The following is a 57,671-nucleotide window of genomic DNA, read 5'->3' as shown; positions in this document are numbered from 1 at the left end:
CATCAGGGCCTCTTCCAGCGCCTCGACAGTACCGGCGTTGTCGCCCTTGAGGATCAGGTTGAGCTGGCTGGTTTCCTTCAGCGCCGAATCCAGATCTTCCAGGCTGATCCGCTTGCGACTGCGCGCCGCCAACGCGTTGCGCTTGCGAGCGCTGCGCCGGTCGGCGATTTGGCGGGCGATCCGGTCCTCGTCCACGACCAGGAAGTTGTCACCGGCACCGGGGACCGAGGTGAAGCCGATCACCTGGACCGGACGCGACGGTAGCGCCTCTTCCACGTCCTCGCCGTGCTCGTCGACCATCCGGCGCACGCGGCCGTAGGCGTCGCCGGCCACCACCGAGTCGCCGACCCGCAGCGTGCCGCGTTGCACCAGCACGGTGGCCACCGGGCCACGACCACGGTCCAGGTGCGCTTCGATCGCCACACCCTGGGCCTCCATGTCGGGGTTGGCCCGCAGATCCAGGGCCGCGTCGGCGGTAAGCAGCACCGCCTCCTCGAGCGCCTCGATGTTGGTGCCTTGCTTGGCCGAGATGTCGACAAACATCGTGTCGCCACCGAAATCCTCAGCGACCAAACCGTATTCGGTGAGCTGACCGCGGATCTTGGCCGGGTCGGCGCCCTCCTTGTCGATCTTGTTGACCGCCACCACGATCGGCACGTCTGCGGCCTGCGCGTGGTTGATGGCCTCAACCGTCTGCGGCATCACACCGTCGTCGGCGGCGACCACCAGGATGGCGATGTCGGTGGCCTTGGCACCGCGGGCACGCATGGCAGTGAACGCCTCGTGACCGGGGGTGTCAATGAAGGTGATCAACCGCTCGGTGCCATCGTGGTCCACGCTGACCTGGTAGGCACCGATGTGCTGGGTGATGCCACCGGCCTCGCCCTCGCGGACGTTGGCCTTACGGATGGTGTCCAGCAGTCGGGTCTTGCCGTGGTCGACGTGACCCATCACCGTGACTACCGGCGGTCGGGTCTGCAACTCGGACTCGTCGCCGGAGTCTTCGCCGTAGGTCAGATCGAAGGATTCCAGCAGCTCGCGGTCCTCGTCCTCGGGACTGACCACCTGGACGTTGTAGTTCATCTCGCTGCCGAGCAGCTCGAGGGTCTCGTCGCCGACCGACTGGGTGGCCGTGACCATCTCGCCGAGGTTGAACAGCGCCTGGACCAGTGCCGCCGGGTTGGCGTTGATCTTGTCCGCGAAGTCGGAGAGCGATGCTCCGCGCGCCAGCCGGATGGTTTCACCGTTGCCGTGCGGCAGCCGCACACCGCCGACGACCGGCGCCTGCATGTTCTCGTACTCGGCGCGTTTGGCCCGCTTGGACTTACGGCCGCGCCGGGGCGCGCCGCCGGGACGGCCGAAAGCACCGGCCGCACCGCCGCGCTGGCCGGGACGGCCGCCGCCACCACCGCCACCGGGACGGCCGCGGAAGCCGCCTCCAGGTGCGGCGCCAACGCCGCCGCCTCCGCCGCGGTAGTTACCGCCGCCACCATCTGACCGGCCGCCACCTGGCCCACCAGGACGACCACCACCGGGCCGCGGCGCGCCGGTACGCGGTGGGCGAGGCCCACCGGAAGCGCCGCCGGGACGCGGAGGCATGTTGCCGGGAGAAGCGCCGCCGGGGCGAGGCGCCCCTGGGCGCGGCGCCTGCGGGCGCGGAATGGGCCGATCAACCGGCTGCGCCGAGGAGAACGGGTTGTTGCCGACGCGGGGAGTACGAACTCCCGGCTTGGGCACCGGCCCCGGCCGTGCACCCGGAGCCATGCCCGGGTGAGGCGCTTGCGGAGCGGCCGGCTTGCCCGGTGTCGGCGCAGGCCGTTGCCCGGGAAGCGGCGCCTTCGGCGGCGCGGGCGCTGCCGAAGCAGCGGGGGCCGCCGGCGTCGCGGCCGGCGGTGCCACACCGGAGTCCGCGGGTTGCGCGGGCGCAGGCGCAGGCGCCGGCGCGGGGGCGGGAACGGGCGCCGGAGCACCGTTGCCTACCGCCTTGTCCAGAGCGGCGTCCAGAGACCTGTCCGGAGCCTTGGCCGCGGGGCTGGCACCCGGCACCTTCTGCGGGGCCTTGGCCACACCTTTGGCGGCACCCGTGTCGGAGCCTTTCGCCGGCGCCGACTTACCGCCACCGAACGATTCACGCAGCCTGCGGGCCACGGGAGCTTCCACCGTCGACGAGGCCGACTTGACGAATTCGCCCTGTTCACTCAGCCGGGCGAGCACTTCTTTGCTGGTTACACCGAGTTCCTTAGCCAACTCGTGTACGCGGGCCTTACCTGCCACTACATCTCCTGTCCATGAGGCGACAGTTGTGGGCCGCGCCTCGGGGTTTAGCTATGACACATTGTCATCGGGACTTCACGGTGTGCTCATGTTCTTTGCTACCTGTTCTGTTGCTCGGCGGACCGGGCACATCCAAACCACCGATGTGCTCGACCACCGCGGATATATCCGGTGACCCGGTGATGCGCAGCGCTCTGGTGAAAGCCCGTCGCCGAATCGCTTGTTGTACGCACTGCGGCACCGGGTGCAACCACGCACCCCGTCCCGGCAGCCCCCTAGCTGTGTCAACGATCACGGCATAGTTGCCGTTCCCGGTCGACTCAGCCACCACTCGAAGCAGTTCGACGGCCAACTCTCGCTTTCGGCACCCGACACACGTCCGCACCGGTCCGCAGGGGATATCCGGACGCCCGTGCGCCATGGCCGAAGGCTTGCGCTGGATCACGGCTCAGTCTAGCGTCACCGAACCGATTGCCCGAACCGCCCGTGGACCCGTTGTCCGGGCCGGCGCCCAAACCGGGGCATGTCCCCTAGTGGTCGTGTGCCAAGCCGCGGCTGGCGCCCCGTTCCGGGTGCTCCGCCGACTGCTCCGGCGAATCGCCGCGGATGTCGATCCGCCAGCCGGTAAGCCTGGCCGCCAACCGCGCGTTCTGGCCTTCCTTGCCGATGGCCAGGGACAGCTGGAAGTCCGGCACCACGACGCGAGCCGCCCGTGCGGTCTGATCGATCACCGACACCGAAACAACCTTCGCCGGGGACAGCGCGTTGGCGACGAACCGCGCCGGGTCCTCGTCATAGTCGATGATGTCGATCTTTTCTCCGGAAAGTTCGCTCATCACGTTGCGGACGCGTTGACCCATCGGTCCGATGCAGGCGCCCTTGGCGTTCAGCCCCGGAACGTTGGACCGAACCGCAATCTTGGACCGATGTCCGGCCTCGCGGGCGACCGCCACGATCTCCACCGAACCATCCGCAATCTCGGGCACTTCCAGGGAGAACAGCTTGCGCACCAGATTGGGGTGGGTACGAGACAGCGTGATCAGCGGCTCGCGAGAACCGCGGCTAACGCCCACGACGTAGCAGCGCAGCCGATTGCCATGCTCGTAGCTCTCGCCAGGAACCTGTTCGGCAAAGGGAATCACGCCTTCGGAGGCCTTGGTCTCGCTTCCCATCCGAACCACGACCAGCCCACGAGCGTTGGCTCGGCTGTCACGCTGGATCACACCCGCGACGATCTCGCCCTCGCGGGTAGAGAACTCCCCGTAAGTGCGCTCATTTTCCGCGTCCCGGAACCGCTGCAACATGACTTGGCGTGCGGTTGTCGCGGCGATGCGGCCAAAACCCTCGGGCGTGTCATCCCATTCGCTGATCACATTGCCGTCGTCATCGGTCTCGCGGGCCATCACGCGCACGACGCCGGTCTTGCGGTCGATCTCGATGCGCGCGTCGGTCTGATGGCCTTGGGTGTGTCTATAGGCGGTCAGCAGCGCCGATTTGATCGTCTCGAGCAGCTCATTGACCGAGATGCCCCGATCGACCTCGATCGCATGCAGTGCCGCCATGTCGATGTTCATGCCTCGACCTCCGTCCCAGCGGCCCTACCTGTAGTCGCGAGTTCTAATTCAGCTGGATTCGGCGGCGAAAACTCGACCTGCACAACCGCTTTCTCCACCTCGGCAAGTGGGATCTCGCGGACTTTCCACTCCCGCCCGGCCCGAACCACCAGATCCAGCGAACCGCTTTGCAGCGCGCCGATGCAGCCAGTCAGCTGCGATCCGTCCGCCAGGGTCAGTTCGACCTTGCGGCCACGAGCACGGCGGAAATGCTTCTCGCTGGTCAGCGGGCGATCGATACCGGGCGAACTGACTTCAAGCACGTAGCTGTCGCCGATGTTGTCCAGGCTGTCGAGCAAGCTCGACGCGGAGCGCGACAGCACGGCGATAGTGTCCAGGTCCAGGGTGGTGTCACCATCAGCGACAACTGTGATCCGCGGTGGACGAGCGCGGTGGTCGATGACCACATCCTCGATCTCGTAGCCGGCGCGCGCGAACTCTCCACCGAGTAGCTCGATCACCTGCGTCTGCGAAGGTAGCCCGGTGGTCACGGCGAGCTCCTCATCTTGAGTTGTCCGGTCATCTGGCGGATGGCGCCGCCAGGGGCGGTACCAGCGTCGCACCGGCACCAAAAAGCCGACGATTCACCGGAACCAGCTACCAACGATACGCCAGGAATCCGCGTCGGCGCGCCGATCCCGCCGTCAAGCTCCGAGCTAATCGTCCCTGATCGTGCCCCGCTTGATCTCAATGGCAGGATGTTGCTGTGTCCCGAGCAGTAACCGTCCTCAACAGGCGGGGTGTGCTCGCCGGCGGTGCCGCTCTCGCTGCACTCGGGGTGGTCGTTTCCGCCTGCGGCGAGTCCCCGCCCAAGCCGCCAGCCGTCGAAGAGCTGCTGGCGCCTTTGGAGCAGGCCCGCCATGACAGTGCGCTGGCCTCGGCCGCCGCCGGGGCGATCGGCAATCCACCACAGATCGCCGCCGCCCTGACTGTGGTCGCCAACCAACGGGCCGCCCATGCGCGCGCGCTGGCCACCGAGATCGCCCGCGCGGCCGGCAAGCTGGTATCGGCGACCAGCGAAACGAGCAGTTCGAGTCCCAGCCCCAGCGCCACCGAGCCGCAGGCGCCGCCACCGCCGCCCCCGCCCCTGTCCGACGTGGTCGACTCACTGCGCCAGTCCGCCGAGGACGCCAATCGCCTGGTCACCACGACGGAGGGCTACCGTGCCGGGCTGCTCGCCTCGATCGCCGCATCCTGCACCGCGTCCTACCAGGTCGCGCTGCTGCCCGGAGGGCCATCGATATGACCTCTTCCGAACCCAGCTTCGGCGCCAACCCGAAGCGCTCCCCCGCCGACAAAGACGGCGACACCGCGGCGCTCTGCGATGCGCTCGCCGTCGAGCACGCGACCATCTATGGCTACGGCATCGTGTCAGCGCTATCGCCCCCGAGCGTCAACGACCTGGTGGTGGAGGCGCTCAACCAACACCGCCAACGCCGTGATGACGTGATCGCCATGCTGACCTCCCGCAAGGTCACCGCACCGGTCGCCGCCGCCGGGTACCAGCTGCCGAACGTGGTGAGCAGTGCCGCCGACGCCGCGCGGCTGGCCGCCCGGATGGAGAACGACGGTGCAACGGCCTGGCGCGCGGTCGTCGAATACGCCGACACCGCCGGTGATCGGGCATTCGCCAGCACGGCGCTGACCCAGAGCGCGGTGATGGCCGCCCGCTGGAGCAAGGTGCTGGGCGCCTGGCCGATCACCACCGCCTTTCCGGGCGGGGACGAGTAGCCAGGCGTTGGGTTAGCCCGAAATGGCCGCCGCGATGTCGGTGGCCAGCGAATCTCCAACCGTCAACTCGCGGGTCTGCCCACCGAAGCGGTCGCGCAGCTCCACCACGCCGTCCGCCCAACCACGCCCGACGACGACCACCCAGGGCATTCCCAGCAGCTCAGCGTCCTTGAACTTGACTCCCGGCGACGCCTGCCGGTCATCGAGGAGCACCTCGACGCCGAGGCCATCCAGTTCGCCGGCCAGCCCGATGGCCCCAGCCCGCGCCTCGGCGTCCTTGTTGGCGATCACCAGATGAACACCGAACGGCGCGATCTCCGCCGGCCAGCGCAAGCCCAGGTTGTCGTGATGCTGTTCGGCGATGACCGCAACCAGCCGCGATACACCGATACCGTAGGAGCCCATGGTCAGCCGCACGGGCTTACCGTCCTCACCGAGCACATCGGCGGTGAAGGCGTCGGTGTATTTGCGGCCGAGCTGGAAGATGTGACCGATCTCGATTCCGCGGGCCATGACCAACTGACCGGCGCCGTCCGGGGCGGGATCTCCCTCGCGCACCTCGGCGGCCTCGATGGTGCCGTCGGCGGTGAAGTCGCGGCCGGCGACCAGGCCGACCACGTGGCGACCGGGTTCGTCGGCCCCGGTGATCCAGCTGGTGCCGTCGACCACCCTCGGGTCGAGAAGATAGCGAACGTCGTTGCTTCGTAGCGCCTTCGGACCGATGTAGCCCTTGACCAGGAACTGGTACTTGCCGAAATCGTCGTCATCGAGGAAGACGTACTCGGCCGGGTCCAGCGCCGCGGCCAGCCGCTTCTCGTCGATCTCGCGATCGCCCGGCACGCCGATCGCCAGCAGCTCCCACTCCCCGCCCGGTTGACGGATCTTCATCAGGACGTTCTTCAGCGTGTCCGCGGCGCTCACCTCACGCCCCAGACCCGCCTCGTTTGCCCAGGCCACCAGGGTGGCGATGGTGGGGGTCTCGCCGGTGTCGTGGACCACGGCGTCGGGCTGCCCATCGATCGGCAGGCTTTCCGGGCGCGCGGTGACGACCGCCTCCACGTTGGCCGCGTACCCCGACTCCACACACCGCACGAAGGTGTCTTCGCCGACTGGGCTCTCGGCCAAGAACTCCTCCGAGGCGCTGCCGCCCATCGCACCGGACACCGCCGACACGATGACGTAGCGCACCCGCAGCCGATCGAAGATCCGCTGGTAGGCCTCTCGGTGGGCGTGGTAGGCCGCTTTGAGGCCGCCACTGTCGATGTCGAAGGAGTAGGAATCCTTCATGACGAATTCGCGGGCCCGCAAAATGCCGGCGCGCGGTCGGGCCTCGTCGCGGTACTTGATCTGGATTTGATACAGCGTGAGTGGAAAGTCTTTGTAGGAGTTGTATTCGCCCTTGACGGTCAGGGTGAACAGCTCTTCGTGGGTCGGGCCCAGTAGGTAGTCATTGCCGCGGCGGTCTTGCAAGCGGAATACGCCGTCGCCGTACTCGGTCCAGCGGTTGGTGGTCTCGTAGGGCGCCCGCGGCAACAATGCGGGAAACAGGATCTCCTGCCCACCGATCGCGTTCATCTCCTCACGAATGACGCGTTCGATGTTGCGCAGCACTCGCAGCCCCAACGGCAGCCAGCTATACAGGCCAGGCCCTACCGGCCGGATGTATCCGGCCCGAATCAGCAGTTTGTGGCTAGGCACTTCCGCATCGGCGGGGTCGTCTCGCAGGGTGCGCAGGAACAGCTCGGACATCCGGGTAATCACAGGCGGCTAGCCTAGTGGCGGTGCGTCCGCGGGTGACCAAGCGGGCCACCTCCGGGCGGCGAGCCGGCGTGTGCTCACGCGCGGCTACGGCGCCCCCGCCGAAGGCTTACAGCTCTCCGGCGTCGATCGCTTCCTTGACCTCTTGCGCGTGGGCCACCTGCTCCGGGGTGTACCCGATGAACACTGCCGCTCCGCCGACGATCACGGCCGCTCCGGCGACCCACAACAGGCCGTAGGTGTATCCGTGGTCGAGCGCGTGCAGCTGTGCGTCGTTCATGAACTTGACCGGGCCCGTGGTGCCACCCAGATACAGCGTGCGGGAGGTAATCACGGCCTGAATGACGGCCAGCACCAGCGGCCCGCCCAGGCTCTGCAGCATGAGCGTGAGGGCCGATACCGGACCGATGCGGTCGAAGCCGACGCCGGCGATCGCCGCCAGCGTCAGCGGGACGACAGCCATGCCGATACCGATGCCGCCGATCACGATGGGGGCCACCAGGTTCGGGAAGTAGGGCACACCGCGCTGCATGAACGCCCAGCCGTAGATCATCGCGCACACCAGCAGGTATCCACCGCCGATCGTCAGCACCCGCGGCGAGAATCGCGAAACCAGCTGCGAGGACACGCCTAGGCCGATTCCCATCGCGATGACGAAGGGGATGAAGCCGACACCGGCACGTAGCGCGCTGTAGCCCAAGACGTCCTGCACGTACAAGCCGATGCAGACGGTCAGGCTGAACATCACGCCACCGGCCAAGAAGATGGCGATGAACGTGACCAGCCGGTTGCGGTCATGGAACAGGTCAAACGGTACGACGGGGTTTTCGGCGGTACGTTCCACCAGAACGAAGCCGAGAGCGGCGGCGAACGCCACGGCACCCGAGCCGATCGTGGTGATCGAGAGCCAGCCCTTTTCCGGGCCTATCGAGAAGGCGAATACGGCAGCGGTGCACGCCAGTGTGGCCAGGATGGCACCGGCGGCGTCCAGCTTCATCCGCTCGCGGTTGGTCTCGCGCAGCGCGGTGCGAGCCAGGTAGATCATGACCAGACCGATCGGCACGTTGACCATGAACGCCAGCCGCCAGGAGACCTCGGTCAGCGCCCCGCCTACCACCAGGCCCATCACCGAACCGACCGCAGTCATCGCGGCGAATACCGCCGTCGCGGCGTTACGCGCCGGCCCCTTCGGGAACGTGGTGGCCACCAGGGCCAAACCAGTCGGCGAGGCGATCGCCGATCCCACACCCTGCGATAGCCGTGCGATGACCAATGTCGCCTCGTCCCAGGCGACCGCACACAGCACCGACGAGATGGTGAACAGCGCGACGCCGACGATGAATGTCCGCTTACGCCCGATCGTGTCGCCAAGCCGGCCGCCGAGCAGCATCAGCCCGCCGAAGGTCAGCACGTATGCGGTAATCACCCAGCTCCGACCCGCGTCGGAAAGGCTCAGCTCGTCCTGAATCTTAGGAAGCGCGACGATCGCGACGGTGCTGTCCATCGTCGCCAGCAGCTGCATCCCGCCGATCGCAATAACCGCGGCGATGAAGCGGCGCGAGGGCAACCACATCGGGTAATACCTGCTCGCGCGCTCTGAAGCGGTCTCCGTCTCGTGCGTTGCGCGAGCGGAGGTCGGACGCTCCTGCCGTCCGGACGTCCAATTATGGACTGCCCGCTCTGTGTCGTTGAGAGCCGTCATAGCGGGTTACCTTACAGTAATCTTAAGAATCGTTTAAACCCCGAATGCCGCGACAGCCCCTATGACGATGATCGCAGGAGGTCGGATCCCCTCCGCGCGGACCTTTTCCGGCGTGTCGGCAAGGGTCGCCCGCAACGTGTGCTGAGCGGGCGTCGTTCCATGCTGAACGACAAGCACCGGCGTATCCGCAGGTCGGCCGCCTTTCAACAGCGCCTCGACGAAAAGTTCGATTCGTTCGACCGCCATCAGCAAAACAATCGTGCCTGACATTGCTGCCAACGCATTCCAATTCACTAACGATTCGGGATGGTCGGGCGCGATATGGCCGCTGACCACCACAAACTCGTGATTTGTGGCCCGATGAGTGACCGGAACGCCCGCCAAAGCGGGCACAGCTATGGCACTCGTCACACCTGGCACCACAATCACCGGAATCCCGGCTTCGGTGCATGCCAACACCTCTTCATAGCCCCGCGCGAAGACGAACGGGTCGCCCCCTTTGAGGCGGACGACAAAGCGCCCCGCCTTGGCCCGCTCGATCATGACGTCGTTGATGGCGTCCTGGGCCATGGCCCGGCCGTAAGGGATCTTGGCCGCGTCGATGACTTCCACGTGCGGCGGCAGTTCGGCGAGCAGTTCAGGTGGCGCGAGCCGGTCGGCGACGACGACATCCGCCTGGGCGAGCAGGCGTCGACCCCGGACGGTGATCAGCTCCGGATCCCCCGGACCGCCGCCGATCAGCGCGACCCCGCCCCGGATGACGTCGGAACTCTGATAGCTCGTCGAGGTGACAAGGCCGTTCTGCAGCGCCTCGCGAATCGCCGACCGGATTGCCGCCGAACGACGGTGGTCGCCACTGGCCAAGACTCCCACCGACAGGCCCGCGTGGTTGAAGGTCGCGGGGGTGACCGCGGTTCCTTCCACGGCGATGTCGGCGCGCACGCAGAAAATCTGGCGCCGATCGGCTTCAGCGACGATGGCCGCGTTCACCGCGGGGTCATCGGTGGCCGCTATCGCGTACCAGGCGCCTTCCAAGTCGCCGTCGCGATATTCCCGCAGGGTCAAGGTGATCTTGTCCATCACCTCGACAGAACGGGTGGCGCTACGGGATATGACTTGCACATCCGCGCCGCTGGCGATCAGAAGGGGCAGACGGCGCTGAGCAACGTTGCCCCCGCCGACCACGACGACCTTCCTGCCGGTCAGACGCAGTCCGACAAGGTAGGGGCTCTCGGTCACCCGGCAAGCTTAGTGGTGACCGCCAGCGCGGCGGGGAGCCGGGCGCAGCGGGTCGCCACCATCAAATCCCGTGGCCGGCCCGGGCGGCGTGCGCGACAAAACGTGCTACCGCGTCCGGCGTGGATGCCGGATGAGTGTGCAGGTATGACGCATGCACGCCGGCATGTACAACTCCATCCCGCACCGCTGCCGCATCGTTGCCGCGATACACCCAAGCCGGCTCGTAACGATCGGAGAAGGTGACGGTGGTGCGGTGGAATTCGTGTCCGACAACTCGATGGCCGGCCGCATACAACGCCGAGTCCGCAACCGCGACCGCGTCGCGATATCCCAGGGTGAGGTGCGGGGTGAACCGTGCCGATCCGGCCAGCACATCGCACATCGGGTACCCATCGAGTTCGGAGGCCAAATAGATAAGGCCCGCGCATTCGGCGTGCAGGGGCGCGCCGGCGTGCGCCAGGTCTTTGATTTGGCGGCGCACCAGGTCGTTGGCGGACAGCTCCGCGGTGAACTGCTCGGGAAATCCGCCGGGTAGCAGGACGCCGGTGCTATCCGCGGGCAGTGGTTCGCCGAGCGGGTCGAACTCGACCACGTCGGCCCCGGCGGCCCGCAACAACTCGGCGTGCTCGGCGTACGCGAAGCTGAATGCCTTGCCGGCGGCCATCGCGATGGTGGCGTGGCCGGCTGGCGCCCCACCAATGGCGGTCACCGGGTCCCAGGGCGCATCGCCGACACTGCTGCCGGCCGCGGCCAGCACCGCCTCCACGTCGACATGGCGGGCGATCAACGCTGTCATCGCCTCGACCGCCAGCCGGGCACGACGGCCATATTCGACGGCGGTAACCAGACCCAGATACCGCGTCGGAAGCTCCAGCTCGGCACTGCGCGGGATGGCGCCCACCACCGGCACACCGGCTTGCTCGCACGCCTGCCGCAAAACGTGCTCATGGCGGGCGCTTCCGACCCGGTTGAGAATGACCCCGGCGATGCGGGTCTTGGAGTCGAACGTAGAAAAGCCATGTAGCAGTGCGGCGATGCTGTGGCTTTGGCCGCGGGCATCGACCACCAGAATCACCGGTGTTCCCAACAGATTTGCCACGTGTGCGCTCGAACCCGTCGCCGGGCCCGCCACGGCGTGCTCGATACGCCCGTCGAAAAGGCCCATCACCCCTTCGACCACCGCGATGTCGGCACCTTGTGCGCCGTGTGCGTACAGCGGGCCGATGAGCCGCTCCCCCACCAATACCGGGTCCAAGTTGCGGCCCGGGCGTCCCGCGGCCAGGGCGTGGTAGCCGGGATCGATGAAATCCGGGCCGACCTTGAACGGGGCGACCCTGCGGCCCGCTTGTCGGAGCGCTCCGATCACACCCGTGGCCACGGTGGTCTTTCCGCTGCCCGATGCCGGGGCGGCGATCACCACACCGGGGATTGAGTTCACCGAGGCACCCGGTGCGAGCGTGCACAAAATGCCACCTGTAGCGGCGTGTCGCTGTGCCGACACGCACGCTCGCGGCACCGGGGCGGGGCGATGCTCACCACTCGATGCCCTTCTGCCCCTTACGCCCCGCGTCCATCGGGTGTTTGACCTTGGCCATCTCGGTGACCAGGTCGGCGGCCGCAATCAGCTGCGCGGGGGCATCACGCCCGGTGATCACCACATGCTGGTACCCCGGCCGCGCCAGCAGTACGTCCACCACTTCCCCGACGTCCACCCAGCCCCACTTGAGTGGGTAGGTGAACTCGTCGAGCACGTAGAACTGGTGGCGCTGCGCCGCCAGTCGCCGCGCGATCTCGGCCCAGCCGTCCGCTGCTGCGGCCGCGTGGTCGTCGTCGCTGCCGACCTTGCGTGACCAGGACCACCCCGCGCCCATCTTGTGCCACTGGACGGCCGCGCCGATCCCCTGCTGGTCGTGCAACCGGCCGAGGTGTTGGAACGCCGTCTCCTCGCCCACTTTCCACTTGGCGTTCTTGACGAACTGGAATACCGCGACATCCAAGCCGACGTTCCAAGCCCGCAGCGCCATTCCGAACGCCGCGGTCGACTTGCCCTTGCCGTCACCGGTATGCACGGCCAGCACCGGGGTGTTGCGCCGCTGTCGGGTAGTGAGACCGTCGTCGGGGACTTGGGCCGGATTTCCCTGTGGCATAAGCAGTTGCCTTCCGCGAGTTCAGGCCACGCTGCGGATGGCTTGCGCCAAGTAGTCGGCGTGCAACTGTTCGAGCCGCACCGCCGGCGCGCCGAGATGGCGGGCGAGTTGCTGGGCCAGTCCGAGCCGCACATACGACGTCTCGCAGTCCACAACCACCGCGGTGGCGCCTTCGGCGACAAGCCGAGCGGCGGCGATTCGGCTGCGGCCCAACGGGTCCGGCCCGGCGGTGGCCCGTCCATCGGTGAGCACCACCACCAGCGGGCGGCGGGCACGGTCGCGTACTTTCTCCCGGATCACCAGCTCGCGCGCGGCCAGCAGACCCTCGGCCAGCGGAGTCTTGCCGCCGGTGTCGAACCGGGCCAGCCGCCGGCTGGCGATGTGCGCCGACGAGGTGGGTGACAGCAGGATCTTGGCTTCATGCTGGCGGAACGTGATCACCGCGACCTTGTCCCGGCGCTGGTAGGCATCGCGCAGCAGCGACATGGTCGCGCCGCTGACCGCCGCCATCCGATCCCGGGCAGCCATCGATCCCGAAGCGTCCACGACGAAGATCACCAGGTTGCCCTCACGCCCCTCGCGCACCGCCCGGCGGATGTCGGCGCCCTGCGGGCGCAGCGGCCCCGATCCGGTGGCGTTTTCGGCGGCCGAGAGCAAGGTGGCGAACAGGTGCAACCCACGGGCGCCGGAATTGCTGTCACTACCGTCGGCGGCCGCTACCACGCTGCCGGAGCCGTTGCGCGCCCGCGAGCGCCGCCCGGGCGCACCTTCGCCGACCCCGGGCACAACCAGCGCGCGGGTGCGGAACACCTTGGACGGCCCGGCGCTGGGCTTGGGCGCCTGCTGGGGCCTGGAGTTCGAGTTCTGTTGTTGGGGAGGGCAATCCTGGCCGGCTGACTGGCCTCCACCCGGCGGGTCGGGCTCCGGCTCGGGCGAACCCTGCGACTCCGCTCCGGCCCGTGCCAGTGCCTCGTCGAGCTGGTCGCGGTCAATACCGTGATCGTCGAATGGGTCCCGACGACGGCGATGGGGCAATGCCAGTTCCGCGGCGACCCGCACGTCTTGTTCTTCGACGGCCGGTGCGCCGCGCCACGCCGCATGAGCGGTGGCCGTTCGGGCCAGCACCAGATCCGCTCGCATGCCATCGACGTCGAACGCCGCGCACAACGCGGCGATCCGACGCAATTCGTGGTCGGGCAACACGACCGAGTCGACGATGTCCCGCGCCTCGGCGATACGGCGGGCCAGCTCGGCGTCGGGGCCGACATAGCGTTCACAGAAGGCGTCCGGGTCGGCTTCAAAAGCCATCCGCTGGCGAATGACTTCCACGCGGACGTCCACATCGCGGGACGCGTGCACGTCGACGGTCAGCCCGAACCGGTCCAGCAGTTGTGGACGCAGTTCGCCTTCTTCGGGATTCATCGTGCCGATCAGGACGAAGCGGGCCTCGTGCGAATGTGAGATGCCGTCCCGTTCGACGTGCACCCGCCCCATCGCGGCGGCGTCGAGCAAGATGTCGACCAGATGATCGTGCAGCAAGTTCACTTCGTCGACGTAGAGCACTCCCCCGTGGGCGCGGGCCAGCAGTCCCGGCGCGAAGGCGTGTTCGCCATCGCGCAAGACGCGCTGCAGGTCCAGCGAGCCGACCACCCGGTCCTCGGTGGCCCCCAGCGGCATTTCGACCAGCCCGGGACCGGAACTGCCGGTAGCGGCGGACAGTAGCGCGGCGAGCCCGCGCACGGCTGTTGATTTCGCGGTGCCCTTCTCGCCGCGAATGAGCACGCCGCCTATCTCCGGACGAACGGCGCACAACAGCAACGCCAGTCGCATCTGGTCGTGTCCAACGATCGCGCTGAATGGATAGGCCTTCATGACTGCGCCGCGGGACCGTGTGCGGGCCGCAACATGGGCAGGTGCGGAATACCGTCGTCGATGAAATCGTCCCCGTCACGAACGAATCCGTGCCGCGCATACATTTCGGCCAGGTAGACCTGCGCGTCGATCCGGCACGGGTAGTCGCCAACCTCGGCCAGGGCTGCCCGCAGCAGCCGGGTGGAGTGCCCGTGCCCGCGGGCCTGACGTTTCGTACACAGCCGGCCAAGCCGGAACACCTTCTCGCCCCCGGCGTGTTCCTCCATCAACCGCAACGTGCAAATCACTTCGCCATCGGCGGTTTCCAGCCAGAAGTGGCGGGTCTCGGCGAGCAGATCACGGCCGTCCAGCTCCGGATAGGGGCAGGCCTGCTCGACCACGAACACCTCGACCCGCAACTTGAGCAATTCGTAAAGGGTTGGTACGTCAAGGTCTTTGGCCCAGACACGGCGCAGCGCTTCGCTCATGACGCATCCAGCTGCAGCGCCCTGCTGCTCCAGGACCGCACCTCGTCGTACAAAACCGGCTCTTCAGACAAGTTCGCCCCCAACGACGGCACCATCTCTTTGAGTGCTGGCAGCCAGGACTGGTACCGATGGGTAAAGCATCGCTGTAACACCTCAAGCATTATCGGCACCGCCGTCGAGGCCCCGGGCGACCCCCCAAGTAGTCCCGCAATACTGCCGTCGGCCTCGCCGACCACCGTGGTACCGAATTCGAGCACACCACCTTTGCGCTTGTCCCGACGGATCACCTGCACTCGCTGACCTGCCACAATCAATTCCCAGTCCGAATCCGCTGCACTGGGAACAAACTCGCGCAGCACCGCGACTCGGTCGGGCTCGGAGAGACGCAGCTGGCCGATCAGGTAGTTCAACAGTGTCACTTGAGTGACACCGACGCCAACCATGGACAGTATGTTGTTGGGCTTGATCGAACCAGGTAGGTCGCGCAAGTGGCCGCGCTTCAAGAACTTCGGCGACCATCCGGCGAACGGCCCGAACATCAGCCAGGACTTACCGTTGACATACCTCAGGTCCAGGTGCAGCGCACCCAGCGGCGGGGCCCCCGGCGCCGGAACGCCGTACACCTTGGCCCGGTGTGCCGCGGTGAGCGCCGTGTTCGCGGTACGCAAGAACCGGCCGCCGATGGGAAAGCCGGCAAAACCGTTTATTTCCTTGATGCCCGACCGCTGCAGCAACGACAGCGCGTTGCCCCCGGCACCGACAAACACGAATTTGGTTTTCAGCTTGCGCTTTTCGCCGGTGCGCCGGTTGACCACGGTCAGCATCCAACCACCGTCGGACTGTCGAACCAGATTGCGGACCTCCTGACCGAACAGGGCCACCGCGCCATTGCGCACGCAATAGCCAATGAGCTGTCGAGACAGTGCGCCGAAATCAACGTCGGTACCGTCGGCGGCCCAGTTGAGCGCAATCGGTTCGGAGAAAACACGTTTGGCGGCCATCAAAGGCAGTCGGCGGGCGAACTCGTCCGGGTCGTCGATCCACTCGGCGCCGGCGAACAGCGGGTTGCCGGCCAGCGCGTCGCGACGCCGCCGCAGCTGATGGACCCGCTCGGCACCGTGCACAAAGCTCACGTGCGGGAGTGGGTTGAGGAAGCTGCGCACGTCGTTGAGGATGCCGTTCTCCGCCGCGTACGCCCAAAACTGGCGGGTGACCTGAAATTCCTCGTTGATCCGCACCGCTTTGGAAATGTCTATGGAACCGTCGGGTCGCTGTGGCGTGTAGTTCAACTCGCACAGCGCGGAGTGCCCGGTGCCGGCATTGTTCCAGGGGCCACTGCTTTCTGCTGCGACGGCGTCCAGGCGCTCGATGAGGGTGATCGACCAGTCCGGTTCCAGTCGTCGCAGCATCGCGCCCAGCGTGGCGCTCATGATGCCCGCGCCCACCAGCACGACGTCGGTTCTGGCTGACTCTGACACCGGATCGTTGGTCCTTCGTGTTCGCGCGGTTGTGCAGGTCCTCAGGTTATCCCGCCGGGCATGGGCCCCACCCAAACCGCTGCCGTCGAGCCGGCAGACCTCGGGGCGCAGGCCGCAATTGCGACGGCGCAGACCAGCAAACGCCGCTGCCCCACCTAGTCGCCCGCGCTTCGATGATCGCCTCTAAGCTGACCTCGTGAGCGGCTGGGTACCCGATGTACTGCCTGGCTATGAGCAGTACACGATCCCGCTCGGACCCGATCCCGTCGACGAGGGCGACATCGTCGCGACCCTGGTCCGCCGGGCGAACGCCGCGCCCTCGGCACACGCGGTTCTGGCGGTGCACGGCTTCACCGACTACTTCTTCAATACCGCTCTGGCCGACCACTTCGCCGACCGCGGCTTCGCCTTTTACGCGCTGGATCTGCAAAAGTGCGGCCGCTCGCACCGGCCTGGCCAAACCCCGCACTTCACCACCGACCTGGCGCAATACGACGTCGAACTGCAGCGCGCCTTGGCGGTCATCGGCGAGCACACCGGCGCGGCAGATGCCGCCAAGGTCCTCATCTACGGGCATTCGGCCGGCGGGCTCATCGTGTCGCTATGGCTGGACCGGCTGCGTCGGCGCCGGCTCGGTGCGCACGGGGGCGTCGGCGGCCTGGTGCTCAACAGCCCGTGGCTGGACCTGCAGGGCGCGGCGGTCCTGCGCCTGGGCGTGATTTCCGCCGCGATCGGCGCGGTATCGCGGGTGCGCCCCATGTGGGTGCTCCGAGCGCGAGGTGAGCCCGGCTACGGCTCCGGCCTGCACCGGGACTACCACGGCGAGTTCGACTTCAACCTGCAGTGGAAACCGCTGGGCGGCTTTCCCGTCACCGCCGGCTGGTTCAGTGCCATACGCCGCGGCCAGGCGCGGCTGCATCGGGGGCTGGACGTCGGCGTGCCCAATCTGATCCTGCGTTCGGACCACAGCGTGCCCGACAGCGCCGACCCGACCGCCGTAGAACGCGGCGACGCGGTTCTCGACGTCACACAAATCGCCCGCTGGGCCGGCTGCATCGGGAACCGCAGCACCGTCATTCCGGTGCCGGACGCCAAACACGATGTGTTCTTGTCCCTGCCACAACCTCGACTGACCGCTTATCGTCAGCTGGACCGCTGGCTGGACCACTACCTCGAGACTATCGACGCCGACCCATCAAAGCCCTTGCGCAAGGGTTGACCGCGGCGCCCGCAAGTCGGACATGAACAAGGCGGCGCCGACGCCGAGCAGTGCGATCAACGCGGGCAACAGCAGTGACTGCGACATCGAGGCCGAGAACGGCTCGCGCGCAAACTCGGGCAGCTGCAGGGCGACGCCTTCGGTTGCCGCCGCCGCAGAGGTATGCGCGTCGTCGTGGATGGCCGGGGCCTGGGCGGCAATGCGTGATGTCATCAACGCCGCCATCCCGGCACTGCCGAGCGTGGCGCCCAACGCCCGAGCCGCGTTGTATACCCCTGAACTCGCACCGACCAGCTCCGCCGGCAGGTCACGGGTGGCGGTAACCGTCAACACAGGCCAGGCGAACACCATTCCAACGCCAAGGAAAGCGATCGGCACTGCTAACCGCCAAACCGGGGTTGCCGGGGCCATCTCGATCGAGAACCAGATCAGCGAGATGGCCACCACTGAGAAGCCGAAACCGGCCACCGCCCGCGGGTGTGCCCGATCCAGGATCTTGCCGATGAACGGGGTCAACAAGCCGACGACAATGGGCAGCGGCGCCATCAGCAGCGCCGTACGAGTCGGCGACAAGCCCCGCACCGTCTGCATATAGAACACGCCAGGCAGCATCATCGCCGCCGCCACGAACGCGATCACCGCCACACCGAAGCTGCACAGGGCGAAGTTGCGATCGCCGAAGATCCGCAGCGGGATCAGCGGCTCGCTGGTATTCACCGATTGCCAGTAGACAAATACGGTCACAAACCCGACGCCCACGGCGATCATCGCCCAGATCCATGGCGACCAGCCGGCCGCGTGCCCCTGCTGCAGCCCGAAGACAATGAGGAGCAAGCCGAGTCCGGATAGCCCCACACCGATCAGGTCGAACCGGCGCGTGTGCGTCGGCAGTGCGGGCACAAACCGCACGGCCAGCACCAATCCGACGATGCCGACGGGGATATTGACGAAAAAGATCCACTGCCACCCAAGGGTGTCGACCAGCGCGCCGCCGAGCAGCGGACCAACCAGATTGCCAAAGCCGGCGGCCGCAGCCCAAACGGTCGCCGCCGCTCCGCGACGTTCCGGCGGGAAAGCCCGGGTGACGATGGTGAATGTCTGTGTGTAGAGCAACGCGGCGCCGATGCCTTGAGCCACCCGAGCCGCTATCAATATTTCGATGGTGCCCGACAGGCCACACCACAATGAGCTGACGGTGAACACCGCCAATCCGGCCAGGTAGAGGTTCTTGACGCCGAACCGGTCACCAAGTCGACCAGCGACCAGCGACCAGCGACCAGCGACCAGCGACGGCACCGTATAGGCCAACACGTAGCCGCTGGTCACCCAGATCACCATGTGATAGCTGGTGTTCAGCCCGGCCATGATGCTCGGGTTGGCGACGTACACGACGGTGTCGTCCACCGAGGTCATGAAGATGCCAATGGCGATCGCCCATAGCGTGTCGCGATGGGTTTGGACGGGCACAGCATTGCAGCGGATGCCCGGACTTGCCGGCACGGCTCGCGTCTCCCCCCGCGTCATGGCGCTACTTCGACCTGGCCACCACCAGCAGCGCGGGCCGCGGTGGCCGTAACGGGCCCGGCCGGGCCAGCCCGATGCAGCACCCAGGCGGCCATCACCAGCAATGACATCGCTGCGCCCCTTCCAGTCACTCGGTGAGCATCGGCGAGAACCGATGAATACCTGCGCCGCGGCTCGATCTGAAACAGCTGCAATATTCGCGCACGTCCCGACCGAATATTTCCCCGAACGGAAGCCAACGTCGATGATGCGTCGGCAAGTCCAGCCCGTGACTCTACCCCGCAGAAAGACGCTGCTATGCAAATCTGACAAATTGACAACATCTTGCCTATCTCCGCTCGAAAGCAACCACTGCGTGAGTCACCAGCAAACTCAACAATTGTTGACAGATATCGACATACAACCTCGCCATCAAGCGTAGAATCGAACATGCTCAGCGAGCCGATTCTCGCCAGGCCAATACCGAGGATAATGCCCCAATACTAGAATCAAATTCAAGAACGTAATTCGAGAATATAATTCAAGAATCTAATTCGAGTATCCCGGGCAGGGCGTCACTTCCGATTGCAAACCAGCTTGGTACGAGTCCGCGTTTATTCAGCTTCTGGCGTGCATAAATGGGATCGTCCTTCGATGACGAACCCCGGCAGGACGGCCCGACCAGGAGGAGTAGCGGTCAGCGTTTCATGGGTCGTAACCTCCGCCGCAGAATCGCTGCCCGAAATCGGTTTCCGGCGCCCACCACCGCGCGCCGCGCCATGCCCCCTAGCAGCCGAAAGCCCGGCCGTACATCAGGACTTCGGACGGTGGAGCTGCGCGCGTCGTCGCACGGATTTCGGCCAGCACTAGCGCGACATCGTTGAATGCCCCGCCCCGCCATGAAAGCTGCACCCACCTAGCCCGGTCCGGGGCGACAAATAGCTGTGGACGAACATTGCCTGCACCCGCTTCCCGCCGCGACTTTCACAAAATACTGACAACCCGCTCGGCCACGAAGTACGCTGCACCAACCGTTCGTAGCACGACGGATGGGGCGGCGTTGACGACAAACATCGCGACGAAGGAATCCGACATCGACTGTCGATTCACATCAGGCAATAAGAGATGGGCGACAGGGGGTACTCATCGCACCATCTTTGACACAATCGATCTAGCGACGCACGCGTGAGTGGCAAATACCTCAACAACACAGATACAGAACCATCAATTCTGGCAAGGTCGATCTACAAATTCGCGGTTTCCATCGCCCTGTTTTGGCTAGCCGTCTGCGCGATCATCGCGGCCTTCGTGCCTTCACTGGAATCGGTTGGAGAAAACCGTTCGGTGTCATTGACTCCCCGCGACGCGCCGGCGATGCAGGCTATACACCGGATCTGGGCGGTGTTCAAGGAATCGGATTCCGACAGCATCGTGACAATTGTTCTGGAAGGCGACCAGCCCCTCGGCACCGAAGCCCACAAGTACTACGACGATCTGGTCCGTAGGTTGCGTGGCGATACCAGGCACGTGCAGCACGTCCAGGATTTCTGGGGGGATCCGCTTACCGCTTCCGGGTCGCAGAGTGCCGATGACAAGGCCGCTTATGTCCAGCTGAATCTGGCCGGCAACCAGGGTGAGCCGCTGGGCAACGAATCCGTCGAAGCTGTCCGCAGCATCGTTGACGGCGCCAAGCCGCCGCCCGGGATCGCGGTCTACGTCACCGGGACGGCGGCACTGGTGGCTGACATGCAGCACAGTGGCGACAGGTCTTTGGCGAGAATCACCGTCACGACCGCCGCGGTCATATTCATCATGTTGCTCTTGGTGTACCGTTCGCCGCTCACGGTGGTCCTGCTATTGCTCACCGTCGGAGCCGAATTCACGGTGGCCCGTGGAGTAGTCGCGCTACTCGGGCAGGTCGGGGCCATTGCGCTTTCCACCTTCGCCGTGAGCCTGCTGACTTCGCTGGCGATTGCCGCCGGCACCGACTACGGGATCTTCATCATCGGGCGCTATCAGGAAGCCCGCCAGGCCGGCGAAGACCGCGAGACGGCGTTCTACACGATGTACCGGGGGGTCGCCCACGTCATCGCGGGCTCGGGGCTGACGATCGCGGGGGCGACGTCTTGCCTCAGCCTGGCCCGGCTGCCCTACTTTCGAACGCTAGGTATCCCCTGCGCGGTCGGGATGCTGCTAGCGGTGGTGGTCGCCCTGACGTTAGGACCGGCGGTGCTTGCCATCGGCAGCCGTTTCGGGGTATTGGACCCCAAACGCATGATCAAGATTCGCGGCTGGCGACCGATCGGCACCGTCGTGGTTCGCTGGCCGGGGCCCGTTCTGGCTGCCACGATCGCAATCGCGCTGATCGGTCTGCTCGCTCTGCCCGCGTACACGACCAGCTACAACAACCGGGACTACACCCCGGGCTTCACCCCAGCCAACCAGGGATTCGCCGCCGCGGATCGACATTTCTCTCAGTCGCGGATGAAGCCCGAGGCGTTGCTGATCGAGTCGGATCACGATCTGCGGAATCCAGCCGACTTTCTGGTCTTGGACAAGGTCGCAAAGGAAATCTTCCGGATTCCCGGGATTTCCCGTGTCCAGGGGATAACCCGGCCCGAAGGAAAGCCGATGGATCACACGTCGATCCCGTTTCAGATCAGCATGCAAAACGCCAGTCAGATGCAAAATCTCAACTATCAACGTGACCGAATGGACGACCTACTCAGACAGGCGGATGCGATCGGCAAGTCCATCACCGTGACGAAACGCATGTACGACTTGATGATGCAAATGTCGGACACGATGCATCAGACGGTCATCGACACCGGCCAGATAAAGGATGTCACCGATGAGTTGCGCGATCATATTGCGGACTGCGATGATTTCTGGCGACCGATCCGGAGCTATTTCTACTGGGATAAGCACTGCAACGGAGTCCCGATGTGCTGGTCGCTGCGATCGATATTCGACGCGCTCGACGGCGTCGACAAGATCAGCGACGAACTAACCGACCTGCTGGGCGACGTGAAAACCATGGACCGGCTCATGCCGCTGACGGCCGCCCAGATCCCGCCACAGATCGAAGCCCTGGAGACGGTACGGGACATCGTCCTGACCATGCATAGCACCATGATCGGGATCTACGACCAGATGGACGAGTTGAGCGCAAACTCGACGGCCATGGGGAAAGCGTTCGACACCGCAAACAACGACGACTCGTTCTATCTCCCCCCCGAGGTGTTCACCAACGCGAACTTCAAACGCATAATGAAACTATTTCTATCCCCCGACGGGCATGCGGCTCGGTTCATTATTTTGCACCGTGGAGACCCCGACAGGCCTGAAGGAATTGCCCACATCGACTTGATACGCACCGCTGCCGAAGAGTCGCTGAAGGGCTCGCCATTAGAAGACTCCAGGATTTATCTGACCGGAACCGGGGCCGTATCCAAGGACCTCTCCGAAGGCGCTAAATGGGATCTTCTGATCGCGGGAATCGCTTCCCTGTGCCTCATTTTCATCATCATGCTCATCCTCACCCGAGCCCTTATCGCCGCCACCGTCATCGTCGGCACGGTGGCGCTGTCATTGGGCGCTTCCTTTGGCCTATCCGTATTGGTCTGGCAACACATTTTCGGCATCAAATTGCACTGGCTGGTGCTTCCGATGTCGGTGATTGTGCTGTTGGCGGTGGGATCCGACTACAACCTGCTTCTGGTCTCCAGGTTCAAGCAGGAGATCGGCGCCGGCCTCAATACCGGCATCATCCGTGCGATCGGCGGTACCGGCAAGGTGGTGACGAATGCGGGACTGGTGTTCGCCATCACCATGGCCTCGACGATCGTCAGCGATCTGCGGATCATCGGCCAAGTCGGCACCACCATCAGTCTGGGCCTGCTGTTCGACACCCTGATCGTGCGCGCATTCATGACGCCGTCCATCGCCGCCCTACTCGGGCGCTGGTTCTGGTGGCCGCTGCAGGTGCGAACCCGGCCAGCCAGGCCCACCGCCGTCAAACCCCGCCGGCCTGATCCGCCGGATCATTTGCCATCAGTTGGCGAACGTCACCAAACCCGGCGGCTGCGCGCCTTGTCGACTGAGACCCTCAGCCCCGGCTGATCCACTCCTCGAGGATCTGCGCTGCGGGTTTCGCCCCTTCGACGAGCAGCGAAACGTGGTCCACCGCGACCGTGCGCACGGTATTCGATGGCGACCAAGGCTCGGTGGCGGGATAGGTAATATCACCCGCGCCATAAGGCATCACCCACGGCCGGGTGCATTGCACGAATAGCACATCGGATTCAAGAGGCCCATCGTACATATTGGGAAGCAGATCCGACCAGCTGACTACGGCAGTTAGCCTGGTGGCATGAAATAGATCCTGTCCGACACTTTCTACGTACACGTCATAAAGTATTTCTCTGGTGAGAAGTTCAGTTAGTTCGGGATCGGATTCCTTGTGACTATCGAGTAAGGCCACACCGGCGAAATTGCGATTTCTGACATCCTCAAAATGTTTGCCGAGAGCATAGGCGAACTTTCCACCCGATGATTGCCCCGCGAGGACGAAAGGCTCATCACCGACCAGTTCGACGACGATCCGAGCGAGGCACTCAACCGCGGCTTCCGGGGAGTCGGGCAGTGGCTCACCGCGGGCGAAACCGGGCAGGGGTATGGCCGAGACGGCTCGCACTCCCCTGAATTCTGATGCGATTCTTGCATAGTTATGCACTCCGCTGCTGAAGACCGACGTGCACAGGAAGATCAGATGGGGAGCCTTGGGCCCGCTGGTGAAGGTCGTCGGAACGGCGGTCGGCCAGGTCCGGGCGCCGGACTCGGATTGAACCGCCAGTCGCAGCTGAGACGCCGAACGCAGCAAGTGCATTCCCTCGCTGATCCGCCCTGTGGTGATCGCCCCCTTGAGGAGCGCTTCGAACGAATCCCTGGTTGATGCGGCGTCCCCATCCCCAGCCGGACCGCACCGGGCCGGGTTGGGGTGCTGCAGCAAAGCTTGCGGCGGGTGGTGTTCGCAACCCGCCACCTCAGCGTCCCTCAACATGTGAGCCAGGCCTCGAACGGTCGGGTGGTTGAAGACGTCCACCGGAGGCACATCCCGGTCGAACGCCTGGCTCAGGCGCGAAGCCAGTTTCACGAACCCGACCGAGTCCAGGCCCTGCTCACTGAGGGGTTGGTCGATGTCGACCCGCGCAGCCCGAATTCCGAAGACCGCGGCTACCTGGTCGCGCACCGACGCCAGTAGCGGGTCGCCCGGAGCTGCCGGCCAGGCTCCGGCCGATGTGACCACTGGGCCGGCCGTCCCCAGTTCGTCGTCGGGCACGTCCGGCGGCCCCGCGTCCTCAAGGCGTGCCACCAGCAGCTCCTCGGCTTCCAGGGTGCCGTCCAGCAGGCGGGTGCGGCATCTGGCACGCTGCACTTTCCCGCTGGTCGTCTTGCTCACGCTGCCGGGCGGCGCGACCACCACCGCCGAGCAGCGCAACTGGTGGTTCTTCAAGACAACTGCCTGCACCTCATCGGCCACCCCCGACAACATCTCGGTGGCGATATCGGCTTTCACCTCGACGAGCACCGCAAGCCCCTCGACATCGCCGGCATCGCCGGCATCGACTGCGAAGGCTGCGATCCCGCCCGGCCTGATGGCTGGGTGACAGTCACGCAGGCTCTCCTCGATGTCTTGGGGATGGATGTTGCGCCCGGCCAGGATGAGCAGGTCTTTGAGGCGACCGCACACATACAGCTCGCCGTCATGCAGGAGTCCCAGGTCACCGGTTCGCAGGTAGCTGCGGCTGTCGTCAGACCCGGCGAGACGGGCGCCGAAGGTGTCGCGGCTCTTGTCCGGCAATCCCCAGTAGCTCGCCGCCTTACTCGAATCCACCCAGATCTCGCCGACCTGCCCGTCGGCCAGCGGCACGTGGAGTTCGGGGTCCACGATGCGCACGTCGACGTCGTCGGCCACCTGGCCGCAACCAATCAGCATCTGGCTACCGGGACCATCGGCAGGAACCGCCAGCCGCTGCGTCTCCAGCTGATGGCGGTCGACACTGAGCGTCGAACGCCCGAACATCGTGACGGCGACGGTGTGCTCGGCCAGGCCATAGGCGGGGCAGAATGCATCGCGACGCAGCCCGGTTCCGCTGAAGGCATCCAGGAAACGGCTGGTGGTGTCCTCGCGTACCGGTTCGGCCGCGCTCATTACCACCTGCAGCGAACTCAGATCCCATGCCGCACGTTGCTCGGCGGTGGTCTTACGCACCGCCAGTTCGTAGGCAAACTTGGGGGCGGCGGTGTGGGTGGCACGCACCCGATCCATGACGTCGAACCACAGCGCGGGCCGTTGCAGGAAGGTCAACGGCGACATCAGGGTGACCTCGCCACTGCCCGCCAAACCGCTCAGGATCACGCTGATGAGTCCGAAGTCGTGATACGGCGGGAGCCAGAAGACGCCCCGGGCATCCAGTCCGAGCCCTAGCAACCGACGGTTGAAATCGACCTGATGCGCCAGGTTGCCATGGGTGATGACGACACCCTTGGGGTCTGAGGTGGAGCCCGAGGTGTATTGCAGCAAAGCGGGGGCGTCAGGGCTCGGGGACCAGCCGCGGCCCGGCGCGCCGGGGGTGCCCGGTCCGCGCATTCGGCGGCCGCCGATACCCCGCGAGGTGATGTGCCAGGGGAGATCCCCAGGCCAGCCAACCGTGCTTCCGGTCACGATGGACCTGGCTGTTCCGAGCCGGCGAGCGTTCGCATACCGCCGACTCGTCAGCACCGCTTTCGCACCGCTGCTGGCCACCACCCGCTGCATCCGGTCGACGGTCTTCTGAGGGTTGATCGGGTCCGGCGGGTAGATCGGGACGGGAACAACCCCCGCTGCGAGGCATCCGATCAGGCCGCGCACGAAGTCCAGACCGGATGGATATGCAAGAATCGCCCGGTCCCCCGGCTCCAGTCCGCAGTGGTGCCGCAGAAACTCGGCCACCTCGCCCATGTCGCTCACCACATCAGCACGGCTCATCGATTCGGCGACTCGCCCTTTTTCGTTGACGAACGAGATGGCGGTGTTGGCGGGTATGCACGCCGCGAGTTCCCTAAACCGGTCTAGAAGTAACGACATAGCTGTGGCCTCAGTAGTTGTACATGAAATCATTCGGACATCAATCAGTGGCGCAAATGCGATGGGCGCTCCACTACGTTGAACGGTAACAGTTCGCCGATCGCCTCGGCGGCCAAACCAAGATTCTCGGTACCGCGACTTGAGAGCACCCTCGAGGGGCCTGTTTGACGCCGGGATGCCCGTCGGTATCAAGCGGAAGAAGAGATAGTGGTGCCAATTATATTGTCGATAGAACCTGAATCTACATTCACATATTTCACGCAAACTCGAACACGCTCGAATGGCCCATTTCCGAGGAAGTGGCCGACGACGCAACCCCCGGGCAAAGGCGCGCATGCGCCCCCTCGAGTCGAGCCGAGATCCCGCTGCATCATCTCGACAAGCATTGCGTGCCTTGAGGATCGGTCCTTGGCGCGCGTGGATCCGCGGGGCGGGCGATGCCACCCACCAGCTCATCGACGAGTGCGCCCAACACGACGTCTTCTTTCCGGCCGGACAGCCGGGCCAGATAGCCTATCGCCAACTAGACACCGACGTCTCGGCATCGTCCGGGGAAAGGGTAAACGGCCCAGAATGGAAACCTACGACCTCGCGATCATCGGAACGGGCTCGGGCAATAGCATTCTCGACGAGCGCTATGCCGGAAAGCGAGCAGCGATCTGCGAGCAAGGCACCTTCGGCGGCACCTGCCTCAACGTCGGGTGCCTGCCAACAAAGATGTTCGTCTACGCCGCCGAGGTGGCCCAGACCATTCGGGGCGCGTCGCGCTACGGCGTCGACGCGCACATCGACCGGGTGCGCTGGGACGACATTGTCTCGCGGGTCTTCGGCCGTATCGATCCCATCGCGCACAGCGGCGAGGACTACCGACGCTCGGCACCCAACATCGATGTATACGGCTCCCATACCCGGTTCGGGCCGACCCAGGCTGACGGACGCTACCTGTTGCGGACTGCGGCCGGCGATGAGTTCACCGCGGACCAGGTGGTGATCGCGGCTGGGTCGCGGCCGGTGGTTCCCCAGGCCATCGCCGAATCCGGCCTGAAGTATCACACCAGCGACACCGTCATGCGTATCGCCGAGTTGCCCGAACACGTCGTGATCGTTGGAAGTGGTTTTGTGGCTGCCGAATTCGCGCATGTGTTCTCCACGCTCGGCGCACGAGTCACCTTGGTGATCCGGGGCAGCTGTGTGCTACGCCATTGCGACGACACCATCTGTGAGCGGTTTACCCGCATCGCGTCGACCAAGTGGGAACTACGCACGCACCGCAACATCGTGGGCTGGGAAAACCATGGCTCGGGCGTCGAGCTGCAGCTCGACGACGGCTCAACCATCGACGCCGACCTGCTCCTGGTGGCGACCGGGCGGGTTTCCAACGCCGATCTGATCGATGCCGAGCAAGCCGGCGTCGCGGTCGCCGACGGCCGAGTAGTGGTCGACCAGTACCAACGGACTTCCGCGCGTAGGGTTTTCGCGCTCGGAGACGTGTCCTCGCCGTACCAGCTCAAGCACGTAGCCAACCATGAAGCCCGCGTTGTGCAGCAGAATCTGCTTTGCGACTGGGACGACACCGAGTCGATGGCCGTCACCGACCACCGGTTTGTCCCCGCTGCGGTGTTCACCGGCCCGCAACTGGCTGGGGTCGGGTTGACCGAAAATGAAGCCGTGGCAAAGGGCCTCGATATCACCGTTGCGATACAGGAGTACGCCGACGTCGGGTACGGCTGGGCGATGGAGGACACGACCGGGTTCGTGAAGCTCGTGGGCGACCGCGCCACCGGTCGGCTCTTGGGCGCCCACATCATGGGCTATCACGCATCGACGGTGATCCAACCGTTGATTCAGGCGATGAGTTTCGGGCTGACCGCGGCCGAGATGGCCCGCGGCCAGTACTGGATTCATCCCGCGCTGCCCGAGGTGATCGAAAACGCCCTGTTGAATCTGCGCTGACCTCGACTAGCGGTCTGCCTGTTCCGGCTTGTCCGCCACGCTGTCTTGACACGCCGGACACAACCCGCGCAGCGTCAGTCCGGCGCGCTCCGAGAGCGCGAAAGAACTGCCCGCCATCGCCTGCTCCAGCGCCGAGCTCAGCTGTCGTGCGGGCACTTCGATGATCGCCGCGCATTTGGTGCATACCGCGTGGTGGTGGGCGGCGGTGGCCAGTCCGTAGGTGGTGACGCCCCCATCGAGGGTCAGCGCGTGCAGCACCCCCTGCTGCACCAGAGTGGTGACGGTGCGATAAATGGTTGCCAGGTCCGGCGGCTGTGCACCGGCGGGAAGCCGCGCGGCCAGCCGTTGATGGATCTCGGCCACCGACAGGTGCCCGTTGACCGGTTCGAGCACCGCCAACACCTGGATGCGCGACGCCATCCGCCGCAACCCGCGAGCGCGCAGCAACTCTCCGATGCGTTCGGTGACGGCCGGGTCCAGCCCCGGCGGCGTTGTCGTCACCTATTCAGTGTCGCGCCCAACCCCCGGGAATGCCAGTGATGGAACACGGCGGTGCCGCCGCGGCGGCGTTCTTGCAATTGACTTGCATCCAGCTCGGGGACGAACCTACAGTCTGATTGTTGCGTCGTGCCCAGTGCCGGAAGGACCGACATGGCCAGCAATGACCTCGTCTCACGCTCTTCGTGGTGGTCCAGGCTGCACAGCACCCTGACGCCGCCGGAATGGTGGCGCCTGGGCGCGATGTTCGCCTTCATCGCCGCGCTGCATGTCGTCGGCTGGGGCACGCTGGTTTTCTTGGTGGAGCCGGCGCAGCTTGCCGTGGGCAGCAGGGCCTTCGGTATCGGGATCGGAGTGACCGCCTACACGCTGGGCATGCGACATGCCTTCGATGCCGACCACATTGCCGCGATCGACAACACAACCCGCAAGCTGATGAACGACGGCCAGCGTCCGTTGGCCACCGGATTCTTCTTCTCCCTGGGCCACTCCACCGTGGTTTTCGGCCTAGCGGTCCTGCTGGCAACCGGGATCAAGACCATCATCGGCCCGGTCCGAGAGGACTCCTCGAGGCTGCACCACTACACGGGCCTGATCGGCACCAGCGTCTCCGGGCTGTTCCTATATCTGATCGCCATCCTCAACGTCATCATTCTGGCCGGCATCCTGCGCGTTTTCTTCCGGTTGCGGCGCGGCGAGTTCAGCGAGGCCGAACTCGAGGAGCAGCTGAACAACCGAGGACTGATCAACCGGCTGCTGGGCCGGTTCACCAATTCGATCACCAAGTCCTGGCACATGTATCCGGTGGGATTGCTGTTCGGACTCGGGTTCGACACCGCTACCGAAATCGCGCTGCTGGTGCTCGCCGGCACCAGTGCGGCGGCCGGATTGCCCTGGTACGCGATCCTGTGTTTGCCGGTGCTGTTCACCGCGGGCATGTGCCTGCTGGACACCATCGACGGTTCGTTCATGAACTTCGCCTATGGCTGGGCGTTCTCCAACCCGGTGCGCAAGATCTACTACAACATCACCATCACCGCACTGTCGGTGGCAGTGGCGCTGTTGATCGGAAGCGTCGAGTTGCTTGGCCTCTTCGCCGACGAATTCGGCTGGCGGGGTGCATTCTGGGATTGGATCGCCGGTCTGAACCTGAACCTGGTCGGTTTCCTGGTCGTCGGCATGTTTGTGGTCACCTGGGCCGCCGCCATGCTGGTCTGGCGCTTCGGCCGCATCGAAGAGAAGTGGACCGCCGCGGCAAATAGCGCGACCTGACCCGAGCCGCACCCCACCGCTGTGTCCCGGGCTGATGGCCCCGGTGCGGATCCACGGTGTAGAACAGGCACATGAGCTCCGTTTGCCGCCCATGCATGAACTAGCCCTGTGTGAGGCGATCGCCAACGTGGTCAAGACGCATGCCGACGGTCGCCACGTCGAGGTGGTCCGGGTGCGTGTCGGCGCGCTGAGGCAGGTGGTCCCGGAGTCTTTGTCGTTCTGCTGGACCCTGGTGCGCGACTCGGAGAACATGCCCGACGCCGAGTTGGAACTCGAGCGCGTCACCGCTGAGGTCCGCTGTCGCGCCTGTGGCCAGCAGTCGGAGATCACCTCGGCGTGGTCGATCTGGTGTCCGCAGTGTGACAGTTCCGATGTAGAGGTGCTACACGGCAACGAGTTCCTGGTGACATCGCTGGATGTCTCGTGAAAGGTAGTCAAGATGAACGGTTTCCAGCTTGGGTAGATTTCACCGTCACGACGACGGCACGGTGCACACCCACGAGCACGAACATCACCAGCACGGCGATCACACCGGCTATCAGACGGGACCGGCGCGAATCGAAGTGTTGGAAGAAATCTTCGCCGAAAACGACGTGCGCGCCGATCTCAACCGGAGGGCTTTCGAAACCAACGGGATCCGCGCGCTCAACCTGATGAGCTCCCCCGGGTCGGGTAAGACGACAGTGCTGCAAGCCGCCCTCGACCAGCTCGCCAGCGAGTTCGCCATCGGGGTGATCGAAGGCGACATCGCCACCGATCTGGACGCCGCCAAACTCAGTGGTCGCGGCGCACAGGTATCGCTGCTGAACACCAGCAACGGATTTGGCGGGGAATGCCACCTCGACGCGCCAATGGTCAACCGGGCCCTACCGGGTCTGGACCTGCCGAACCTGGACCTGGTGATCGTCGAGAACGTCGGCAATCTGGTCTGTCCGGCGGAGTTCGATGTCGGCGAGCATGCCAAGGCCATGGTCTACTCGGTGACCGAAGGCGAGGACAAGCCGCTGAAGTACCCGGTGATGTTCCGCTGTGTGGATGTGGTGCTGCTCAACAAGATCGATCTGGTGCCCTATCTGGACGCTGACGTCGACACATACGTCGCGCACATCCGAGAGGTCAACGCGCACGCAACAATCCTGCCGGTGAGTGCACGCACCGGGGCCGGCATGACCGCCTGGTTCGACTGGTTGCGCCGATTCGCGCAAGGCCTACCGCCGGAATAGACCTCTTTACGCATGCAATTGGCGGCGCGCATTAATTCAGCTGCAAATGATTTCCAGAAAACCCAACAATGGTCCGCCGAGCCGCTCGCCAGGGCTCATCGGATGGGCCAGAAGTCATGAATACTGTTCTGCTCGAAGCGAATTCGGTATAAACGATGGGTCATGCAATGGCTTTCTTGCCGCATTGCTTGGTGTTCTAACTGCGAACCATTGACAAGGCTCGGCAACCTGGGTAGACCCAAAAACAACGCTGCGCAAGTGGGCCGAAGGTCGACTCCGGCAGCGTGAGGGGCTTCAGCCCGCCCCGGAAAGCTGCAGCATGCCAACAGAAGCAGCAGTCAAAGCAGAAGAAACCTTGATCCATGTTCTGTGGATCAATGCAGGTCTTAGTTGTGACGGCGATTCGGTGGCGTTGACTGCCGCCACCCAGCCCAGCGTCGAGGAAATCGCATTAGGCGCACTTCCCGGCCTGCCTCAGGTCGCTGTCCACTGGCCATTGATCGATTTTGAATGTGGGCCCAGCGGGGGCGCGGACGACTTTCTCGCGTGGTTCTTCAAGGCCGAACGCGGTGAATTGGAGCCCTTCGTGCTCGTCGTGGAAGGGTCGATTCCCAACGAGAAGATCAAGAACGAGGGCTACTGGTGCGGGTTCGGCAACGACCCGGCGACCGGTCAGCCGATGACCACCAGCGAATGGCTGGATCGACTGACGCCCAAAGCCACCGCTGTCGTCGCCGTGGGAACATGCGCCACCTACGGCGGCATCCACGCGATGGCCGGCAATCCGACCGGGGCGATGGGGGTGCCCGACTACCTGGGCTGGGACTGGAAGAGCAAGGCCGGCATCCCGATCGTCTGCGTTCCCGGCTGCCCGATTCACCCGGACAACCTGTCGGAGACCCTGACGTATCTGCTCTACATGGCCACCGGACAGGCACCGATGATTCCGCTCGACGACGCGCTGCGCCCCAAGTGGTTGTTCGGCAACACCGTGCACGAGGGCTGCGACCGGGCCGGTTACTACGAGCAGGGAGACTTCGCCACCGAATACGGTTCACCGAAATGCATTGTCAGACGGGGATGTTGGGGTCCCGTTGTGAAGTGCAACGTGCCCAAGCGCGGCTGGATCAACGGCATCGGGGGTTGCCCGAACGTCGGCGGCATTTGCATCGGTTGCACGATGCCGGGATTCCCGGACAAGTTCATGCCGTTCATGGACGAGCCGCCGGGCGGCAAGTTGTCCAGCACCGCGTCGGGTCTGTACGGAACGGTGATCCGCAGTCTGCGCAATATCACCGAACGCACCGTCGACAAGGAACCGCGCTGGCGCCACAAGGGCACCCAACTCACCACTGGAGCCCGCCGCACCTGGTAGTTCGACGAACCGACCGGCACTCCATCTTGTTCTAGACAGAGAGACTCCGATGACAACTATCGTCCCCGAGCCCACCACTGCCAAGCGCGAACCCGGCCAGCTCGTCGAAATGGCGTGGGATCCGATCACCCGAATCGTGGGCAGCCTCGGCATCTACACCAAGATCGATTTCGAAAACCGCGAAGTCGTCGAGTGCCACAGCACTTCGTCTATTTTCCGCGGCTACTCCATCTTCATGAAAGGCACGGATCCCCGCGACGCCCACTTCATCACCAGCCGCATCTGCGGCATCTGCGGTGACAACCACGCCACCTGTTCGTGCTACGCGCAGAACATGGCCTACGGAGTCCGGCCGCCACACCTGGGTGAATGGATCGTCAACCTCGGTGAGGCCGCCGAGTACATGTTCGACCACAACATCTTCCAAGAGAACCTGGTCGGCGTAGACTTCTGCGAAAAGATGGTCTCCGAAACCAACCCCGGAGTGCTCGCCAAAGCGGAAAAGACCGAAGCGCCACATGCCGACGCGCACGGATACAAGACCATCGCCGACATCATGCGCTCGCTCAACCCGTTCAGCGGCGAGTTCTATCGCGAAGCCCTGCAAGTCAGTCGCTGGACCCGAGAGATGTTCTGTCTGATGGAAGGTCGCCACGTGCACCCCTCCACGCTGTACCCGGGTGGGGTCGGCACGGTCGCGACCATCCAGTTGATGACCGACTACATGACGCGTCTGATGCGCTACGTGGAGTTCATGAAGAAGGTCGTCCCGCTACACGACGATCTGTTCGACTTCTTCTACGACGCCCTGCCCGGCTACGAGAAGGTGGGCCTGCGCCGCACGCTGCTCGGCTGCTGGGGCTCCTTCCAGGATCCCGAGGTGTGCAACTTCGAATACAAGGACATGGAACGCTGGGGTAACGCCATGTTTGTAACCCCGGGTGTTGTGGTCGACGGCAAGCTGGTCACCCACTCGCTGGTGGACATCAACCTGGGTATCCGGATCCTTTTGGGCAGTTCGTATTACGACGACTGGACCGACCAGGAGATGTTTGTCAAGACCGATCCCCTGGGCAACAAGGTGGATCGACGCCACCCGTGGAACCAGCACACCAACCCGCATCCCCAGAAGCGGGAAATGGATGGCGGCAAGTACAGCTGGGTGATGTCGCCGCGCTGGTTTGACGGCAAGGATCACCTGGCCCTGGACACCGGTGTCGGTCCGCTGGCCCGGCTGTGGGCGACGGCCCTGGCCGGCCTGGTCGACATCGGCTACGTCAAGGCCACCGGCAACAGCGTCAAGATCAACCTGCCCAAGACCGCGCTGAAGGGCCCGGTCGAGTTTGAGTGGAAGGTACCCAAGCACGGCAGCAACACCATCGAGCGCGACCGCGCCCGCACCTACTTCCAGGCCTACGCCGCGGCGTGCGCCCTGCACTTCGCCGAGAAAGCACTCGCCGAGATCCGGGCCGGGCGCACCAAGACCTGGGAGAAATTCGAGGTGCCCGACGAGGGCATCGGATGCGGGTTCACCGAGGCCGTGCGTGGAGTGCTGAGCCACCATCTGGTGATTCGCAACGGCAAGATCGCCAACTATCATCCGTATCCGCCCACACCGTGGAATGCCAACCCGCGCGACAGCTTTGGCACCCCAGGCCCCTACGAAGATGCCGTGCAGGGCCAGCCGATCTTCGAAGAGAACGACCAGGAAAACTTCAAGGGCATCGATGTCATGCGCACCGTGCGTAGCTTTGACCCGTGCCTGCCTTGCGGGGTGCACATGTATCTGGGTAAGGGCAAAACCCTGGAGAGACTGCACACACCAACACAGTCACCCGTCGGGGAGTGACACATGGCGGATCGCCCGGAAACCCCCTCGGAACCTACCCAGGCAATTTCGGAAAGCGACGTGCAGTGGCGTACAGCGGGCGATCGGATCCAGACACTCCTGGACTCCTGCGCGGCCGGCGGAGCCGCCGCTCAGGAGCGCGCTTCGCAACTGGTCCGGGAGGTGGTCGGCCTCTACGGAGCCGGGCTTGAGCGGATCATGCGGCTGCTCTCCCAGCCTGGTCTGGACCCGGACGCGCACATCGACCTAGCCGAGCGGCTGGCCACCGACGACCTGGTGGCCAGCCTGCTCCTGGTCCACGGCCTACACCCGCATGACGTCCACCGGCGAGTGTCCGACGCTTTGGACGAGGTACGGCCCTATCTCGGATCCCACGGCGGTGACGTCGATTTGATCGACGTCGTCACCGGGCGATCGGGCGACATCACCGTGCGCCTGGCATTCACCGGCAGCTGCAAGAGCTGTCCGTCGTCGGCGGTGACGCTGGAGTTGGCGGTACAGGACGCGGTGCGGGCTGCCGCCCCGGAAATCGCGGCGATCGAGGTCGTGGCGGCCGAACCCGCCGGCACCGCCGGCGTGATACCGGCGGAGTCGTTGTTTTCGCGCGTGCATTCCAACGGGTCCAACGCATCACGCGCCACCAGCTGGCACCCGGTGCCCGAGCTGGCCGAACTGGTGCCCGGCGAAGTCGCCGGTTTTGCGATTGGCGACACCACGCTACTGGCGTGCCGCGTCGGCGAGCAGGTACTGGCCTACCGCGACCATTGTCCGATCTGCCGTGACTCCCTGGCCGGGGCGCAACTGCTGGGCACCCTTCTGCGATGCCCTGGCTGCCGAACAGATTTCGACGTCGTGCAGGCCGGCGTACCCGCCGGCGCGGGACACCAGGAGCTCCACCTCGACCCGCTGCCGCTGCTGATTCGCGACGGTGTGCCCTCGATAGCACTGCGCGGTCAAGAGCTGGGAGCCATCGCATGAACACCGCCTATGACGTGTTGGCGCGGATCACCGCCAACCGGCGGCCTCCCGAACCAGCGGGTGAGCGCTGCGAAATGTGCGCTACCGAGATCGCCGACGAGCACCAGCACGTCGTCAATGTGGCTGGCCGGCAACTGATGTGCGTCTGTCGAGCCTGCTATCTGTTGTTCACGGACTCGGCCGCCGAGTTGCGCTACCGCGCGGTGCCCGACCGGTACTTGTGGTTCCCGGATTTCGCGCTGGACCGCCGCGCCTGGGACGCACTGCAGATCCCGGTCGGTGTGGCGTTCTTCTTCACCAACTCCGCTCTCGGACGCACCGTCGCCTTCTATCCGGGCCCGGCCGGGGCCTGCGAATCCGAGCTGGACCTCGATGTCTGGAGCGACCTCAAAGACGGCGACAAGCGACTCGAACTGCTTGCCGACGACGTTGAAGCGCTGCTGGTGCAAGTCCCCGAATCGGGCGCCCCACGCAGCTATCTGGTCCCGATCGATGTGTGCTACGAGTTCGTCGGACGGTTGCGCATGCTGTGGCGAGGGTTCGATGGCGGTCAGCAAGCCCGGGAGTTCATCGACAGCTTTTTCGCGAAGGTCGCGGGCAAGGCGGTGGAGACGCCGCGATGAACGAACAACCGCTGGACCTGACCTTCGCCGTGTTGGACGTGGCGCCCGAACCCTACGCCGTCAGCCCGGTGCTGACCGCCCGCGTCGGGATCGACACCGGCGGCGAAGACCCGGTGCACGCCATTGCGCTGCGCTGCCAGGTCCGAATCGAGCCGCTGCGTCGTCCCTATTCCGATGCCGAGGCGGACGGACTGGTGGACCTTTTCGGTGCCCGCGAACGCTGGGCTATCACCCAGCGCACCTTCTTGTGGCAACACTGCACCGCGATGGTCCCCGGATTCGCCGGCAACACGACTGTCGCCCTGCCGCTGGACTGCATATACGACTTCGAGGTGACCGCCGCCAAGTACCTGCATGCGCTCCGCGACGGCGCATTGCCCCTTCAATTTCTCTTCAGCGGGACCATCTTCGTCAAGTCCGAGCGCGGATTCTCGGTCCAGCAGGTGTCCTGGGATTGCGAAGATCGATACGACATGCCGGTGGCGGTGTGGCATCAGCTGATCGCCCAGCACTATCCAAATTCCGGTTGGGTGCGGCTGGGCCATGACACCGTCAGCGCGCTGGCCCGTTACAAGTCGGCCCACGGACTGCTCGACCTCGACCACACGGTCACCGCCCTGATCGCCGCCGCCGCACTACCGGAGGTCGCCCAATGACCTCAAACCGAGACCGGGCCCGCGCGGTCGCCGACACGGTGCTCTACGAGGGTTACCTGCTGTATCCGTACCGTGGGACCTCCAGCAAAAACCAGTCTCGTTGGCAGTTCGGCGTTTTGGGTCCGCCCGGGGCGGCCGATGCCGGCTTGGGTGAAGACGACACGCTCGCGGCAGAGTTCCTGGTCGAGGGCACCCAGGCGATCACCGTGGCGGTGTGCTTCCTGCAGTTGCAGCATCGCCGGGCCGAGCGCGAAATCAACGGCGCGTTCGAGGCCGTCGACGAACTGGCGACACCGTCCGGATCATGGCTGACCTGGGACGAAGCGGTCGAGTGCGAAATGTCATTCGGACCACTCGCATTCGACGATCCGGACCAACCGTGGCAGCTACCGGTGCTGGCACCCGCGGCCACTGACATCGAGGAGGTCGAAGGCGGTCGTCTGCTGCGACAACGCCGGGAAGTGCGCGGCGAACTCACGGTTTCCAGCCAATCCGACGGCGACCTGCGGCGAGTCTCGTTGCGGCTCCGCAATGTAGGGCCGCCGGTGGATCCCGTTACCGAGGGTAAAGACTCGGTGATCGCGCGGTCCATGATCGGCAGTCATGTGATCGCCGAAGTGATTGGCGGCCAGTTTGTCTCGCTGCTCGAGCCGGCGCCTGCCGCGGCCGATGCGGTGTCACGGTGCACCCAGCACCGCTGCTTCCCCGTACTGGCCGGCCCCCCGGGCACCCAAGACTTGCTGCTGATCTCGCCGATCATCCTCTATGACCACCCCGAGGTCGCCGAACAGAGCAACACCGCACTCTACGACTGCACGGAGATCGACGAGATCCTGACGCTTCGGGTGATGACGATGACCGACGAGGAGAAGGCGCAAGCGCGGGCCACCGATCCGCGCGCCGCCCAGATCATCGACCAATGCGACGCCATGTCACCCGAAGCCATGGCGCGCCTGCACGGTGTGCTGCGCGATCCGCATGCCGTCTCCGGCCTGGTCCCTGAGCTGCCCGAGGGAGTCGACTGGTGGGATCCCATGGCCGACAACGCGGTTCGGCCCGAGCTGGACGGCGTGCTGGTGAACGGGGTCCGGGTCGCGCGGGGCAGCCGTGTCCGGCTGCACCCCAGGCGCAACGCCGACGCTCAGGACATCTTTGTTGCCGGCAAGATCGCGCGGGTCACCTCGGTGCATGAGGACGTTGAGGGCAACCGCCACGTCGGGGTCGTGGTGGAGGACGATCCCGCCGCCGATCTGCATGATTGGTACGGGCGCTACCTGTACTTCTCCCCCGACGAAGTCGAGCCGTTGGAATCCGAACAAACCAGCAACGAAAGGAGTTCGATATGGAGATCTTAGGCTGGATCTTCCTTGGCATCATCGCGCTGGTCGTGGCGGCCGCGGTGGTGATGGGCGTGGTATCGCTACCGGACGCCCGTCGTTACCACAGGCTGCGGCGCATGTAGCGCCCCGCCAGCCCGATGACAGCACGCATCCTGGTAGCCGGAATCGGCAATATCTTTCTGGGGGATGACGGATTTGGCCCCGAAGTGGTCCGGCGAGCCGACATCCCGCAGAACGATCCGGGTGTGCGCGTCATCGACTACGGCATCCGCGGTATGCACTTGGCCTACGACCTGCTGGACAGCTGGGACACCCTGGTGCTCGTCGACGCGGTACCCAGCCGCGGCAATCCGGGCACCCTGCACGTCTTCCAAGCCGATTTCGAGGCAGATCAAGCGTCCTGGTCAGAGGCGCCCGGCCTGGACGCCCACGGCATGGATCCGGGAACGGTGTTCGCCAATCTGCGGGCGCTGGGCGGCAATCCGCCCTACACCGTTGTCGTCGGATGCGAGGCGGGTAGCGTCGAGGAAGGTATCGGCCTCACCGAACCCGTCGCCAAGGCCGTCCCCCGCGCCGCGCGAGCGGTCGAGGAGATCGTGGCGGCGCTACAGGGTCCCGCGACCGCGCAGTCGACCGGAGAGGAGGTCTGAGCATGTGCCTGGGCATACCCGGTCAAGTAATCAGGATCCTCGACGGCTACGAGGGGCAATTGGCGTTGGTCGAGGTCACCGGTGAGGCGCGGAAAGTCAATATCGGCATGCTGCCGGAGGAGACATTTTCACCCGGTGACTGGGTGATCATTCACATGGGCTTCGCCATCGAGAAAACGGATCGGGCCGGTGCCGAACAAGCGATGGCCGGTCTGGAGTTGATGGGCCGCGGCAGAACCGACACCGACTTCACCGACGGCGGCTGACATGGCCGGCCTCCCCCTGCTGCGGCCCGCGATGGTGCGGTGCGCCGAGACCCGAAAGCGTTTCACGGTGACCGGTGTCGTCCAGGGAGTGGGTTTTCGCCCCTTCGTCCACCAACTGGCCAGCGAGCTGGGTCTGTCCGGGTTCGTCGGCAATGACTCGGCGGCGGTCTTCATCGAGGTACAGGGCGGGCGCGCCGGGCTGGACGAGTTTGCGCGCCGATTGCGCGCAGACGCTCCGCCGTTGGCCCGCATCAGCTCGGTCTCGGCTACCGAGTTGGCGCTGCAGGCCGGTGCCGCCGGCTTCCGGATCGTTGCCAGCCAGGGCGCAACCGGTGCGACAACACCGATTCCGCCGGATATCGCGGTGTGCGACGACTGCGTGCGCGAGCTTTTCGACCCGCGGGACCGACGCTTTCGGCACCCGTTCGTGACCTGCACCAATTGCGGGCCGAGATTGACCGTCATCCGCACGCTGCCCTACGACCGTCCGGGCACCACCATGTCGGCATTCCCGATGTGCGAGCGGTGCGCCGCCGAGTACCACGATCCAGGCGATCGCCGATTTCACGCCCAACCGATCGCCTGCCCAAACTGCGGTCCGTCGCTGTGGTTTCGGAGTGCAACCGAGCACGTCGCCGGGGCGGATGCGGCGTTGGCGGCCGCCCAGCACGCCCTGACGGCGGCGAAGGTCTGCGCCATCAAGGGCATTGGCGGCTACCACCTGGCCTGTGCCGTCGACGACGACGCGGTGGTCGGTGTGCTGCGATCCCGCAAAAGCCGTGGGGCCAAACCTTTCGCCATCTTGGTCCGCGATCTGGACGTGGCGCGCCGCTACGCCTTCATCGACGATGCCGAGGCCGCGGTGTTGTCCGATCCCGCCCGGCCAATTGTGTTGCTGCGCCGCCGCCTCGACGCGCCGGTCGCCGACGCCGTCGCTCCGGGCAGCCCGCTGCTCGGGCTGATGCTGCCGTACTCCCCCATCCATCACCTACTGTTGGCGCCGGTCCCGGGTGCCGATGCGGCGGCGCCCGAGGCACTGGTGCTGACCAGCGCCAACCGCTCCGATGGACCCATCTGCTTCACCGAAGGTGATGCCGCAGAGCGCCTTTCGATGTTGTGCGATGCGGTGCTCGACCATGACCGTCCCATCCACGTGCCCTGCGACGACTCGGTGGTGCGGGTGGTCGAAGACGCGGGCCTGGCCCGTGAGCTACCGATCCGCCGATCTCGCGGCTATGCCCCCCTGCCGGTCGACCTCGGACACATCGCCGTCGAGAGCCCACCGGTTCTTGCCGTCGGCGGCGAGCTCAAGAACACGTTCTGTCTGACCGACGGCACACGGGCCTACCTATCCGGGCATATCGGTGACATGGCTACCTGGGAGACGTTGCGTGCGTTCGAGCGCGCGGTTGGCCAACTCAGCGAAATACGCGGCCATCCGGTTCGTTTGGCCGCCGATCTGCATCCGGGTTACCACACCCGCAACTGGGCCGAGCGTCACGCGGACGATCGACCACTCGATCTGATCCAGCACCATCACGCGCACGTGGTGTCGCTGCTCGCCGAGCACGGGCGGATCAACGAACCCGTCGTCGGAGTCTCCTTCGACGGCACTGGCTATGGGTGTGATGAGACGATTTGGGGTGGGGAGATTCTTGTCCTCGGGCCCCAGAGCCACCGCTTCACCCGCGCCGGACACCTGTTGGCGGTGCCGCTGCCCGGCGGCGATGCCGCGGTGCGCAATCCGTGGCGGATGGCGCTGTCGCAGCTGTGGACCGCGCATATCGAGTGGAGCCCGGACCTGGCGCCGGTCGCTGCGGCGGGAGTCGATGAACTACGGGTGACGCGTTCCCAGTTGGCCAGCGGCGCGGGCTGTGTCCCGTGCTCGAGCATGGGCCGCTTGTTTGACGCGGTGGCTTCCCTGCTCGGCGTCCGCCACCGGATCGACTATGAAGGCCAGGCCGCCATCGAACTCGAGGCGCTCGCCGAGTCGGCGCTCGCTGAGTGCAACGGGCCCCGGCCGTCGCTGCCGCTCACCGTGCGCCCGGACGGGGTGATCGACCCGACCACGATGGTGCAAACACTGGTATCGGCCCTGCGCGCTGGCACGCCACCGGCGGTACTGGCGGCGAGTTTTCACCAAGCGGTGGCCCGCGCCGTCGCCGAGGTGGTTGCCCAGGTAGCGGGCCAGGTGGGGCTGGTGGGCCTGACCGGCGGAGTGTTCCAGAACGTGCTGCTGCTGCGGGCATGCCGGGAGCGATTGCAGCGAAAAGGATTCGAGGTGCTGACCCACCATACGGTGCCGCCCAACGACGGTGGGCTCGCGCTGGGCCAGGCCGTGGTTTCCTTGTTGATAGGACTGGATGAGGATTGGAAAAGGACTGATCGATGAACACCACCGCGATCGATCGCGGGCTCAGCTCCGAGCTGGCCGCTGACCTGGCGGCCGCCGCGTTCACGCTGGCGAAAAGGTTCGCCGCGGGCGCGACCATGTGGTCAATCGCGCCGTCGTGGGAACCGCATGCCCTGCACATCGCGGTCGAGTTCGTCCATCCGGTCATCATGGGCAAACGCGCCTTGCCCGCGGTGGCGCTGACCGGCCCTGACCTGGTGGATCTGGTCCGGGTATCGGTGCGGCCCGGCGACATCGTGGTCGCGGTGGCCGGCGCCGACCAGCCCGACGTCCGATCGGTGATGCGTCGCAGTCCGGCCTGGGGCGCCACCACGATCTGGATCGGCAGCGGCGCCCGCCCCGAGGCCGCGCTGGCCGATCATCTGCTCTGGCTCGACGATCCCGACCCGCGAGTGCCCGCAACCGGCGGATTTGTGCTGTTCTATCACCTGCTGTGGGAATTGACCCATGTCTGCTTCGAACATTCCGGTTTGCTCAAACCCGAGTGCACCGAGGAGGTGTGCGTCACCTGCAGCGACGAAGGCCGGCTGGGCGAGGTGGTGTCAGCCCCGGCCGACGGGCTGGCCGCGGTGCGCACCGCGCGCAGCATCGAGGACGTGATCACGACACTTATCGACCCGGTCGCCGCCGGTGACCTGGTGCTAGTGCATGCGGGTACCGCGATCAGCCGCCTCGGCGACGACGGGGACGACTCATGACGCGCGAGGAACCCACCAACTTTCTGTATCCGTTCATCGACGCGCAGGAAGAAGATCCACAATCCCTGCTCGCCGACCTCGCCGCCTCGGCGCAGGCAAAGGCCGCCGAGAGCCTGGCCTTGCGGCGCTCCACGCTGGAGGCCAACGCCGAGCTGCTGGACCAGGCCGCCACCGAGATGGCACGCCGCTTCCGCGTCGGCGGGCGCCTGTTCACCTTCGGCAATGGCGGTAGCTGCACCGATTCGGCGACCTTGGCCGGCCTGTTCGCCCGGCCGCCGATCGGCACACCGGCGACGTCACTGCCGGCCTGGTCGCTGACCGCCGACCAGGCGATCATCACCGCGCTGGGCAACGATGTCGGGTTCGAGCTGGTGTTCGCCCGACAATTGATCGCGCGCGCACAGGCCGGCGACATTGCGATCGCCATGTCAACCAGCGGCAATTCACCGAACCTGTTGACCGCGTTGGCCGAGGCGCGGCAGCGGGGTCTGTACACCGTCGGGTTCGCCGGCTACGACGGTGGCGCGATGGCGGACAACCCGAACGTCGACGCCTGCTTCATCGTTCGGTCACAAAGCGTGCATCGGATTCAGGAGTCACAGGCATTGTTGGGCTATCAGTTGTGGTTGGCGACCCACGAAAAGGTCGACCGGGATCTGGGGGCGGCATGAGCAAGTCAGCCGGCGAATACTTGTCGTCAGGACCGCGCTTTGCCGAAGGTGACGTCATTGGGCGCATCGAGTCGTTTCGCCGCAGACGTCCCAGGCTGCTCGACGAGCACGTCACCCTGGCGCACGGCGCCGGCGGAAAGGCGTCCGCGGCGCTGATCGATGCGGTGTTCATGGAGGCTTTCCGCAACCCGCTGCTGGAGTCGCTGGGCGATGGAGCCATCCTCACTCTGCCCAGCGGCGAGCGGGTGGCGATGTCCACGGACTCATTCGTGTTGCAGCCCAGACGCTTTCCCGGTGGCTCGATCGGCGAACTCGCCGTGCACGGAACATGCAACGACCTCGCCGTGGCGGGCGCGGTACCGTCCTGGATTTCGGCCGCCTTCGTGCTCGAAGAAGGGTTCCCGATCGAGGAGTTGAAACAGATCGTCGCCGACATGGCGGACGCGGCGGCCAAGGCCGGCGTGCAGATCGTCACCGGCGACACCAAGGTGGTGCCCAAGGGCGCAGCGGACGGCCTGTTCATCACGACCACCGGGACCGGCATCATTCCCACCGGGCGTGCGCTGTCTGCCGACTCGGTGCGACCGGGCGACAAGGTGCTGTTGTCCGGCTCGATGGGTGATCACGGCATGGCGGTCATGTTGGCGCGCGGGGATCTGGCCATCGAAGCCGACATCCACTCGGACACCGCGTCGGTCAGCCCGCTGGTGGAACTTCTCATGGCGGCCGCCCCGGGCACCCGCTGGCTGCGCGACGCCACCCGCGGCGGGGTGGGCACCGTCTGCAACGAGCTGGCCCAGGCCTGTGGTTTCGGGGTCTTGCTCGACGAACAGCGCCTTCCGGTGGCTCCGATGGTCAACGGCGCGTGTGAGCTGCTCGGCATCGACCCCCTTTACGTCGCCAATGAGGGCAAGTTCATCGCTGTCGTCGCGCCCGAGGAAGCCGAAGCGGGGCTGGCCGCGTTGCAGTCGCACCCTCTGGGAGCCGATGCGGCCGAGGTTGGCGAGATCATCGCCGAGCCGGCCGAAACCGTAATCCTGCGAACCGGATTCGGTGGTACCCGGATTGTCGACATGTTGGTCGGCGACCCGCTGCCGCGAATCTGCTGAGCTGCTAGAAGAGAGGGGCTGACATGTGTCTTGGGATTCCGGGCCGGATCGTCGAGATCACCGATCCGGAGAACTATTTGGCGAAAGTCGATGTCAGTGGGGTGCAGCGCACGATCAGCGTGCGGCTACTCGACGAAGACACGCCACAACCCGACGATTGGGTGTTGGTTCACGTCGGGTTCGCGATGGCCAAGATCGATGAGAGCGAAGCGTTACTCACGCTGGCCGCCATCAAGCAGCTCGGCGAGGCCTACACGGCCGAGATGGAAGCCTTCGACTCATCCTCGATCGTGTGAGGAGGCTGACGATGAAATTTGTCGACGAATTCCGTGATCCGGCGGCGGCCCGAAAACTGCTGACCGCCATCGAACATTTGGCGCACCTGCCGGGAGCCGGCCCCGAACACTTCAAGTTCATGGAGGTGTGCGGCGGACACACGCACACCATCTACCGGCATGGGATCGAACACCTCCTGCCAGACAATGTCGAACTGGTGCACGGCCCCGGTTGTCCGGTGTGCGTCATCCCGATGGGCCGCATCGACGACGCCATGTGGCTGGCCGGCCAACCCGATGTCATCTTTACCTGCTTCGGCGACATGATGCGGGTTCCCGGGTCCGACGGCAGCCTGCTGGACGCCAAGGCGCGCGGCGCCGACGTTCGGTTCGTCTACTCGCCGCTGGATGCGCTCAAGGTCGCAATCGACAACCCGGACAAGCAGGTGGTGTTCTTCGCCATCGGTTTTGAAACCACCGCACCCTCGACCGCGGTGACCCTGGTGCGGGCTCGCGACCTCGCGTTACCCAACTTCAGCGTGTTCTGCAATCACGTAACGATCGTTCCGCCGATCAAGGCCATTCTGGAATCACCGGATCTGCGCTTGTCGGGTTTCATTGGCCCCGGTCATGTCTCGACCGTCGTGGGTAATCGGCCGTATCGGTTCGTGCCCGAGGTGTACCACAAGCCGTTGGTCGTGGCGGGATTCGAGCCGTTGGACATCCTGGCGTCGGTCACGATGCTGCTACGTCAGATTCGTGAGGGCCGCTGCGAGGTGGAAAACCAGTACAAGCGGGTCGTGCCCGAAGAGGGCAACCCCGCCGCACTGGCACTGATGGGCAAGGTATTCGCCCTGCGCCCACACTTCGAGTGGCGTGGGTTGGGCTTCATCTCGCAAAGTGCACTGCGGCTCAGTGACGATTTCGCCGAGTTCGATGCCGAGCTGCGATTCGCGATGCCCGGCGTACGGGTGGCCGACCCGAAGGCATGCCAATGCGGTGAGGTGCTCAAGGGTGTGCTCAAGCCTTGGGAATGCAAGGTCTTCGGCACCGCGTGTACGCCGGAGACCCCGATCGGCACGTGCATGGTGTCTCCGGAGGGAGCCTGTGCGGCCTACTACAACTTCGGCCGCCTGCACCGCGACGCCGTCAAGCTCGTGGGGCAGTCCGGGCGGGCATGACGCGTGTCAGTCCCTGATACGCCCGACATCCGGGGGCCCGAGATGTTCGCCCGCTACGCCTACGCGCCCAACGCCTTGGGCTATTGCGGCCCCCCGCTGGGCGCCACGCTGCGGGACGGATCGGTTGCCGATGTGCGCGCCGCGGCCAGGAAATTCTCGGGTGCGTGGCCGTACCTGCGGGTGCTCTCGCGGCTGACCGGCATCGCCGATCCGTTGGACTATCGGCTCGTCGAGGCATACTGGCTCGGTGGCGGCGTCGGCGCCGACGTGGAGCCTGGCCGGTTCTTCGACGAGCTGCTGGCCATCATCGGCCCGCAGGCGGGCCGTCATTGGTCGCATCTGACGCCGGAACTGGCGCACGAGGCGGCCGGAAATCACTGCTTCCACGTCTTCGGTGTCTATCCGTGGACCCGCTTTCTGCGCCGGGGCCTCGACGAGCATCCGCTGAGCGTGCTCGATAGTTGCCGAATCACTTGGGCAACAGTCGTCTCCCGTACTGGTGACGCCGTTGAGGTTTCGCGTCAAAGCCTCATCTGGGATGGCGAGGCGCTGGCTTTGGCGGCGCCCTCATCGCAGCTACTGGATGTTTGGGCCGACGGATACAGCGCGGTACCCGATGTGTCGGTCGGCGAAGAAGTCGCCGTGCACTGGGGCCGGCTCTGCGCCCGGCTGCAGCCAGAACAGGTGGTGGCGCTCGCCGAGAGCACCCACCGCCAGCTACGAGTGACAAACCAGCGACTGGCTCGGGTGTAGCGGCATGCCAGACTGACCGTCATGCCCGGTTCCATCTGCGACGTGTTGCCTGCGGCGGGCGCACTACTGGGGGTCCCGGGCACCGAAGACCGGCTCGGGCTGATCGACCGGGTCGGCCACGTCGACCGCGTGCTCGTCGTCCTGGTCGACGGGCTGGGCTGGCACTTGCTGCCCGAGTTGGCCGCTGATGGTGCACTGCTGGCCTCCGTGTTGGCCGGTGATGCCGGTCGGGTCAGCCAACTCAGCTGTACGTTTCCGTCCACGACACCGACAAGCCTGGTCTCCCTGGGTACCGGAGCGATGCCCGGTGAGCACGGCATCCTCGGTTTTACCGTCAACGTCCCCGGAACCGATCGAGTGCTCAACCACATCCGCTGGCGCGATGATCCACCACAGGGCCAATGGCAGGCCCTCCCAACCTGGTTCGAACGATTGACGTGGGCGGGCATCAGTACACGCGCGGTGCTGCCGGAGTGGTTCATCGGCAGCGGCTTGACCGCAGCGGCGTACCGCGGCGCGCAGTTTCACCCGACCCGCGCAAGCGACGACTACGCTCAGCTGGTCATCGATGAGGTGCGTGGCGCGCCGGGACTAGTTTACGCCTACACCTCCGACCTGGACACCGCGGCGCACCTGTTCGGCATCGGTTCATCCCAGTGGCACGAGGCGGGGCGCAGCGTGGATTCCTTGCTCACCCGGCTGGTCGAGGCGTTGCCGCCGGATGCGGCGCTACTGGTGACCGCAGACCACGGTGGCCTCAATGTCGCGGCCGATGCTCGCGTCGATCTCGACACAGACCCACGGCTTTCGGCCGGGATCCGGGTGGTCGCCGGTGAACCGCGGGTGCGCTACCTGCACACCGTGCCCGGGGCGACAACCGACGTCTTGGATACCTGGCGGGAGCTGCTGGGAACCCGAGCCGATGTCCGCACCCGCGACGATGCAATTGCCACAGGGATTTTCGGTTCGGTGGCACCGGAGCACCGGCTCCGAATCGGCGATGTCGTCGTGACTTGTGCCGACGACGCGGCAGTGCTGGCAACGGCTCACGAGCCGCCGGAAACGGCCCGACTCATCGGCTTTCACGGCGCCGCCACCGCGGCCGAAATGGCCATACCGCTCATCTCGTTCTGATCCTTGTGCCCGGCAACTGATCTGCTTGGGCGATCTGTTCTGGCCACGGATACATCGTTGAACTGCGCGTTGCGCCAACATCGCGCGGGCGCATCAGCCTACGTACGGCTAACGGGTCGGGCGCAAGCGTTTCCGGACTATTCGGTTTCCTTCACCCGCTCGCGCGCATCCGACTTCCCAAGTTCGGCGGTGAGAGCACCAAATCAACAAGGCGCGGGAGCCCGAAGTAGGGTGACTAACTTTGTTACTTCAAAGTTACGCGTTATTCAACAGCTCATGAACTTGACCCCAAATTAATCGGCAGAATAAATGGTCAAATTAAGCATTTGATAGCTCAATTTATCGGGCAAATTCCGCCCGCGGCAACCAGGGCTCCGGCGTTGTTGATTAGCAGGCTTGTGAGCTGGGTTGATGATCTTTGGTGCCGCGCTATTGGGGCCGGAGTGTAGGCACGGGCTATCTGGAGAACGATCGAGTTGGTTACTGTTCGTCGTTGGTCTGGAGTTGCCCGTGCCTACCGTTTCAGTATTGCGTGTGTCGTCGGTTCCAGAGGTGTTCGACCGCTGGAGTCCTGGTGAGCGCAGCGAGCTCATCGGATCGGAGTTTCTCGATGTGTTGGCCTCGGTGCCAGACCCGAGGGGCCCACGCGGTCGGAGGTATTCGCTGATGGCTTTGTTGGCGATCGCGGTTCTGGCCACTGCCGCGGGGATGCGCGGCTATGCTGGTTTTGCCACATGGGCGGCCACCGCTCCCGATGATGTGTTGGCCCAATTAGGGGTCCGGTTCCGGCGGCCCAGTGAGAAGACCTTCCGCGCTGTTTTGTCTCGGCTAGACCCCAGGGCTCCGGCGTTGTTGATTAGCAGGCTTGTGAGCTGGGTTGATGATCTTTGGTGCCGCGCTATTGGGGCCGGAGTGTAGGCACGGGCTATCTGGAGAACGATCGAGTTGGTTACTGTTCGTCGTTGGTCTGGAGTTGCCCGTGCCTACCGTTTCAGTATTGCCTGTGTCGTCGGTTCCAGAGGTGTTCGACCGCTGGAGTCCTGGTGAGCGCAGCGAGCTCATCGGATCGGAGTTTCTCGATGTGTTGGCCTCGGTGCCAGACCTGAGGGACCCACGCGGTCGGAGGTATTCGCTGATGGCTTTGTTGGCGATCGCGGTTCTGGCCACTGCCGCGGGGATGCGCGGCTATGCTGGTTTTGCCACATGGGCGGCCACCGCTCCCGATGATGTGTTGGCCCAATTAGGGGTCCGGTTCCGGCGGCCCAGTGAGAAGACCTTCCGCGCTGTTTTGTCTCGGCTAGACCCCGCCGACCTCAACGCCAGGATAGGCAGTTACTTCACTGCACACGTGGCCAGCAGCGACCCCAGTGGATTGGTGCCGATCGCGTTGGACGGCAAGATGCTGCGTGGTGCTTTACGCGCCAAAGCGACAGCCACGCATCTCGTGTCGGTGTTCGCCCACCGTGCCCGATTGGTGCTCGGTCAACTCGCTGTCGCCGAGAAAAGCAATGAAATTCCCTGCGTACGCGCCCTGCTCACGCTGCTGCCGGGTAGCTTGCGGTGGCTGGTCACCGTGGATGCGATGCATACCCAGGTCGTCACCGCGAAGTTGATCTGCGCCACCTTGAAGTCGCACTACCTGATGATCGTCAAGCCCAACCAAGCCAAAATACTTGCGCGTATCACCGCGCTGCCCTGGGCCGAGGTGCCCACAGCCGCTACCGACGACTCCCGCGGCCACGGCCGTGTCGAGACCCGCACCCTGCAAATCATCACCGCTGCACGAGGAATCGGCTTCCCCTACGCAAAACAAATCATCCGGATCACTCGTGAACGCTTGATCACCGCCACCGACCAGCGCAGCGTGGAGGTGGTCTATGCCATCTGCAGCCTGCCGTTCGAGCACGCCCGCCCTACCGCGATCATGACCTGGATGCGTCAACACTGGGGAATCGAGAACAGCCTGCACTGGATACGCGACGTCACCTTCGACGAAGACCGTCAAAGGGCACATACCGGAAACGGCGCACAGGTCCTAGCAACGCTACGCAACACCGCGATCAATCTGCACCGCCTCAACGGCGCCGACAACATCGCCGAAGCCTGCCGGATCACCGCTTTGACCGCCAACCGCCGCCTAGACCTCCTCAATCCACAATTCCCCAGCTCACAAGCCTGCTAATCAACAACGCCGGAGCCCTGCCGCGGCAACTTAGCCATCTGCGGTTCGCCCTCCGACGGATCCCCGGCAGAGCGGGCAACCTCGCCCGCTCCCCCGACATCACATTTCCGCAGCTCAACACCCATGCCAGCACCCCTACACCCACCGCCACCGGACGGCAGCGATCCGGTGACTACTAGCCGGTTCGCGCCGTGATCACGCGCTAATCAGTCACAGATTCCGCGCCGAATTGGCAAGGGCAATTTAAGAGAATCAGCCAGCCAAGCTGACCAATTAAGCCACCACTCCCGAACATCGTGTACAGTCCGAATCCGGGGCAGAAAAGTGGGAGGTAAATGGCGATGCACGTAGCCGAACCGGGACAGTTACCGCGCCTAATACCGACGGTGGCGGCGCGATGCAAGCGCTGACGATAGCCGCATTATCGAGGGCGCAAGTCGATATTCCGATTGACCAGCTGCCGTCGTTGCCGCCGTTGTCTGATGAGTTGCGGGCGCGGTTGGATGCTGCGTTGGCTAAGCCGGCTGCTCAGCAGCCCAGCTGGCCGGTCGATCAGGCGACGGCGATGCGTAAGGTGCTCGAGAGTGTGCCGCCGGTGACGGTGCCTTCGGAGATCATCCGGTTGCAGGAGCAGCTGGCGCAGGTCGCTCGTGGTGAGGCGTTTTTGCTGCAGGGTGGGGATTGCGCGGAGACGTTTACCGATAACACCGAGCCGCATATCAGGGGCAATGTGCGCACGCTGTTGCAGATGGCGGTGGTGCTGACCTATGGCTCGAGCATGCCGGTGGTCAAGGTTGCTCGGATTGCGGGGCAGTACGCCAAGCCGCGCTCGGCCGATACTGATGCGTTGGGGTTGAAGTCCTACCGCGGTGACATGATCAATGGTTTTCCGCCCGATGCTGCTGCCCGCGAGCATGATCCGTCGCGGCTGGTGCGCGCCTACGCCAATGCCAGTGCGGCGATGAACTTGGTGCGGGCGTTGACGTCGTCGGGGTTGGCATCGCTGCATTTGGTTCATGATTGGAACCGCGAGTTTGTGCGGACCTCGCCGGCGGGGGCGCGCTATGAGGCGCTGGCCAACGAGATCGATCGGGGCCTGCGGTTTATGAGTGCCTGTGGGGTGGCCGACCGTAATCTGCAGACCGCTGAGATCTACGCCAGTCATGAGGCTTTGGTGCTCGATTATGAGCGGGCGATGTTGCGGTTGGGTGAGGGGGAAAACGGTGAGCCGCAGTTGTATGACTTGTCCGCCCATACCGTGTGGATCGGTGAGCGGACCCGTCAACTCGATGGCGCCCACGTTGCTTTTGCGGAGGTGATCGCCAATCCGATCGGGGTCAAGATCGGCCCGACGATGACTCCGGAGCTGGCTGTCGAGTATGTCGAGCGGCTGGATCCGCATAACAAGGCGGGCCGGCTGACGCTGGTGAGTCGGTTGGGGAACAACAAGGTCCGTGATCTGCTGCCGCCGATCGTGGAGAAGGTCCAGGCCGCCGGTCACCAGGTGATCTGGCAGTGCGATCCGATGCACGGCAACACCCACGAGTCATCCACCGGCTACAAAACCCGCCACTTTGACCGCATCGTCGATGAGGTACAGGGATTCTTCGAGGTCCATCGCGGCCTGGGAACCCACCCGGGTGGTATCCACGTCGAGATCACCGGCGAGAACGTCACCGAATGCCTGGGCGGCGCGCAAGACATCTCCGACTCCGACCTATCCGGGCGCTACGAGACCGCCTGCGACCCACGACTGAACACCCAACAATCACTGGAACTGGCCTTCCTGGTCGCCGAAATGCTGCGTAACTAGAACCGCACCAAGCTCTCACCAAATCCGCGCGGCAAAGAATCGTCTGGATTGCGTCCCGATTCGATGTCGGGATCCCGCCAACACGTAAACCCAACAACGGACCGGTACTCGTGATATCCGGGACTCAATAATTTAATTCCGGAATATACCGAATTTCTCCAACCCCTCAGGAGCGAGAAGTGCGCGCACCCCTTCCATGCCAAAAACGCGATACGATCATAGTTGGCAGCGGCATATCCGGGCCAAGCGCGGGCATATATCTTCGGCGGCAGGACCGCCTGGAGGTGGCGTTATTGCTGCCCGCGGTCGACACAAGCTTCCCGAATCCACGTGTATATCACATCCTCTTCTGGCCTCAATCCCGAATCACACAAGAACTACGTCGCTTAGATTCCGGAGTGCCGAAATCTCGGACAAGCCTTCACATTTATGGCTCCGAACTACCGGAGCGGGCGGCCCACTACACCATAAACGCTGCACTTACACTGCCGCGCGGAGCACGTGGTCCATCACCGGAACGCCGCGCAAATATCCGCGAATGCGTGCTCGAAACGATCGAGAGCGGCCTCCCCGCATTCAGGCAGACGCCAAATTATGACGCGGCGCGCGACATCATTTTCTTCGGCACTTCGGTGGGCCCGCCCGGCAGGGCTCCGCGGGCGATCGCTCACGGTCAACAGTCGCCAGGTCACCTCGTTCTCGTCGTGTTCCTACCTGGGCCTGGAATTCCATCGGGCCCTCATCGATGGCATGACCGATGCCGGCGAACGCTACGGCACCCAGTTCTCCTGCTCGCGGGCCTTTGTGGCGAACCCGCTGTACCAAGACGTGGAGCGGCTTCTTTCCGAACTTTTCGGTGGACACGCGTTATTGGCCCCCACCACGACCCTGGCGCATATGGCCGCACTCCCCGTGCTGGCCGATCAGGGCTCCGGCGTTGTTGATTAGCAGGCTTGTGAGCTGGGTTGATGATCTTTGGTGCCGCGCTATTGGGGCCGGAGTGTAGGCACGGGCTATCTGGAGAACGATCGAGTTGGTTACTGTTCGTCGTTGGTCTGGAGTTGCCCGTGCCTACCGTTTCAGTATTGCCTGTGTCGTCGGTTCCAGAGGTGTTCGACTGCTGGAGTCCTGGTGAGCGCAGCGAGCTCATCGGATCGGAGTTTCTCGATGTGTTGGCCTCGGTGCCAGACCCGAGGGACCCACGCGGTCGGAGGTATTCGCTGATGGCTTTGTTGGCGATCGCGGTTCTGGCCACTGCCGCGGGGATGCGCGGCTATGCTGGTTTTGCCACATGGGCGGCCACCGCTCCCGATGATGTGTTGGCCCAATTAGGGGTCCGGTTCCGGCGGCCCAGTGAGAAGACCTTCCGCGCTGTTTTGTCTCGGCTAGACCCCGCCGACCTCAACGCCAGGATGGGCAGTTACTTCACTGCACACGTGGCCAGCAGCGACCCCAGTGGATTGGTGCCGATCGCGTTGGACGGCAAGATGCTGCGTGGTGCTTTACGCGCCAAAGCGACAGCCACGCATCTCGTGTCGGTGTTCGCCCACCGTGCCCGATTGGTGCTCGGTCAACTCGCTGTCGCCGAGAAAAGCAATGAAATTCCCTGCGTACGTGCCCTGCTCACGCTGCTGCCGGGTAGCTTGCGGTGGCTGGTCACCGTGGATGCGATGCATACCCAGGTCGTCACCGCGAAGTTGATCTGCGCCACCTTGAAGTCGCACTACCTGATGATCGTCAAGTCCAACCAAGCCAAAATACTTGCGCGTATCACCGCGCTGCCCTGGGCCGAGGTGCCCACAGCCGCTACCGACGACTCCCGCGGCCACGGCCGTGTCGAGACCCGCACCCCGCAAATCATCACCGCTGCACGAGGAATCGGCTTCCCCTACGCAAAACAAATCATCCGGATCACTCGTGAACGCTTGATCACCGCCACCGACCAGCGCAGCGTGGAGGTGGTCTATGCCATCTGCAGCCTGCCCTTCGAGCACGCCCGCCCTACCGCGATCATGACCTGGATGCGTCAACACTGGGGAATCGAGAACAGCCTGCACTGGATACGCGACGTCACCTTCGACGAAGACCGTCAAAGGGCACATACCGGAAACGGCGCACAGGTCCTAGCAACGCTACGCAACACCGCGATCAATCTGCACCGCCTCAACGGCGCCGACAACATCGCCGAAGCCTGCCGGATCACCGCTTTGACCGCCAACCGCCGCCTAGACCTCCTCAATCCACAATTCCCCAGCTCACAAGCCTGCTAATCAACAACGCCGGAGCCCTGGCTGGCCGATGAACGCGATGCGCTCGTCCTCGATCATCAAGTCCATCATTCCGTCCACGTCGGAGCCAACCAGGCCCGAATTAGCGGAACCCGAGTCGAGTTGGTGCGCCACGATCACCTTGACCAGGCCTGCGACACCATCAGCAAGCTCGCGAGCAAGCATCGCCGGGTGTGGTTCTGCGTGGACGGCGTCTACTCGATGTATGGCGACCTGGCACCGACCCGCCTCCTCCAGGAAGTCCTCGCCACCAGTCCGAACGTGCGTCTCTATGTCGACGACGCCCATGGCGTCTCATGGATCGGGCGCCATGGCCGGGGCAGTTTCCTCGACCGGTTTCCGCTAGACGACCGGGTGGTGGTAGCCGCCTCATTTGCAAAGGGATTCGGCGCCGGGGGCGCGTGCTTGGTGTTCAGCGATCCGGCAGAGCTGGACCTGGTGCGGACCAGCGGCGGCCCCTTGATGTTCGGCGGGCCCATGCAGCCACCGATGCTTGGGGCGTTGCGAGGCTCGGCACTCGTTCACTTGAGCCCCGAGATCGTCGAGTTGCAAGATGCCCTGCGCACCAGGGTGGACCGGATCAACAACGGCCTCGAAGACACGGGGATTGTCCCGATCGCGGTCAATCAGAGTCCAATCTTTTTCCTGCAGTGCGGTTTACCTCGGGTGGCCTTCGAAGTCACCAAGCGGATGCTCGATGACGGCTTGCTGGTGAATTCGTCCGTGTTCCCCTCGGTCCCGATGAAGCGTGGGGGCATTCGGCTCAGCGTCACCGCCGCACACACCTTCGCCGAGATAGACCGGGCCATCGATCGGCTGGCGTTGCACATTCCCAACGTGCTGCGTGAACTCGGAGTCGCCGACGGCCAACTCGCCGAAGAGTTCGCGAACGCGATCCCGCGAGAATCAGTGACGGATGCGCCGTTGAAAGGCAATGGATTACGGATGCAGAGCGCGACCACGATCCACCAGATCGACCGCGCCACCTGGGACACCGTCCTGGGCGAAGCAGCCCACTGTAGCTGGGACGCGATGGCGGCGGCAGAGCGGATCTACGGCGCCAAGGACGCTCCACCGGAACATCGCTGGAAGTTCCGCTACCTGATCGTCCGCGACCACACCCATCGCGTCGTCGCCGCAACCGTGTTCACGACGCTGCTGACCAAGGATGACATGCTCGCGGCTGAAGACGTTTCGCGGGAGATCGAGAGGCGGCGGGAAGCAGACCGGTACTACCTGAGTTCGACGGTCGTCATGACGGGTTCCACGCTGTCCGAGGGCAATCACCTCTACCTGGACCGCATTGGCCCCTGGCGGGAAGCGCTACGACTGATTCTGGCCGCCGCGGACGAAGAATCCGAGCGCGCGGGAGCCGACGCGATCATGCTGCGAGACTTGCCCGACGGAGATCCGGAAATGGATACCTTCATGCTCGACGAGGGCTTCTCCCGCGTGCCAATCCTCGACACCCACACCCTCACCCTCGATGCCCCGGACGAGTCGGCCTGGTATTCGGCACTTCATAACAAGAAGCGCTACCAGCTGCGGCGGGTTATCGAACATGCGAAAGACACCGAAGTGAGCTTCCACGGAGTAGGCCTGGCTCCACTGACCGATGAGGAGGCCGTCTACTTGCATGGCCTGTTTGAACAGCTGGAGCAGAAAAAGTTTCGGATCAACCTATTCGACCTGCCGATGACGCTGCTCCCGGGCATGCTGACCAGCCCCGCTTGGGAACTCGGGGTGGTCCGAATCCGCGCCGAAGCGGGCGGCCCACAACAGCCGGTCGGATTCTGGGCCGCGCACAAGTGCGGTGACACCTATGCGCCGTTCCTGTTGGGAGTTGACGACGCGTATCGGGATCGAGACATTTACCGCGTGACGATCCTGCATTGGGTGCGCAGGGCATGCGCCCTGTCAATGCGCAAAGTCCGGATGGGCATGGACGCCGAGGTCGAGAAGAACCGCTTCGGCGCCCGCGCCGAACGCATCTTCATGTACTTGCGGACCCGCGATGACTACGCGGGGGCTCTGCTCGGCGAGGCCGTCGCCAAAGTGGCCACCAACCAACAGATTCACCAAGGCGCCGATTAGTCGCTCTCAACGCAGTGCATCCCGGCCTCGCGGGGGTTGGCGGCTGTTTGTTGACAGCACAAGAGCCCAGAAACGGCTTCACCCCATACACGTTCGCCAAGACCCCCGGTGCCGCAACGTATCCGCCCCGATGTCGAGATCCTGGTCCCGAATCGCGCTACGGTGAACCATGACCGCGTCGGTCCCGGGCCGACGCCAGCCGGTTATTCCGGTATTGGAGGTAGCACATGTCCTTCGTGATCACGCTGCCGGAGTTGATCGATTCGGCAGCAATGGATTTAGCCAATATCGGCACAGCTTTGAACTCGGCTACCGCCGCTGCGTCGGCTTCGACAACGGGGATTCTGGCCCCGGCCGGGGACGAAGTATCCGCGGCGGTTGCGACCTTGTTTTCCCAACACGCCCATGCATATCAAGCAGCCAGCGCGCAGGCGGCCACATTTCAGCAACGCTTTGTGCAAGCGTTGACCGCGGGCGCGAGCGCCTATGCCGGCGCGGAGTCCGCAAGTGCAGCATCGATCGCCGACCCGCTGCTGGCCGCCATTAACGAACCCGCGTTGGCGTTGACCGGGCGCCCGCTGATCGGCAATGGCGCCAACGGGGCCCCGGGAACCGGAGCGGACGGGGCACCGGGCGGGTGGCTGCTCGGTAATGGTGGGGCCGGCGGGTCGGGCGCGGCGGGGATGCCCGGCGGGACCGGCGGAGCGGCTGGACTGTTCGGTTCCGGAGGGGCCGGGGGTGCCGGCGGCGGCTCGACGGTCGATGGTCGCGGCGGGGCGGGCGGCGACGGCGGGGCAGGCGGCTGGCTGGCGGGCAACGCAGGGGCCGGTGGAGCCGGCGGCACCGCGACCGGCATCGGCGGGGGTACGGCGGAGCCGGAGGAGCCGGCGGACCCGGTGGGCTGTTGGGCGCCGGCGGGATTGGCGGGACCGGCGGAAGCTCGGAGTTCGATGACGGCGGTGTCGGCGGTCACGGCGGCGCGGGCGGACTGCTGGCCGGGATGGTCGGTGCCGGCGGTGGTGCGGGCGGTACCGACGGTGGGGCTGGCATGTTCGGCGACGGCGGGTCCGGCGGAGCCGGCGGCGACGGCGGCCTGCTCGCCGGCCCGGGCGGTGCCGGCGGCGACGGTGGAGCCAGCCTCGGGCGCAGTGGCGGTAGCGGAGGGGCAGGCGGCAACGCGGGACTGCTGTTCGGCGATGGCGGCGGCGGCGGGACCGGCGGATCCACCACCTTCGACTCCTCCGGCGCCGGCGGCAACGGCGGGGCCGGCGGCAACGGCGGGCTGTGGGGCACCGGTGGGATCGGCGGGAACGGCGGGTACGGCACGACAGGTGGTGGCGACGGCGGCAACGGCGGCAACGCCGCCTTGGTCGGCAACGGCGGGATAGGCGGAGCCGGCGGCTACGGCGAAAACGTCCTTGGCGGCGCCGGCGGGACCGGCGGGAGAGCCGGCCAGCTGATTGGCAATGGTGGCGCTGGCGGTGCCGGCGGCGGTGCTGGAGTCAGCGGCGGGACCGGCGGAAACGGCGGCGCCGGTGTGCTGTTCGGCAACGGCGGCAACGCCGGGGTGGGCGGTGCCAGCACCACCAACGGCGGCACCGGCGTCGGCGGCACCGGCGGGCTACTCATCGGGCTGGACGGATTCAACGCAGCGGCAAGCACCTCGCCCCTACACAACCTGCAACAGCAGGTCCTCACCGCCATCAACGCGCCCACCCAGGCACTGACCGGGCGCCCGCTGATCGGCAATGGCACCCCCGGCGCTGCTGGCACCGGGGCGATCGGCACGCCTGGCGGGTGGCTACTCGGTGACGGCGGAGCCGGCGGGTCCGGAGCACCAGGCGTCGGCCACAACGGCGGGGCCGGAGGTTTGGCCGGGCTATGGGGCGCCGGCGGAACCGGCGGGGCCGGAGGCAGCTCGTTGACATCGACTACCAACGGCGGCGCCGGCGGATCCGGCGGGGCCGGCGGCTGGCTGTCGGGCACCGGCGGGGCCGGCGGATCCGGCGGACCCAACATGGCCGGTGGCGACGGTAACGGTGGGGCCGGGGGCGGCGGCGGGGCCGGCGGACTGCTGGGCGCCGGCGGTGTCGGTGGCACCGGCGGGGCGAGCGTGCTCAATGGCGATGGCGGCTCGGGTGGAGCCGGCGGCTCCGGCGGGCTACTTGGCGGGCTATTCGGGGCCGGCGGCGGCAATGGCGGGACCGGTGGCGGCGCTACCGGCATTGCAGGTCTTGGCGGGGCC

The 57,671-nt window shown here is 65.1% G+C and carries 44 protein-coding genes and 3 pseudogenes (2 of these 47 only partly in view); 32 read left to right on the top strand and 15 right to left on the bottom strand.

Translation table 11 applies throughout. The features are described from left to right. The 4 genes from infB to rimP all read right to left on the bottom strand — a co-directional run. Positions 1-2,274, bottom strand: partial view of a translation initiation factor IF-2 gene (infB, locus tag MPSD_RS09355; RefSeq protein WP_086085816.1) — the 5' portion only. The gene continues 543 nt to the left of window position 1, outside the view; the window shows 2,274 of its 2,817 coding nt (coding positions 1-2,274); the start codon lies at positions 2,272-2,274; its stop codon lies off the left edge, out of view. A gap of 64 nt (positions 2,275-2,338) precedes the next feature. Next, positions 2,339-2,695 carry a YlxR family protein gene (locus tag MPSD_RS09350; RefSeq protein WP_179953036.1) on the bottom strand — a complete coding sequence of 119 codons (357 nt, stop codon included), beginning with the start codon at positions 2,693-2,695 and terminating at the stop codon, positions 2,339-2,341. A gap of 109 nt (positions 2,696-2,804) precedes the next feature. Continuing rightward, complete coding sequence (nusA, locus tag MPSD_RS09345) at positions 2,805-3,848, bottom strand: transcription termination factor NusA (RefSeq protein ID WP_015355253.1); 1,044 nt, start codon at positions 3,846-3,848, stop codon at positions 2,805-2,807. After that, positions 3,845-4,378, bottom strand: a complete 534-nt coding sequence (gene rimP / locus MPSD_RS09340) for a ribosome maturation factor RimP (protein ID WP_086085817.1) — start codon at positions 4,376-4,378, stop codon at positions 3,845-3,847. Before rimP ends, nusA begins: the two co-directional genes overlap by 4 nt. Before the next feature lie 215 nt (positions 4,379-4,593). On the opposite strand from rimP, the gene MPSD_RS09335 reads away from it, so the two are divergent. Beyond that, complete coding sequence (locus MPSD_RS09335; RefSeq protein WP_012393686.1) at positions 4,594-5,133, top strand: hypothetical protein; 540 nt, start codon at positions 4,594-4,596, stop codon at positions 5,131-5,133. Next, positions 5,130-5,618, top strand: coding sequence for a ferritin-like domain-containing protein (locus MPSD_RS09330; protein ID WP_012393685.1), 489 nt, complete (start codon positions 5,130-5,132; stop codon positions 5,616-5,618). Before MPSD_RS09335 ends, MPSD_RS09330 begins: the two co-directional genes overlap by 4 nt. A gap of 12 nt (positions 5,619-5,630) precedes the next feature. On the opposite strand, the gene MPSD_RS09325 is transcribed toward MPSD_RS09330, so the two are convergent. From MPSD_RS09325 to mqo, 8 genes and pseudogenes are all read right to left on the bottom strand, one after another. After that, a complete protein-coding gene (locus MPSD_RS09325) occupies positions 5,631-7,379 on the bottom strand; it encodes a proline--tRNA ligase (RefSeq protein WP_119571721.1) in 1,749 nt (582 codons plus the stop codon). Between the two features lie 106 nt (positions 7,380-7,485). Beyond that, the gene (locus tag MPSD_RS09320) at positions 7,486-9,078 is read right to left on the bottom strand and encodes an MFS transporter (RefSeq protein WP_117420477.1); all 1,593 of its coding nucleotides are present in this window, start codon (positions 9,076-9,078) and stop codon (positions 7,486-7,488) included. Between the two features lie 22 nt (positions 9,079-9,100). Further along, a pseudogene (gene cobA / locus MPSD_RS09315) lies at positions 9,101-10,317 on the bottom strand (uroporphyrinogen-III C-methyltransferase). Positions 10,318-10,378: 61 nt separating this feature from the next. Continuing rightward, on the bottom strand, positions 10,379-11,746 hold the full coding sequence (locus tag MPSD_RS09310; RefSeq protein WP_174714232.1) for a cobyrinic acid a,c-diamide synthase CobB: 1,368 nt from the start codon (positions 11,744-11,746) through the stop codon (positions 10,379-10,381). A 103-nt stretch (positions 11,747-11,849) separates the two neighbouring features. Further along, complete coding sequence (cobO, locus tag MPSD_RS09305; RefSeq protein ID WP_020788060.1) at positions 11,850-12,464, bottom strand: cob(I)yrinic acid a,c-diamide adenosyltransferase; 615 nt, start codon at positions 12,462-12,464, stop codon at positions 11,850-11,852. 21 nt (positions 12,465-12,485) lie between these two features. Further along, on the bottom strand, positions 12,486-14,336 hold the full coding sequence (locus MPSD_RS09300; RefSeq protein WP_020788061.1) for a magnesium chelatase subunit D family protein: 1,851 nt from the start codon (positions 14,334-14,336) through the stop codon (positions 12,486-12,488). After that, on the bottom strand, positions 14,333-14,803 hold the full coding sequence (locus MPSD_RS09295) for a GNAT family N-acetyltransferase (protein ID WP_012393679.1): 471 nt from the start codon (positions 14,801-14,803) through the stop codon (positions 14,333-14,335). The genes MPSD_RS09300 and MPSD_RS09295 overlap by 4 nt, the downstream gene beginning before the upstream one ends. Continuing rightward, positions 14,800-16,281, bottom strand: coding sequence for a malate dehydrogenase (quinone) (mqo, locus tag MPSD_RS09290; RefSeq protein ID WP_020788062.1), 1,482 nt, complete (start codon positions 16,279-16,281; stop codon positions 14,800-14,802). The genes MPSD_RS09295 and mqo overlap by 4 nt, the downstream gene beginning before the upstream one ends. Before the next feature lie 196 nt (positions 16,282-16,477). Here mqo and MPSD_RS09285 point away from each other — a divergent pair, with 196 nt between their 5' ends. Continuing rightward, positions 16,478-17,500, top strand: a complete 1,023-nt coding sequence (locus MPSD_RS09285) for an alpha/beta hydrolase (protein ID WP_086085466.1) — start codon at positions 16,478-16,480, stop codon at positions 17,498-17,500. Here the strand turns inward: MPSD_RS09285 and MPSD_RS09280 are convergent. Continuing rightward, on the bottom strand, positions 17,477-19,000 hold the full coding sequence (locus MPSD_RS09280) for an MFS transporter (protein ID WP_086085467.1): 1,524 nt from the start codon (positions 18,998-19,000) through the stop codon (positions 17,477-17,479). The two genes, MPSD_RS09285 and MPSD_RS09280, sit on opposite strands and share 24 nt — an antisense overlap. A 1,188-nt stretch (positions 19,001-20,188) precedes the next feature. Between MPSD_RS09280 and MPSD_RS09275 the strand changes: the two genes are divergently transcribed. Further along, positions 20,189-23,125 (top strand): MMPL/RND family transporter, encoded by a 2,937-nt coding sequence (locus MPSD_RS09275; RefSeq protein WP_020788066.1) that lies wholly within the window; start codon positions 20,189-20,191, stop codon positions 23,123-23,125. Here the strand turns inward: MPSD_RS09275 and MPSD_RS09270 are convergent. Continuing rightward, positions 23,112-26,132 (bottom strand): AMP-binding protein, encoded by a 3,021-nt coding sequence (locus MPSD_RS09270; RefSeq protein ID WP_119571720.1) that lies wholly within the window; start codon positions 26,130-26,132, stop codon positions 23,112-23,114. The genes MPSD_RS09275 and MPSD_RS09270 overlap by 14 nt on opposite strands. A gap of 573 nt (positions 26,133-26,705) precedes the next feature. Between MPSD_RS09270 and mtr the strand changes: the two genes are divergently transcribed. Then, entirely contained in the window at positions 26,706-28,085 is a 1,380-nt protein-coding gene (gene mtr / locus MPSD_RS09265) for a mycothione reductase (RefSeq protein ID WP_086085468.1), read from the top strand. 6 nt (positions 28,086-28,091) lie between these two features. On the opposite strand, the gene MPSD_RS09260 is transcribed toward mtr, so the two are convergent. Further along, on the bottom strand, positions 28,092-28,586 hold the full coding sequence (locus MPSD_RS09260; RefSeq protein ID WP_012393671.1) for a Fur family transcriptional regulator: 495 nt from the start codon (positions 28,584-28,586) through the stop codon (positions 28,092-28,094). Positions 28,587-28,736: 150 nt separating this feature from the next. On the opposite strand from MPSD_RS09260, the gene nicT reads away from it, so the two are divergent. The 27 genes and pseudogenes from nicT to MPSD_RS30195 form a co-directional block, all read left to right on the top strand. Beyond that, positions 28,737-29,855, top strand: a complete 1,119-nt coding sequence (gene nicT / locus MPSD_RS09255; protein ID WP_012393670.1) for a Nickel transporter NicT — start codon at positions 28,737-28,739, stop codon at positions 29,853-29,855. A 91-nt stretch (positions 29,856-29,946) separates the two neighbouring features. Next, positions 29,947-30,282 (top strand): hydrogenase maturation nickel metallochaperone HypA, encoded by a 336-nt coding sequence (locus tag MPSD_RS09250; RefSeq protein WP_020788069.1) that lies wholly within the window; start codon positions 29,947-29,949, stop codon positions 30,280-30,282. Between the two features lie 28 nt (positions 30,283-30,310). Next, complete coding sequence (gene hypB, locus MPSD_RS09245) at positions 30,311-31,078, top strand: hydrogenase nickel incorporation protein HypB (protein WP_020788070.1); 768 nt, start codon at positions 30,311-30,313, stop codon at positions 31,076-31,078. 319 nt (positions 31,079-31,397) lie between these two features. Continuing rightward, positions 31,398-32,453, top strand: coding sequence for an NADH-quinone oxidoreductase subunit B family protein (locus MPSD_RS09240; RefSeq protein ID WP_036426763.1), 1,056 nt, complete (start codon positions 31,398-31,400; stop codon positions 32,451-32,453). Between the two features lie 49 nt (positions 32,454-32,502). Continuing rightward, complete coding sequence (locus MPSD_RS09235; protein ID WP_086085469.1) at positions 32,503-34,302, top strand: nickel-dependent hydrogenase large subunit; 1,800 nt, start codon at positions 32,503-32,505, stop codon at positions 34,300-34,302. Between the two features lie 3 nt (positions 34,303-34,305). Further along, positions 34,306-35,280 (top strand): NifU family protein, encoded by a 975-nt coding sequence (locus MPSD_RS09230; protein WP_020788073.1) that lies wholly within the window; start codon positions 34,306-34,308, stop codon positions 35,278-35,280. Continuing rightward, on the top strand, positions 35,277-35,903 hold the full coding sequence (locus MPSD_RS09225) for a DUF5947 family protein (RefSeq protein WP_020788074.1): 627 nt from the start codon (positions 35,277-35,279) through the stop codon (positions 35,901-35,903). The genes MPSD_RS09230 and MPSD_RS09225 overlap by 4 nt, the downstream gene beginning before the upstream one ends. Further along, the gene (locus tag MPSD_RS09220; RefSeq protein WP_020788075.1) at positions 35,900-36,559 is read left to right on the top strand and encodes a DUF6084 family protein; all 660 of its coding nucleotides are present in this window, start codon (positions 35,900-35,902) and stop codon (positions 36,557-36,559) included. Before MPSD_RS09225 ends, MPSD_RS09220 begins: the two co-directional genes overlap by 4 nt. Continuing rightward, positions 36,556-37,914: a hypothetical protein gene (locus MPSD_RS09215; protein WP_086085470.1), complete on the top strand. Its 1,359-nt coding sequence runs from the start codon at positions 36,556-36,558 to the stop codon at positions 37,912-37,914. The genes MPSD_RS09220 and MPSD_RS09215 overlap by 4 nt, the downstream gene beginning before the upstream one ends. Continuing rightward, on the top strand, positions 37,902-38,021 hold the full coding sequence (locus MPSD_RS30730) for a DUF6893 family small protein (RefSeq protein ID WP_020788077.1): 120 nt from the start codon (positions 37,902-37,904) through the stop codon (positions 38,019-38,021). The genes MPSD_RS09215 and MPSD_RS30730 overlap by 13 nt, the downstream gene beginning before the upstream one ends. 15 nt (positions 38,022-38,036) lie before the next feature. Then, positions 38,037-38,549: a hydrogenase maturation protease gene (locus MPSD_RS09210; RefSeq protein WP_020788078.1), complete on the top strand. Its 513-nt coding sequence runs from the start codon at positions 38,037-38,039 to the stop codon at positions 38,547-38,549. A gap of 2 nt (positions 38,550-38,551) precedes the next feature. Then, complete coding sequence (locus MPSD_RS09205; RefSeq protein WP_015355231.1) at positions 38,552-38,815, top strand: HypC/HybG/HupF family hydrogenase formation chaperone; 264 nt, start codon at positions 38,552-38,554, stop codon at positions 38,813-38,815. Position 38,816: 1 nt separating this feature from the next. Next, positions 38,817-41,207 carry a carbamoyltransferase HypF gene (hypF, locus tag MPSD_RS09200; RefSeq protein ID WP_086085471.1) on the top strand — a complete coding sequence of 797 codons (2,391 nt, stop codon included), beginning with the start codon at positions 38,817-38,819 and terminating at the stop codon, positions 41,205-41,207. Further along, positions 41,204-41,926: a HypC/HybG/HupF family hydrogenase formation chaperone gene (locus tag MPSD_RS09195; protein WP_086085472.1), complete on the top strand. Its 723-nt coding sequence runs from the start codon at positions 41,204-41,206 to the stop codon at positions 41,924-41,926. Before hypF ends, MPSD_RS09195 begins: the two co-directional genes overlap by 4 nt. After that, entirely contained in the window at positions 41,923-42,597 is a 675-nt protein-coding gene (locus tag MPSD_RS09190; protein ID WP_012393657.1) for a D-sedoheptulose-7-phosphate isomerase, read from the top strand. The genes MPSD_RS09195 and MPSD_RS09190 overlap by 4 nt, the downstream gene beginning before the upstream one ends. After that, positions 42,594-43,706 (top strand): hydrogenase expression/formation protein HypE, encoded by a 1,113-nt coding sequence (hypE, locus tag MPSD_RS09185; protein ID WP_020788081.1) that lies wholly within the window; start codon positions 42,594-42,596, stop codon positions 43,704-43,706. Before MPSD_RS09190 ends, hypE begins: the two co-directional genes overlap by 4 nt. Positions 43,707-43,729: 23 nt before the next feature. Then, positions 43,730-44,002: a HypC/HybG/HupF family hydrogenase formation chaperone gene (locus MPSD_RS09180; RefSeq protein ID WP_012393655.1), complete on the top strand. Its 273-nt coding sequence runs from the start codon at positions 43,730-43,732 to the stop codon at positions 44,000-44,002. A gap of 11 nt (positions 44,003-44,013) precedes the next feature. After that, on the top strand, positions 44,014-45,162 hold the full coding sequence (hypD, locus tag MPSD_RS09175; protein ID WP_020724727.1) for a hydrogenase formation protein HypD: 1,149 nt from the start codon (positions 44,014-44,016) through the stop codon (positions 45,160-45,162). Between the two features lie 3 nt (positions 45,163-45,165). After that, entirely contained in the window at positions 45,166-45,915 is a 750-nt protein-coding gene (locus tag MPSD_RS09170; RefSeq protein WP_020788083.1) for a DUF6390 family protein, read from the top strand. A 21-nt stretch (positions 45,916-45,936) separates the two neighbouring features. After that, positions 45,937-47,049 carry an alkaline phosphatase family protein gene (locus MPSD_RS09165; RefSeq protein ID WP_020788084.1) on the top strand — a complete coding sequence of 371 codons (1,113 nt, stop codon included), beginning with the start codon at positions 45,937-45,939 and terminating at the stop codon, positions 47,047-47,049. Between the two features lie 510 nt (positions 47,050-47,559). Continuing rightward, a pseudogene (locus tag MPSD_RS30725) lies at positions 47,560-47,886 on the top strand (transposase family protein); the annotation flags it as partial. Positions 47,887-48,028: 142 nt separating this feature from the next. Beyond that, positions 48,029-49,231: an ISAs1-like element IS2404/ISMul1 family transposase gene (locus tag MPSD_RS09150; RefSeq protein ID WP_420811891.1), complete on the top strand. Its 1,203-nt coding sequence runs from the start codon at positions 48,029-48,031 to the stop codon at positions 49,229-49,231. A 397-nt stretch (positions 49,232-49,628) separates the two neighbouring features. Further along, positions 49,629-51,044 carry a class II 3-deoxy-7-phosphoheptulonate synthase gene (locus MPSD_RS09145; protein WP_119571719.1) on the top strand — a complete coding sequence of 472 codons (1,416 nt, stop codon included), beginning with the start codon at positions 49,629-49,631 and terminating at the stop codon, positions 51,042-51,044. Between the two features lie 750 nt (positions 51,045-51,794). Beyond that, positions 51,795-51,992, top strand: coding sequence for a hypothetical protein (locus MPSD_RS29135; protein ID WP_232022795.1), 198 nt, complete (start codon positions 51,795-51,797; stop codon positions 51,990-51,992). 119 nt (positions 51,993-52,111) lie between these two features. Then, positions 52,112-53,314 carry an ISAs1-like element IS2404/ISMul1 family transposase gene (locus MPSD_RS09125; RefSeq protein ID WP_420811890.1) on the top strand — a complete coding sequence of 401 codons (1,203 nt, stop codon included), beginning with the start codon at positions 52,112-52,114 and terminating at the stop codon, positions 53,312-53,314. 21 nt (positions 53,315-53,335) lie between these two features. After that, entirely contained in the window at positions 53,336-55,426 is a 2,091-nt protein-coding gene (locus MPSD_RS09120) for a bifunctional aminotransferase class I/II-fold pyridoxal phosphate-dependent enzyme/GNAT family N-acetyltransferase (RefSeq protein ID WP_232022872.1), read from the top strand. A 227-nt stretch (positions 55,427-55,653) separates the two neighbouring features. Beyond that, positions 55,654-57,671: pseudogene (locus MPSD_RS30195) on the top strand (PE family protein); it runs 565 nt beyond the window's last position.

Source organism: Mycobacterium pseudoshottsii JCM 15466 (genome assembly GCF_003584745.1).
GTDB lineage: Bacteria > Actinomycetota > Actinomycetes > Mycobacteriales > Mycobacteriaceae > Mycobacterium > Mycobacterium marinum.
Note: the sequence above shows the minus strand (reverse complement) of the source record. Positions and strands in the feature narration are given on the sequence as shown.

Excerpts from the sequence above, each read along its gene's own strand:
- MPSD_RS09350 (WP_179953036.1), bottom strand. The coding sequence starts at position 2,695 with ATGGCGCACGGGCGTCCGGATATCCCCTGCGGACCGGTGCGGACGTGT.
- nusA (WP_015355253.1), bottom strand. The coding sequence starts at position 3,848 with ATGAACATCGACATGGCGGCACTGCATGCGATCGAGGTCGATCGGGGC.
- MPSD_RS09330 (WP_012393685.1), top strand. The coding sequence starts at position 5,130 with ATGACCTCTTCCGAACCCAGCTTCGGCGCCAACCCGAAGCGCTCCCCC.
- MPSD_RS09320 (WP_117420477.1), bottom strand. The coding sequence starts at position 9,078 with ATGACGGCTCTCAACGACACAGAGCGGGCAGTCCATAATTGGACGTCC.
- cobO (WP_020788060.1), bottom strand. The coding sequence starts at position 12,464 with ATGCCACAGGGAAATCCGGCCCAAGTCCCCGACGACGGTCTCACTACC.
- MPSD_RS09300 (WP_020788061.1), bottom strand. The coding sequence starts at position 14,336 with ATGAAGGCCTATCCATTCAGCGCGATCGTTGGACACGACCAGATGCGA.
- MPSD_RS09295 (WP_012393679.1), bottom strand. The coding sequence starts at position 14,803 with ATGAGCGAAGCGCTGCGCCGTGTCTGGGCCAAAGACCTTGACGTACCA.
- MPSD_RS09270 (WP_119571720.1), bottom strand. The coding sequence starts at position 26,132 with ATGTCGTTACTTCTAGACCGGTTTAGGGAACTCGCGGCGTGCATACCC.
- mtr (WP_086085468.1), top strand. The coding sequence starts at position 26,706 with ATGGAAACCTACGACCTCGCGATCATCGGAACGGGCTCGGGCAATAGC.
- nicT (WP_012393670.1), top strand. The coding sequence starts at position 28,737 with ATGGCCAGCAATGACCTCGTCTCACGCTCTTCGTGGTGGTCCAGGCTG.
- MPSD_RS09250 (WP_020788069.1), top strand. The coding sequence starts at position 29,947 with ATGCATGAACTAGCCCTGTGTGAGGCGATCGCCAACGTGGTCAAGACG.
- MPSD_RS09240 (WP_036426763.1), top strand. The coding sequence starts at position 31,398 with ATGCCAACAGAAGCAGCAGTCAAAGCAGAAGAAACCTTGATCCATGTT.
- MPSD_RS09235 (WP_086085469.1), top strand. The coding sequence starts at position 32,503 with ATGACAACTATCGTCCCCGAGCCCACCACTGCCAAGCGCGAACCCGGC.
- MPSD_RS09230 (WP_020788073.1), top strand. The coding sequence starts at position 34,306 with ATGGCGGATCGCCCGGAAACCCCCTCGGAACCTACCCAGGCAATTTCG.
- MPSD_RS09225 (WP_020788074.1), top strand. The coding sequence starts at position 35,277 with ATGAACACCGCCTATGACGTGTTGGCGCGGATCACCGCCAACCGGCGG.
- MPSD_RS09220 (WP_020788075.1), top strand. The coding sequence starts at position 35,900 with ATGAACGAACAACCGCTGGACCTGACCTTCGCCGTGTTGGACGTGGCG.
- MPSD_RS09215 (WP_086085470.1), top strand. The coding sequence starts at position 36,556 with ATGACCTCAAACCGAGACCGGGCCCGCGCGGTCGCCGACACGGTGCTC.
- MPSD_RS30730 (WP_020788077.1), top strand. The coding sequence starts at position 37,902 with ATGGAGATCTTAGGCTGGATCTTCCTTGGCATCATCGCGCTGGTCGTG.
- MPSD_RS09210 (WP_020788078.1), top strand. The coding sequence starts at position 38,037 with ATGACAGCACGCATCCTGGTAGCCGGAATCGGCAATATCTTTCTGGGG.
- MPSD_RS09205 (WP_015355231.1), top strand. The coding sequence starts at position 38,552 with ATGTGCCTGGGCATACCCGGTCAAGTAATCAGGATCCTCGACGGCTAC.
- hypF (WP_086085471.1), top strand. The coding sequence starts at position 38,817 with ATGGCCGGCCTCCCCCTGCTGCGGCCCGCGATGGTGCGGTGCGCCGAG.
- MPSD_RS09195 (WP_086085472.1), top strand. The coding sequence starts at position 41,204 with ATGAACACCACCGCGATCGATCGCGGGCTCAGCTCCGAGCTGGCCGCT.
- MPSD_RS09190 (WP_012393657.1), top strand. The coding sequence starts at position 41,923 with ATGACGCGCGAGGAACCCACCAACTTTCTGTATCCGTTCATCGACGCG.
- hypE (WP_020788081.1), top strand. The coding sequence starts at position 42,594 with ATGAGCAAGTCAGCCGGCGAATACTTGTCGTCAGGACCGCGCTTTGCC.
- MPSD_RS09180 (WP_012393655.1), top strand. The coding sequence starts at position 43,730 with ATGTGTCTTGGGATTCCGGGCCGGATCGTCGAGATCACCGATCCGGAG.
- hypD (WP_020724727.1), top strand. The coding sequence starts at position 44,014 with ATGAAATTTGTCGACGAATTCCGTGATCCGGCGGCGGCCCGAAAACTG.
- MPSD_RS09165 (WP_020788084.1), top strand. The coding sequence starts at position 45,937 with ATGCCCGGTTCCATCTGCGACGTGTTGCCTGCGGCGGGCGCACTACTG.
- MPSD_RS09145 (WP_119571719.1), top strand. The coding sequence starts at position 49,629 with ATGCAAGCGCTGACGATAGCCGCATTATCGAGGGCGCAAGTCGATATT.
- MPSD_RS29135 (WP_232022795.1), top strand. The coding sequence starts at position 51,795 with ATGACCGATGCCGGCGAACGCTACGGCACCCAGTTCTCCTGCTCGCGG.